This is a genomic window from Nocardiopsis moroccensis (assembly GCF_055763695.1).
This window is the reverse complement of record NZ_CP199747.1, coordinates 461,372-517,428: the sequence shown is the minus strand read 5'-3', so window position 1 is coordinate 517,428 and position 56,057 is coordinate 461,372. Positions and strand designations below refer to the sequence as shown.

The following is a 56,057-nucleotide window of genomic DNA, read 5'->3' as shown; positions in this document are numbered from 1 at the left end:
CCGCGACCTGCTCGGCGATCTCCACGTCCGTGGCTCCGGCCACCTCCTCCAGGTCCTCGGTGGACACGGCCAGACCGGTGGCCCCGGCCACGTACTCGGTGGCGGCGATGGCCGCCCGCGGGTACGTGGACTGGGCGAGGTAGCTGGGCACGTGGATGGCGTAGCCCACGAAGTCGTGGCCCTTCTCCCCCAGGCGGTATTCCAGCAGGGAGACCGCGCTCCCGGGCACCTCGACCCGACCGATCCACGGGGTGTGCCCCGCCACCAGTTCGGGCCGGGTGGAGTGCGGGGTGACCGTGACCGGCCGGGTGTGCGGAACCGCCATGGGGATGCCGTGGGTACTGATGGACAGCGAGACGGCGAACCGCTCGACCAGTTCCTGGACGGCCGCGACGAAGGCCTCCCACTCACGGTCGGGCTCCGGGCCGTGCAGGACCAGGAAGGGGTTCGCCTCCTCGTCGTGCATCCGGTACAGGGCCAGTTTGGGCGGGCTGTACTCGGTCCAGGCGTTCTCGACAAAGGTCATCGGCGGCCGGCGGGAGCGGTAGTCCACCAGGAGGTCGGTGTCGAAGACCGCGACCTCCTCGGCGGTGAAACGTTCGAACAGCGCCTCGGCCATCTGTTGGCCGGCGTTTCCGGCGTCGACGAAACCGTCCAGACAGACGAGCATCGCCAGACCGGTGACGTCGTCGAAGCCGGGATGGAGTTCGTACAGGTCTGCGGGGTCACGCACCGGGTTCTCGTCTCCAAAACTGGTCGGGGCCGCAGGGGGTGCGACGCATCCGTTCCGGGTCGCCGGGAGGACGCCTCATGACACTCGACGGGGTCGCTGTGCCCTGCTTTTCCACAATACCGACCCGGAACGGGTGGGGCCGGACCCCGACCCCCCGGAGGTGAGCACGGCCACACCCTGGCCCGTGCCGCTCCCGGCCCGTGCCCACCGGGGAGCCGGACCGCGCGGCGTTGCGCGGCCCGGCGGTGAATCACCGGCGGAGGTTCACCGCTGGCCGGCTACCCGCAGGGTTCTGAGGCGGTTGAGGACCGCGGCGATCTCGTGGCGGCGCGGCAGGACGTAGTCGCCGCCGAAGTCGTCCCCGAGCAGGGTGACCCCCTGTTCGGCCAGGGCTTCCTCCAGGGAGTCCAGCGCCTCGGCCAGGGTGCGTGTCCCGTCCAGGTGCCGTCCCCGGACCAGGGCGCGCAGGGCCAGCCCCGCCCCGGTGATCTGGTTCGGGTCGACGAACTGCTCCACCGAGCGCACGTCGACGTCGCTCTCCCCGAAGACCAGGACGTCCATGTCGCGGCGCTTGAGCTTGCCGCGCCCCCGGTCGGTGCGGTCGTCCACCGACCCGGGGTCGAGGACGCGGGCGCGGGGCAGTGCGAACCGGGCGTCGGTGCGCTCGTGCGCCAGCGCGCGGGCACGCTCGGTGACGTCGTGCGGGTGGTAGGAGTCCAGCATGATCACCTGGTCGGCGACGTCGAAGTAGTCACCGCTGCCGCCCATGACCAGGACCGTGGAGACCCGGTGTTCGCGGTGCAGGGGGCGCACCAGGTCGATGAACGGCACCAGGGGTTCCCGGTCGCCGTGCACCAGGGCCTGCATGCGCTCGTCGCGGATCATCAGGTTGGTGGCGGTGGAGTCCTCGTCCACCAGCAGGGTGTGCGATCCGGCCTCCACCGCCTCGCAGATGTTGGCCGCCTGCGAGGTGGACCCGGAGGCGTTCTCGGTGCGGAAGTCGCTGGTGTCTGCGCCGGTGGGCAGGTTGCGCACGAACGGGCTGACGTCCACCCGTTCCACCCGGCGCCCCTCCTCGGCACGGATCTTGACCGCGTCGGCGCGGGTCACCACCAGCTCGCGGCCGTCCCCGGGCACGTGGTCGTACACGCCGCGCTCCAGGGCGTGCAGCAGGGTGGACTTGCCGTGGAACCCCCCGCCGACGATCAGGGTGATGCCCTCGGGCACGCCCATGCCGGTCACGGTTCCCCGGTGCGGTAGGTCCACGCTGACACGCAGGCTCTCGGGCGAGGAGAAGGGCACCACAGCCTCACCGGCCATGGGCTCGTCGCTCACCCCGCTGCGCCGGGGCAGGACCGCCCCGTCGGCGACGAAGGCGACCAGACCACGGCTGTCGAGGGAATCGCGCAGGGCGACGGTGTCGGCCACACTGTCCGCGAAGGCCTCGGCCTCCTTCTGGTCGATCTCGTCCCAGTCGAGGTCGTCGACCAGCTCCGGAACGGTGCGGCAGAGCTCACGCTCGGCGCTGCGGCCGTCGATCCGGCGCCCGTGCCCGGGCAGGTCCAGGCCGATCCGCAGGTCCAGCGCGCCCTCCTCGGTGACCTGACAGGAGGACCGGGCGATGACCTCCTGGCCGCCGGTGTCGATCTTGAGCAGGGAGCCCCGCAGCAGTCGGCGGGCGCGCCGCCCCAGGTGGTCGGCGGTGGCCCGGCGGCGGACCGGGTCGGTGTAGGCGCCGGCCGGGATGCCCGCGTCGGGGCGCAGGATCCGGATCCGCGAGGGCGGAGCGAAGGGGTCGGCCTGGACCCGCTGCACGGTGAGAGTGAAGTCACCGAAGTCCCAGTCGCCCTTGAGGGACTTGTAGCGCCCGTAGGAGGCGCCGTTCATCTTCAGGAGCTCCTCGGAGAGCCGGGCCTCGTCGCGCACCCCGCGGATGGGTTCGGGTTCGGGCTTGCGGCCACCGCCGCCGCCACGGCCACCACCGCCGCCGTGCCGGCGCCCCTGGCCGCCGTTCCCCCGCTGTTGCGCCATCGGTTCCCCCGTATCGCTGAGACGTCACTTCCCGGCCAGGTTAGGACTTCTGCGAGGTTCTCGCTCCGACCCTGTGCACAACCCGCCCCGTGCCGGGCCCGGACGGACGCCGACTCGGGGAGGTCCGTTGCCCTTCTCCCGTCCCGGGGCTAGGTTGCGCAAAAGTCCTCCCAGACAAGGAGTTCCGCCGTGAGCACCGTCCTGTTCGCCCCGGAGACCTTCAACCTCGCCGAGACGACTCGGGCGATCGAGGTGGCGCGCTGCCTGCGGGACCGGCACGAGTGCGTGTTCGCGGGGTACTCCGAGCGGTACGCGGACCTGGTGGAGGCGGCCGGGTTCGAGTACCGTCCGCTGAGTCCGGTGCTCACCGAGGAACAGGCCGACCAGGCGATCCGCTTCGACCGGGGGCGCGGTGTCGGCCACCCGTTCACCGCCGGGGTGTTCCGGGCCCGGGTGGCGAGCGAACGGGAGCTCAACCACCTGCTGCGCCCGGCGGCGACCGTCATCGGCAGCACGCTCAGCCAGTTCGTCTCGGCGCGTGCCGACGGGATCCCCCTGGTCTACGTCAAGCCGTTCGCGTACTCGTGGCCGCACCTGCGCCAGACCCGTGCGGTGCCGGTGCTCGGCGGGCGCGGCCGTCTCGCCCGCACTGTCGACGCCGCAACCGCGTACCTGCTGCGCGAGGCGGCCCGGTACACCACCATCAAACCGGGAGGGTGGGCCCGGGTGGCCCGGGAGAACGGGGTGCGGTTGCCCCGCCGCACCGTCGAGTCCCTGGACGGGGACCTCAACCTCGTCGCGTCCCTGCGGCTGCGCCCCTACCTGTTGCCCCCGAACTACCACTGGGTCGGCCCCGTGTACGCGCGCCTGGGCGAGGAGGTGCCCGCCGAGGTGGAAGAGCTGGCCGGGAGGGCCAGGAGACAGAGGCGGCCGGTGGTGTACTTCGCCATGGGCAGTTCCGCCGACCGGGAAATCGTGCTCGGGGTCCTGCGGGAGCTGTCCCGCCTCCCGGTGACCGTCCTGGCACCGGTCGCCCGCTACCTGCGGCCCGAGGACCGCACCGGGCTCGGGCCGCACGTGCATGTGTTCGACCTGCTCCCCGCGCACCTGCTCGGCGACCTGATCGACGCCTCCGTCATCCACGGCGGGGAGGGCACCGTGCAGACCGCCGCCGCCTCGGGCAAACCGTTCGTGGGGATCGGCCTGCAGATGGAACAGCGCTGGAACGTCGACGAGTGCGTGCGGTTCGGCAACGCGGTGGGGCTCACCCCCCGGCAGGCCCGGGGCGAGCCGCTGCGCAGGGCCTTCGAGTCGGTGCTGCACGACCCGAACCTGCGCGCCCGCGCCCGCGAGCTGCGCCGGCACCTGGCCGGGACGGACGGGGCCCGGGCCGCCGCCGACCACATCCACACCCTGATCGGAGAGCGTTCGTGAACTCCCCCCGGCTGGAACCGGTCCTGAACCTCCTCGACGGCACGTTCCTGCCGCTGTCCGGCGACCTCACCCCCGACGAACTGGATGCCTTCCTCCGCGTGTGGAGCCGGTACGGCAGGGTGGAGACGCCTCGTGAGCTCCTCGGGAAGGAGATGGCCCTGGTGCCCGGCGGCCTGCGCGCGCGAGGACGGTGAGTAGCGACGTGATGAGGGTTCTGGGCGCTGGCCGGCGCCATGGGCCAAAAGAGCAACTCAACCAGCGTGGGGCTCATACGTCCTGAGCGCGTGCTCGACCCGCATCCGCTGGGTGCGGTGCATGGAAAGCCCTGCGATCTCCTCCGGTCGGTACCAACGGACCTCGTATGACTCACCGCTGGCCCGTAGCTCCCCACTCACCACACGGGCCCTGAAACAGATGTTGAACTGGCGGCGCACCTCGCCGTCGCTGTAGGCGATGACGTGCCGGGCATCGGTGTAGGTACCCACCAGCCCGATCACCTCCACCTCGTAACCGGTCTCCTCCAGGGTCTCCCGGACCGCGGCTTCGGGCAGGCTCTCGGCCATCTCCATCGCCCCGCCTGGCATCGCCCACAGGCCGTTGTCCACCCTTCTTTGCAGCAGGATGCGGCCGTCAACGTCGATAACCGCCGCGCTGGCCGCCACCACGAGGCTGTTCGGTTCCGGGGCCTCCGGATCGTCGTAGTACTCGGTTCGCGCCATGTCCTACTTCACTCCTTAAGAGGCCGGGCCGTCCGCCACACAGCGTCCACACTGGCAGCGTAGGCATCGAAGAGTCCATCAGAACCCTTGCGGCGCAAGCGAAACAGGGTGTTTCCATAGGCGTTGACCCCGTACAGATGAGTGTTGACGAACATGTGGTCGTCGGCCCGATAGACCGAGTTGTACAACGTCGTGGAGTGCAGACCCACGTCGATACCCGCGACTCCGAGCAGCGGCCGGTAGTGCATGGCGGCCAGGAGACAGCGCGATTCGATTCCGTGGCCGAAACTCTCCTCCTCTCCCCGCACACGGACCGCGTCACAATTCGGGTCCGCGATGAGTACACGGACACGCACTCCCCGTCCAGCCCTGTCCTTCAACAGATGGTGCCAGTCGGAGATCTGCTCATGAAGGAACAGGGCGGCGTAGACGAGGATGTCGATATCAGCGGCCTCCTCCAGACCGCCGAGCACGCATACGCACTCCTCACTGAGTGCACTCCCCACGCGATTAAACAGGACGTCGAACGCCTGGTGGAGTTGCGACTGCGCCGCCAACAAGTACTCGACCGGACCCCAGAACCCCTGCACCTCTGGGCGATCATGGAAGAACACGTGATCCGCCGCCCGGTCGGTGGCACGGAGGTACACCACAGGCAGCTCCAACACCTGCTCTCCATGCAGGAGCGCCCGACCGTCACCATCCAGGTCATCCCGACCTCCTTCGGAGCGCACGCGGGCCTGGACGGACCCTTCTCGCTCCTGGAGATCGGAGACAGCTACCCCACCCTCGTCTACATCGAGAGTCGAGGCGGCAACCTCTACAAGGAAGGCATAAGAGATACCGGACTCTACAAGTCTCTATACGATCAGATTCAAGGCGCAGCACTGCCCCCAGTAGAGTCAGCGAAGCTCATCAGGAAGATCATGGAGGAGACCGCATGACGCGCCGCGGCCAGAACCAAGAAGAGGAGAGCGCGGCATGGTTCAAGTCCAGCTACTCAAGCGGCTCTGCCAACTGTGCCGAAGTCTCACACACGCAGAAGCCCTCCCGTAAGTCCACCTACAGCGGCGGCGACAATTGCGTCGGGGTCTCCGAAGGGCCACGCACCGGGGTCCGAGACACCAGGAACCGCGAACTCGGCGCACTCTTCTTCGACGCCACCGAGTGGCGAGCCTTCCTGGGCACGACCCAGGGCGACAAAGCCTAGTCAACGCGGCCAGCATCAAACGAAAAGCCCTCGGCGTATGCACACCGAGGGCTCCCTGCTGCGTGCAGGGCTCATCCATCACGACCCATGAAGCAAAGGGCCATCCCTTGCTGAACTGCGCAAAGGCAACTTGATCCAGCCTAGCTCAGGTCCTTCACGAGGACTCCACGAGAGGAGACTCAAACTTGCTACATGGTTCGTGCTGAAAAGCAGCGGGTCCCCACACCCCGAGCTCCCGGACCTCTGTGGTCGGAGCGGGTTCGGGGTCCCGCCCCGACCACCAGAGGCCGCCAGTCGGGCAGGAGGGGGTACCGCGCCGACCGACTGGGAGGACGTGGTCCGTCCGGAAGTAAGGGGACCTCCGGTCAGACCGCGCCCCGACACCTCCGCGGAGGGGGTGGGGGTGTCGTGGAACTATTCTTACCGGATCCGGGAGCACCGTACGGGTGAAACCGGGAATCCGGCGGGAAGCGGCTCCGCTCCGACGGAACGAATCAGGCGATAGCCGCCCGGAACGCCCGGTCGTGCTGGTCAACCGGAGTGTCCTCCAGGTCCGCGACGAACACCGCCACCGGCTGTCCGCCCCTCTCCCCGATCTCCGCGGCCAGCCTCTTCCACTCCACGAGGTTGGGGTGCTGGAGCTCGGTGCAGGCCTCGGCCGGGGCCAGGGCGTCGACGGCCGCACCGAGACGGTCGGGGGTGAGCTCGTAGGTGGCGGTACCCGAGGTGTGTGCGCACTCGACGGCCAGGACGACGGCGGGCAGCGGACTCGTACCGACGTTGGTCAGCCCGAAGACGGTCTCCCCGTCCCGGTGCACACCCACCGCGTAGGCCGCGGGACGCCGCCAGCCCTCGTGCCCGGCCTCCAGCCGCTCACGCGCGGCGTTGATCTCTTCCCGGGTTCTCCACTGCTCCACGGGGCCTCCTCACAGGTTCAGGTTTCCGGTCGCGACGGTAACAGCGTCGCCACCGATGAGGACCCGGTCCCCGGCCAGGCGCAGGTGCAGGTCACCACCGCGCCGGGAGGCCTGGTGGGCGAGGAACTCGGTGCGGCCGAGGCGCTCGGCCCAGAACGGGGCCAGGACGGTGTGCGCGCTACCCGTCACCGGGTCCTCCGCGATGCCCACGTTGGGAGCGAAGAATCGGGAGACGATGTCGGGTCCGCCCTCTCCTCGTGCGGTGACGATGACCCCGCGGGCACGGATCCCGGAGAGCCGGGTCTGGTCGGGGGCGAGGGAGCGGACCGCGGCCTCGTCGGCGAGTTCGACGAGGAGGTCGTCGGTACCGCCGCGGCCGACCCACAGCGGCTCGGCGCCGAGCGCCTCCGCCAGCCCCTGCGGCACCTTCATCTCGGTGGCGGGGCGGGCGGGGAAGTCCATCCAGAGCTTGCCGTCCCTGTGCTCGACGGTCAGGATCCCGCTGCGCGTGGTGAACCGGTACGGACCCGCGACACCGAGTTCGGTGAGGGCGTGCGCGGTGGCCAGGGTGGCGTGCCCGCACAGGGCGACCTCGGTGGCCGGGGTGAACCAGCGCAGCTCGAAGTCGGCGTCGGGGCCGTCCACCCGGCGGGCGAAGGCGGTCTCGGAGAGGTTGAACTCCGCGGCGACCCCCTGGGCCCAGGAGTCGGCGTAGGGCTCGTCCAGGACGAGGACGGCGGCGGGGTTGCCGTAGAGGGGGCGGTCGGTGAAGGCGTCGACGACGCGGTACTCGTGCATGGGTCCATTCTGTCGAATGGACCGGACCATCCAAGGGCCAATTCCGAGCAAAATGGCCCCTGTCCGGGAGGTCACCGAAAACGGCCCTACTGGAGGTGGGGCTCGTCCAGGATGAACATGGTCTGGGTGCTCTTCACCTCGGGCAGGCGCTGGAGCCGCTCCAGGACGAAGGTGCGCAGGGCCGCGGCGTCGGCCACCCGGACCAGCAGGAGGAGGTCCACGTCGCCGGAGACGAGGGCGGCGTGGTCGACCTCGGGGATGTCGCGCAGGTAGCCGCGGAACCTCTCCCAGGAGTGCTGTTCGATCCGTACCGAGACGTAGGCGGAGAGCGCGGTGCCGTACTTCTCGGGGTCGATGACGGCGGTGTAGCCCCTGATCACCCCCTCGTCGCGCAGGCGTTCGAGGCGGGAGTAGGCGTTGGCCCGGGAGATGTGCGCGCGTTCGGCGACGGCGCGGATGGACATACGGCCGTCGTCGCGCAGGAGGGCGATGATCCGACGGTCGGTGTCGTCCAGCTGCACGGCCATGTGTCTTACCTCATACCGTCCGTATCATGGACAAGTTAGATGATTTGTGACTTGAGGGGTCCTACCGAGCAGTTCGTCCAGCATCGGCGTGGAGCCATCGACAATATGGGGTGATTCGCCGCATATTCAAGACATGAAGCACACCGATGAGCGATCTCGTCCGGTTCCTCCCCTGCCCTCCCAGGAACCGGTCCGCCTGGTGGACCGACACGGCCGACGTCACGAACACTCCTCGTTCACCGCTCCCGACCACGCCGTGCTCGCCGAACTCCACCGGGCCATGGTCATCGGACGCCGCTTCAACCAGCAGGCCAGCACCCTTGCCCGGCAGGGCCGCCTCGCGGTCTACCCGTCCTCGAAGGGTCAGGAGGCCGCCCAGGTCGGCGGGGTGCTGGCACTGTCCGAACAGGACTGGCTCTTCCCCAGCTACCGGGACAGCGTCGCCATGGTCACCCACGGGGTCGACCCGGTGAAGACGCTCACCCTCTTCCGCGGCGACTGGCACTCGGGCTACAACCCGCACCACTACCGCTGCGCGCCCCAGTGCACCCCGCTGGCCACCAACGCCTCCCACGCGGTCGGCCTGACCTACGCCGCCCGGCGCAAGGGCCGCGACGTGGCCGCCCTGGTCCTCATGGGTGACGGTGCCACGAGCGAGGGCGACGCACACGAGGCCTACAACTTCGCCGCCGTGTGGAACACCCCCGTGGTCTTCCTCATCCAGAACAACCACTGGGCGATCAGCGTCCCGGTCCACCGGCAGAGCGTGGCCCCCACCCTGGCGCACAAGGCCGTCGGCTACGGCATCCGCGGTTACAACGTGGACGGCAACGACGCCGCCGCTGTATACGCCGTCGTCGCGCACGCCCTGGCCGAGGCACGTGCCGGGCACGGTCCCGCGATCGTGGAGGCACTCACCTACCGGGTGGACCCGCACACCAACTCGGACGCTCCGCAGCGCTACCGCGATCCCGCCGAGGTCGCCCACTGGTCCGAGCGCGACCCCCTGACCCGCCTGGAGACCCTGCTGCGCAACGAGCAGATCGTCGACGACGGCCTCCTGGAGATCTACGAGCGCGACGCGGAACGGGTCGCCGGAACGGTCCGCGAACGGATGGCCGGGCAGGACCGGCTCGACCCGGCCTCCCTCTTCACCGACGTGTACGCCACCGTCCCCCCTTCACTGGAACGACAACGGCGGGACCTGGCGGAGGAGCTGCGGGAGGTCTGAGATGGCGCACACGTCCCCCAGCGCATCGGACGCCGCAACCGCACCGGCTGCCCCGGGCACGTCGGCCGCATCAGGCGCACCGAGCCCGCCGGACCCCGAGGTCACCATGGGAGCGGCGCTCAACCAGGCCCTGCGCGACGCCCTGGCCGAGGACCCCGACGTGGTGGTCCACGGGGAGGACGTCGGCCCGTTGGGCGGGGTCTTCCGGATCACGGACGGCCTGACCGCGGACTTCGGCGAGGAGCGGTGTTTCGACTCGCCGCCGGCCGAGTCCGGGATCGTGGGCACAGCGATCGGCATGGCCATGTACGGGATGCGGCCCGTGGTGGAGATGCAGTTCGACGCCTTCGCCTACCCCGCCTTCGAGCAGGTCGTCTCGCACCTGGCCAAGATGCGCAACCGGACCCGCGGCGCCCTCACCCTGCCGGTGGTGATCAGGATTCCCTACGGCGGCGGCATCGGCGGCGTGGAGCACCACAGCGACTCCTCCGAGGCCTACTACACGCACACGCCCGGACTGCGTGTGGTCACCCCCGGCACCCCCGCCGACGCCTACTCCATGCTGCGCGAGGCGATCGCCTGCGACGACCCGGTGGTTTTCCTGGAACCCAAACGGCGCTACCGGGCCAGGCAGTCCGTGAGGCTCCCGGTGCGCACCGAGCCGATGGCGCGGTCCGTGGTGCGCCGTTCGGGGACCGACCTCACACTCATCGCCTACGGACCCATGGTGGAGACCGCCCTGGAGGCCGCCGAGCAGGCTGCCGCGGAGGGGCGTGAGGCCGAGGTCGTGGACCTGCGCCAACTGGCCCCGTTCGACGACGCCACGGTGACCGCCTCGGTCCGGCACACCGGCCGCGCGGTGGTGGTGCACGAGGCCTCGGTCTTCGGCGGTTACGGGGCCGAGGTGGCCGCGCGCGTCACCGAGCAGTGCTTCCACTATCTGGAGGCCCCGGTGCTGCGGGTGGGCGGGCTGGACGTGCCCTACCCGCCGCCGAAGCTGGAGGAACACCACCTGCCCGGGGCCGATCGGATCCTGGCCGCGGTGGACCGCCTGCAGTGGGAGTCGCAGTGGACGGAGGACCGCGGATGAGCGAGGCGGGCTCCGTCACCTTCTCCCTCCCCGACCTGGGCGAGGGGCTGACCGAGGCGGAGATCGTCTCCTGGCTGGTCGCGGTCGGTGACGAGATCGCCGTGGACCAGCCCGTGGCCGAGGTGGAGACCGCCAAGGCCTCGGTGGAGGTCCCCTCCCCCTACGGTGGCACCGTCACCGGGCTGCACGGCGCGGTGGGCGAGGTGGTCGCGGTCGGCGCGCCCCTCATCACCGTCGCACCGGCCGCTGACCCCTCCGAGCCGGGCGACCGGGCCCCGGCGAGCACACGGACCACCGTGCCGGACACACGGGAGGGCCCCGGATCCGCGGGCGGCAACGGCGCCGCCGGAAGTGACGCGGGTTCGGGCGCCGTCCTGGTGGGTTACGGCACGGGACGGGGCACGCGGTCCACACGCCGCCGTGCCCGCGGGGAGGGCGGGCCGTCCCGGTCAACGGCGACCGGCGGTCCGCCCGCAACCCCCGCCGGAGCCCTGCCCGGAGACGGGAGGACCACCGGGAAGGAACCGACCCGGGTGGTGTCTCCGCTGGTCCGGCGGCTGGCCAGGGAACACGGGATCGATGTGGCGGAGCTGCGCGGCAGTGGGGAGAACGGCCTGGTCCTGCGCCGGGACGTGCGGGCCCGCATCGAGGCGTCCGCCCCTTCGCCCGCCGTCGGACCCCCGCCTGCCGAACCCGACACCCACCGCCTCCCGCTGCGCGGCGCGCACCGGAGCATGGCCGAGCACCTGTCCCGATCCCGACGGGAGATCCCCGAGGCGACCGTGTGGGTGGACGCCGACGCCACCGGGATGCTGGAGCTGCGCGAACAGCTCAACGGGGCCGCCCCGGACCGGCCGGTGAGCGTCCTGGCCCTGGTGGCGCGGTTCGCGCTGCTGGGCCTGACCCGTTTCCCCGATCTGAACGCGCACTTCGACACCGCCCGCCAGGAGCTGGTGCGCCACGAGGCCGTGCACCTGGGGTTCGCGGCGCAGACCCCGCGCGGTCTCGTGGTCCCGGTGGTCCACGGGGCCCACTCCCTGACCACCCGAGAGCTCTCCGCCCGGTTGGGCGAGCGCGCCGAGGCCGCCCGAAGCGGCGTACTCGCCCCAGCCGACCTGGGCGGCGGGACGTTCACGGTCAACAACTACGGAGTGTTCGGCGTGGACGGGTCAGCCGCGATCATCAACCATCCGGAGGTGGCGATCCTCGGCGTGGGCCGGATTCTGCGCCGCCCGTGGGTGGTCGGCGACGACGTGCGCCCCCGTCCGGTGGTGGAGCTGACCCTGGCCTTCGACCACCGGGTGTGCGACGGCGGCGTCGCGGGCGGTTTCCTGCGGCTGGTCGCCGACTGCGTGGAACGCCCCCACCTGCTCCTCGGGGACCTCTGAACGTTCCGGATACCGGAGGCACGGACCTGCGGGCGCACCGGACACACCAGGGGCCGCGGTCGGTGACCGCGGCCCCTGGTGGCCCTGCCCGCTCCTCCCGGGCACCGTGACCTTCGGGAGTCTTCTGTTCCCCCCGCCAGGAGGAACACCTGGCTCGACGGACTCCCGGGGTCACGGATGACCCGAGTGGGGCCGGGGGTGGTTCTGCGTTACCTGCGGCGCAGCCTGTCGATCAGCGAGCTGATGCCGTGACGGCCGGTGCCGGCGGCCATCAGGCCCTTGCCGCTGTCGTCGTCGGCACCGGCGTGGGCGCCGGCGGGGCGACGGGTCCAGGCGAAGAACAGGGCGACGAGGATCGCGGGGATGATCGCCAGGGTCAGCAGACCGGCGGCGGAGGGGGTGCCCTCGGCTCCCATCAGGCCGAAGCCGGACAGGTCGTTGGCGGCGGTCTCGGCGGTGACGCCGGTGTCGGAGTCCTCCTGCTCGTCGGTGGCGGGAGCCTCGTCCTGCTGCTCCTGCTCCTCGGCGTCCTCGGAGTTCTCGTCACCGGAGTCCTCGGTGGACTCCTCCTCGGCCGTCTCCTCCTCGGTCTCCTCAGCCTCCTCTTCCTCCTCGGGCTCCTCCTGGGGGAGGTGCTCCTCGGGGATCGGGGAGACGGCGTTCTCGCACTTGTTCCCGGGCTGCTGGAACGGGTGGGGGGCACCCTCGGTCCCGTGACCGTCGCCCCACTCGGTGATGTAGTACTCGACCTCGGCGTGGCCGTTGCCGCCGCTGACGACGAGGGTCTGCTCGTCGAAGCTCTCACCCATCATGTCGGCGAAGGTCTTGCCGTCGATGTCGAGGAGGACGTCGCAGTCGTGGGAGGGGACGCCCGGGCCGCGGTCACCGATGAAGAAGTCGTACTGCTCGCCCTCGTGGACGATGTAGCCCTCGGTGCCCAGGGGCCAGCTGGGGCTGGAGAAGAGGCCCTTCTGCATGGGCTCGCCGCCTGCGGGAGCTCCGGTGTCACCGTTGATGCCGGAACCGTCGTCCCAGAAGTAGGTCGCGGTGACTTCGCCGTGCTGAATGGGAGTTTCGTTGCTCATGAAGTATTAGCCAGGTTGACGACAGAGGCCGAGAAGACCGGGGCATGACGCGTCAGGGCACACGGGCGCACAGGTCTGCACTCCGGGGCCGGGGTCATGCCGTGGGGCGTCCCGCGTCGCTGGCGGCGAGTGGCGGGTGGGAGCGGGGGGCCGGATCGGCTCCGCCGGACAGCTGCGCGTGGATTCGCGCTGCTCGCTCCCCGAGAGAAACAACGGGGTCTCGATTCCCTTGCGGCACGCAGGCCGGTCAAGGGCTCGGCACCGGTTCGCCGAAGGTCAATAACGAACCGGTCACGAAGGACACTAACCCAGGCTTTGGCAAAGTGCCGAAGGATTCCGAGTAAAATGACATTCCGTATTTGGACAATTACGATTTGCTGCCGCTCGCAAATAACCCAGGAAACACGAAAACCCCTGGTGGCAGGGGTTTGCGGGCCTGCCCGAGGACGGCGGACAGGCCCGCGAGTGGTTCTCGTCATAAACCGGGACGAGTGGCGCTGGGCGGGTCAGAACCGGTTGAGAGGCCACATACGCGCCAGTAGGTCACGGAAACGGGCCCCGGTCGGTACGAGCCGGGGGGAGAACGTCACGGCAAAGGGCACGTCATCGTGGCAATGGACAGGGTCACGTACGGGGGCCTCATGCCAGGTGAACGCCAAGGACTCCCCGGAAGGTTGCCCTGCCGGGGAGTCGGGATCAGGTCACCTGGGACCTGCGGTTGAAGCGCTCGGCGCGCCACTCCCCCGAAGCCACGACCTCCACCAGGGCGGTCGCGGCGTCGTAGACGTCCACGTAGCGCAGGTAGAGCGGGGTGAATCCGAAGCGCATGACGTCCGGAGCGCGGAAGTCACCGATCACGCCCCGCTCGATCAGCGCCTGCACGATCGGGTACCCGGCGCCCTCCTCCGGCTGGAGCAGGGCGACCTGGCTGCCTCGCCGGTCGTGCTCGGCCGGGGTGATCGACGCCAGGCCCACCGAGGCGGCCCTGGCCAGGAACAGGTCGGTCATGGCCAGGCTCTTCGCCCGGACCTGGGCCAGGTCGGCCTTGGCCCACACGTCCAGCCCCGCCTCCAGGGCGGCGTCGGCCACCAGGGGCTGCGAACCGCTGAGGAAGCGCGAGACCCCCGGGGCGGGTTCGTAGTCGGGGGTGAAGTCGAAGGGGCGGGCGTGCCCGTGCCAGCCGCTGAGCGGCTGGTCAGCGGCGGCGTGGTGGCGGCGGGCCGCGTACAGGAAGGCGGGTGCGCCGGGGCCGCCGTTGAGGTACTTGTACGTGCACCCCACCGCGAAGTCCGCTCCGCTGCCGGACAGGTCGATGGGCACCGCGCCGACGCTGTGGCACAGGTCCCAGACCACCAGGGCACCGTGCTCGTGGGCCAGCCGGGTGATGCCCGCCATGTCGCGCAGGACACCGCTGCGGTAGTCCACGTGGCTGAGCAGCAGGACGGCGACGTCGCCCCGGGCCAGGGCCTCGGCCAGTTCCGGGCCGTCGGGGTCGATCCGGCGCTGCTCGGCGCCGGCCAGGCCGACCGCCCCCTCGGCGACGTACAGGTCGGTCGGGAAGTTGCCCGCCTCGCCCAGCACCACCCTGCGGTCGGACAGGCGCAGCGCCGCCACCAGGGTCTTGAACAGGTTGGCGGAGGTGCCGTCACCGACGACCACCTCTTCGGGGTCGGCCCCGACCAGGGGTGCCACCTTGGCGCCCAGGGTGCGCGGTTTGTCCCACCAGCCGGCGTCGTTCCAACTGCGGATGAGGTCCTGGCCCCACTCGCGCTCGATCATGTCGGCGACCCGGGCGGGGGTGTCGCGGGGCAGCGCGCCCAACGAGTTCCCGTCCAGGTAGATCACCCCTTCGGGGAGGACGAACTCCTCGCGGAGGGCGGCGAGGGGGTCGGCCGCGTCCAGGGCGGCGCACTCCTCACGGGTGGTGGGCGTCATCGGGTCCTGCTTCCTTGCGAAGGTGGTGCTGTGAACTGGGGGGGCGGGGGTGCCGGGGCGGGCCGTGCGGTCGCTCAGATGGTGCTGCGCAGGGACCACAACTCCGGGAAGACGTCCCGTTCGGCGTTGCGGGCCAGCCAGTTGAGCCCGTTGGAGCCGCCGCTGCCCGGCTTGCCCCCCATGGTGCGCTTGACCGCGACCAGGTGGAGCTGACGCCATCGTGTCACCCGCTCGGCGACATCGACCAGCGCCTCGGCCAGCAGGAACAGCTCGTTTCCGGGGCGGTCGTCGGAGTAGACCCCGATCCAGGCCTGTTCGACCTCGGCGGAGGGTTCGTAGTCGGCGGTCCAGTCGCGCTCGGCGCTGCCGTCCGGGACGGGCAGGCCCCGGCGGTACAACAGACGCAGCGCCGCGTCGTACAGGCTGGGGCGCTCCAGCAGAGTGGTGAGTTCGGTGACGACGCCGCTCATGGCCTTGTGCGGGCGGATCATGGCGGCGGACTTGTTGCCCAGCAGGAACTCGAGCTTGCGGTAGCTGTACGACTGGAAGCCCGAGGCCTCCCCGAAGGCGTCGCGGAACCGGTTGAACTGGGTCGGGGTCATGTCCCCGAGCAGGGCCCAGGAGCTGTTGAGCACGTCCTGGGCGTTGCAGGCGCTGCGCAGCCAGGCCACGGCGCCGGGCACGTCGTCGTCCTCCATCGCGTCCCGGGCGGCCTCCCAGCGCTCCTGGACGAGGGCGAACAGCAGCTCCATCACCTGGGTGGTGATGATGAAGGCGGATTCCGCGGGCTCCTTGGTGCGCGGGTTCTGCAGGCTGAGGAGGGTGTCGATCCCGACGTAGTCGACGTAGGGCGTGTTCTGGTCGAAGGCCAGGGTCGGCTTTCCCCCGTTGCTCTCGGCCCTGTCGGCACGGGCCGCCTCGGCGTCGGTGTCCTCGGCCGGAGCGTACGGGCACTGCTGGGCGGACGTGGTGGAGAGCATTGGGACTACCCCTCGTGTACTGCGCGACTTCGGTGGTCACACGCGCCGTGCCGCGACCGGGAGGCCCCGCGCACGGCAGCGCGAGCGTGAACTCACATACTCGGACAAATTACCGCTGGAAGGAATGGCCGCTGACGACGCAAGTCGGGCATTGGCTTAGTATTCATAACGGGAAACCACCATCGGCTTTGGGAACACAAAATATGGCCTCACGACTGGCAACCCCGTTGGACAGCGTTGACCAGCGGATCCTCAACGAGCTCCAGCAGGACGGACGGCTCTCCTTCAACGAGCTCTCCCGCAGGGTGAACCTCTCCGCGCCCGCCGTGGCCGACCGCGTCCGCCGGCTGACCGACCGCGGGGTGATCACCGGCTACCACGCACACGTGGACCCGGCCGCGGCCGGGCTCCCGGTGACCGCGCTGGTGCGGATGGAGTGCTTCGGCGCGCACTGCCTGCTGCGTGAACGGTCCTCGCTGGAACTGCCGGAGATCCTCCAGGTGCACCGCGTCACCGGGGACGCCTGCTGCGTCCTGCTGATCGCGGTGCGCTCCATGGAACACTTCGAGGAGGTCATCGACCAGCTCGCCGAGCACGGCCGCCCCTCCAGCACCATGGTCCTGTCCAGCCCGGTGCCCTGGCGCGCCGTGACCGCCCCGGGAGCACAATGAGCATCCTGATCGACAGCCCCGTCTGGCCGGGCCCGCGCGGCCGGCGCTTCGCACACCTGGTGAGCGACAGCTCCTACGCCGAACTCCACTCCTTCGCGCGCGACCTCGGCGTCGACCCGCGCGCCTTCGAGCGGGACCACTACGACATCCCCGAACACCTGCACGCCCGCGCGCTGGAACTGGGCGCCGAGCACGTCAGCGGCCGTGAGATCGTCACCCGTCTGCGCGCGGCGGGGCTTCGCCGCCCCAAGCACCCGCGGCCCGTCTGAGCCCCGGGGCACGAAGGCCGGGCCAGGCGGCCCCGTCCGGGGCGCCCCGGGCCGTCCCCGGTCAGGTCGGGGGCGGCCCCCCGGCACCACCACGGCTGAGGCGGTCGATCTCGGCGAGCATGTTGGACCTGGCCCTGGGCTCCCAGTGCGTCCGGCCGAAGGGGGTGTGGAAGATGTGCGGGGCCTCCAGCAGGGACCGCAGAACCCCCAGCCGCCCCGCCCGGAACGCCCCGTCGGGTACGTGCCGGTACTCGGCCCGGACCGCCGCGGTGTAGACGAGGTACTCCTCGGGCCCGGCGGCCAGGGTGGACAGGTCGGCGTCGGAGAGCACCGCGCCGTCGGCGTCCCGGGGACCGGGCCGGTGGTCCTTGGTGACCCCCACCAGACGCACCACCTCGGCGATCCGCTCCGGGTCCTGCCCCATCAGGGAGAGCAGCCGTTCGGCCAGCGCCGCGCTCTCGTCCTCGTCCTGTCCGGGGCGCCCCTCGTAGACTGCGTCGTGGAACCAGACCGCGTAACGCACCGCGTCCACGTCGCGGGCCTCCTCCCGCAGGACCTCGACGGCGCGCAGAGCGCTCCACAAGTGGCTGAGCGTGTGGTAGCGGCGGTGCTCCTCGCTCCAGCGGTCGAGCAACTCCTCCCCGACCGCCCTGGCCTCGGCGCCCGTCCCCGCCAGGCGCCTCCAGGACTCCGCGAGCAGGGTCACCTCCTCCCGCGGGAGGTCGGAACGGCCCGGGCCCTTCATGTGGCGGACTCACCCGCCAGCCCCGCCTCGTGGGCGAGGATGGCGGCCTGCACGCGGTTCTTCATGCCCAACCGGTTGAGGATGGCGCTCACGTAGCTCTTGACGGTGCCCTCGACCAGGAAGAGCCGTTCGGCGATGTCGGCGTTGGACAGCCCCGCCCCGACCAGGGCGAGCACGTCCCGTTCCCGTTCGGTGAGCCCGGCCAGGCGCTCCGCGGCCGCCGCCTCCCTGGCTGCCCGGCCGCCGCCGAACTGCGCGATCACCTGACGCGCCACCTGCGGGGACAGGTAGGCCCCGCCCGCGGCGACCGCGTGCACCCCGGAGACGAGCTCGCGCGGGTCACCGGCCTTGAGCAGGAACCCGCTGGCCCCGTCGCCGAGCGCCTGGGAGATGTAGCTGTCCTCGCCGAAGGTCGTCAGGATCACGACCCTGGTCTCCGGAGCCACCCGGCGGATCTCCGCGGTGGCCGCCAGGCCGTCCATCCGGGGCATCCGGATGTCCAGCAGCGCGACGTCCGGCCGGTGGGACAGCACCAGCTCCACCGCCTCGCGCCCGTCGGCCGCCTCCGCGACCACCTCGATCTCCGGATCGCTCTGCACGATCGCCCGCACACCCGCACGGATCATCGCCTCGTCGTCTGCGAGCAGCACCCTGATCACGGACGCGTCCTCCTCAAGCATCGGTTGTCCGGGAAGCATCCCACAGCGGCGGTCTCACCGGCTTTCCAACCGCTTCTTGGCGGTCAGCACCCCTCCCTCGAAGCAGAGCTGGTAGAAGACCACTCCCTCGTCGAACATTCCCGAGCTGCTGCGGTAGTGGTCGCAGTCCGGGTCCGCGGACACGAAGTCCTCCAACTGGTCATCGCTCATCCCGGACGGATACGGGGGCAGCACCTGGGCGAGGGCCTCCTCGCTGTCACCGACGGAGATCGAGGCGAAGTCCTCCGGCGGCAGGGTGGTGTCCTCCAGAACCCGGGCGATGAGGGCGTAGACCACCCCGACCACCAGCATGACGACGACGACCGGTGTGACGACCAGTGCCGTGGTCCACGGACGGACCCTGCGACGGGCCGCCCGTTGGAGTTCGTCGATCGCCTCGGCACCGCCCTCCTCCCCGTCCGCGGTCACCGAACCACCGTTCAGGGGCAGGGCCGCGCACACCTGCCAGCCCTCCTCGTGCGGGCCGACGGTGAAGGAACCCCCCACCAGTCGGACACGTTCGCGCAGGCCGGTGAGCCCGTGCCCGCCGCCGACCGCGGGCACCGGCCCCCGCCCCCGGGCCGCGATGTTGGTGACCCGCACCCTCAGCAGGGCCTCGTCCGCGCTCAGCCACACGGTCACCGGAGCGCCCGGCGCGTACTTGGTGGCGTTGGTCAGGGACTCCTGCACGACCCGGTAGGCGGCGCGGTCCACCATCGGCGGTAGTTCACCGACCGGCCCCTCGCTCACGAGCGTGACCCGGACCCCGGAGTCACGGGCGCGTTCGACCAGGGCGGCGACGCTTTCCCCCGCGGGGGCGGTGGGAGCGGGTTCGGGCTCGCTGTCGGCGCGCAGCACCCCGATGATCTCGCGCAGGTGCGCGGTGGCCGAGACGGCGGTGACGCGCAGGTCGGCGACCTCCCGCCGGTGCCCCTCCCCCAGGTCCGGGGACACCTCCAGGGCCCCGGCCCGCAGGGCGATCAGGCTGAGTTCGTGGCCGAGCGAGTCGTGCATGTCCTGGGCGATCCGCGAGCGCTCCCGCAGTCGGGCCTGTTCCGCGGTGAGCCGCTGTTCGTGCTGGAGCTGCCGGGCGTGCTCCCATCCGGCGGCGCCCAGTTCGAGGTGCTGGCGCCGGTAGACCCCCACCAGCCAGGGCAGGGCCGTGCAGAACACCAGAGCAGTCGCGGCGGTGACCCACAGCCCCGGGGTCTGCTCGCGCACGCTCAGCACGTACACCGCGACCACCAGGGCCAGGAGCACGAACAGCAGCACGGCGAGCCAGCCCCGGGACGAACGGCGACCGGCGAGATAGGACACGCAGGTCAGCAGGACCAGGAAGGACTGGCCCCAGAGGGTGACGAACACGGCCAGGCAGGGGGCGAGCAGGGGGTAGGTGCGGGTGAGCACGATGGCCAGTCCCGCCAGGGCCGCGAAGACGAACGCCCTCGCCATGACGTCGTAGCCCACGGCCGCGAAGGCGAAGAACTCGGCGGTCAGCAGCAGGCACACCCCGAGCCACAGCAGCACGTCCCGCACGAGGGCGCCCCTGGTGGGCCAACCGGGAGCGGGAGTCAGGGCCCGGCGCACGCCCCGGGACAGTTCGGCGTAGTCCATGGGGGGAACCTACACAGCCCGCGCGGGGTCCGCCTCACCCACGAAAGTGGACTCCCGTACCCCTGCCGCGACAGTCCGCCTATCATGGGATGGTTTGCGGCCGAGGGCGACGGCAAGGCAACACGACACAGAACGAGGCTGGATGTCACCTCTGGAAACCCTGCGGCGGATGAACCGGATCGCCGGTTGGCCCCTGCTCCTCGCCACCTTCCTGGCCCGGCTGCCCGTCTCGATGACCCTGATCGGGCTGCTCACCCTCGTCACCAGCACCACCGGGAGCGTCGCCGCGGCCGGGCTGGTCTCGGGTGCCTTCGCACTCGGCGAGACCGTGGGCGGACCGGTCATCGCACGCTTCGCCGACCGGCACGGGCAACGCGTCCCGGTCCTGGCCGCCGCCGTCCTCGACGCCGCGCTGATCGCCCTCCTCGTCGCCGCCGTCACGACCAGCGCGCCCCTGCCCGCCCTGGTGGCGCTCGCCGCCGTCGGCGGGCTGTGCATGCCCCAGGTGGGGCCGATGGCACGCACCCGCTGGGTGGTACTGATCCGCAAGGGTGCCGCCCGGGGAGCGGAGCGCGAACGCTCGGTGTCGGCCGCGATGTCCGTGGAGGGCGTTCTGGACGAGGCCTCGTTCGTCCTGGGCCCCGCTCTGGTCGGCCTCCTCACCCTCACCCTCTCGCCCTCGGCGAGCGTGCTCGGCGCGGCCGTCCTGATCGGTGTGTTCGGGGCCGTGTTCGCCCTGCACCCCACCGCCCCCGCCGGGTCGGCCCCCGTGCGCGGGGCCGCGGGCCGCATCGCCCGCCCGGCCCTGCTCCTGCTCGCCGTGCCGATGTTCTGCCAGGGCCTGTTCTTCGGCGGAATGTCCACCGGGGTGACCGCCTTCGCGGACAACGCCGGGCACGGCGACCTGTCCGGCCTGATGTACGCGGTGATGGGCTCCAGCAGCGCCGTCGCCGGTCTGATGATGGCCTCGCTGCCGGTGGGCTTCTCACTGACCGCCCGGACGCGGGTGGCCGCGGGCGGCCTGGCCCTGCTCACCCTCCCGCTGTACCTGGACCACGGGCCGGCGTCCCTCGCGGTCACCATCTTCGTCCTGGGGGTGGCGATCGGACCGCACCTGGTGAGCCTGTTCGGGCTGATCGAGCGGGCCGCCCCGCCCAGCCGCCTGTCGCAGTCGATGGCGATCATCCTGAGCAGTCTGATCCTGGGGCAGTCCCTGGGTTCCATGGTCTCGGGCGCCCTGGCCGACTCCTACGGGCACCAGGGCGCGTTCGCGCTGGCCACGGCGGGCGGTGTGATCTCGTTCGCGGTGACCACCCTGGTGCTGCGCGGCCGTTGGTACGAGCGCGGGACCTCAGGCCCCGGGGCCCCCGTGACCAAGGACACCGGGGTCACCGTGACCTGAGGTGTTAAGTACGCGTTAAGGAGTCGCACGGAGAGCGCCGGGCTCGTCTAGCCTCGGGAAACGTGCTTGAGATGTTCAAGGCGCTGGCTCCACGCGCCCGCCTCCGCTTCGCCCCCTCCTCTTCCGCTCCGCCGCTGACCGGTCTGGGGCGTGTGACACTCTCCGTGCGCGACCACGAGGAGAGCGCGCACTTCTACCGCTCCGTCCTCGGCTTCCGCGCGGAGCGACGAGAATGCCGGGACGGGGTCCTGCGCACCGGGTTCAGCCACCCCTGCGGTGCGCTCATCGACCTCGTCCAGTACCCGGACAACTTCAAGGGGCGCTTCGACCACCGCCGCTGCGGCCTGGACCGCCTCACCCTGACCGTGGCCAACCTGGGCCACCTGGAGGCCTGGGAGGACCGCTTCACCCGGCTGGAGGTGGAGCACACCCCCGTCTTCCACAGCGAGGAGGGGTCCACCCTGGTCTTCCACGACCCCGACGGAACCGAGCTGGCCCTGTTCGCCCCCGCCGAACTCGACGCCGGGGAGGACTGAGGCCGCCTGCGGACGGCTCTCCCCGGGGGCTACCGGTCACACCCCCGGCCGACGGCGCCCCTCCCGGGCGCACCGGGTCAGTCGCTCCCCACCGTCCTCAGGCGCACGTCGCGCTCACCGAGCTCCTCCACCGCGGAGCGCGGCAGCCGGTCGTCGGTGATGATCAGGTCGAACTCCTCCAGGCGGGCCACCCTGAAGGTGCCGAACTTGCCGTACTTGGTGCTGTCCACCACCAGGACGCTCTTGGAGGCGATGCGCAGCAGTTCCTGCTTGGCGATCACCTTGGCCTCGGAGGGGGTCGTCGAACCGCGTTCGGCGTCCCAGGAACTGCTCGCGATGAACGCGAGGTCGACGTTGACCTGACGCAGGAAGTCCGCGGTGAACTGACCGACCGAGGAGTGGTCGGAGTGCGACACCACGCCCCCGGTGTGGATCAGCTCGATCCCCGGGTACTCCATCAGGTGTCCCACGACGTTGAAGTCGCTGGTGATGACGGTCAGCCCCACCTTGTCGGTGAGCAACGGCACCATCTGGAGGGTGGTGGTGCCCGCGTCGAGGTAGATGGTGAAGTTCTCCCGCACCAGCTCGGCGGCGGCACGCGCTATCGCCCGCTTGGCGGGTACCTCCAACTGGGCCTTGGCCAGGTAGGACGGCTCACTCTTGAGCCGGGCGGCCAGCCGCACGCCACCGGTGACCGACAGGACCTTGCCGTCGTTCTCCAGGGCCTGGATGTCGCGGCGTACCGTCATGTGGGAGACGGACAGCATCGACGTGAGCTCGTTGATACTCAACACGTGCCGCTCCTGGAGGAGCTTCAGGATGTGCTCTCGCCGTTGGTCCGGGATCATCGTTCGCCTCACACTCGGGGGCCGGCCTGACGGGCGCCGTGCGGTCACGACACCCGGTAACAAAGTTTCCCAGGTCGCTGCGTCCGGAACAGCGCCCACACGACGTGAGACCGCTCGCAATCCCGGTGCTGCGGCCCCGCGCACCGCACCACGCGGGCGGACATCAGGCCGTCTTGGTAGGCGTTTTTCCTGTTTACGCCACATGCCGCGATGCTTTTTGCCACTCTTGACTGTATGACGCTGTCCATCGCACTACGCGGAGACACCGCACGATTCCCGGGCAACACGCTCCCGGCCCTGCGTTCAGCCTTGCGCGCCGGAGCCGACCTGGTCAAGATCGACGTCCACCTGACCTCGGACGGATACCCGGTCCTGGTGGACGAGCGCGTCGTGACCGCCCCGGGCTCCCCACCCCGCCAGATCGGGGAGCTGACCCTGGCCGAGGTCGCCGCGACCCGCGACGACGTGGAACGGCGGGTGCCCACGCTGATGGAGGTGTTGGCCGAGTTCTGCGGCCGGGACGCCTCCCCGCTGTTGGTCGACGCTGCCGCTCCGGAGGCCGCGCTGGCCGCCGACACGGTCCTGCGCGAACACGGCTTCGGCGACCAGGCGCTGTTCACCGGTCCCTTGGAGACGCTCCAGGCCCTGCGGGGCCGCCGCCCCGACGCACGGCTGATGCTGGCGTGGGACCAGCCCGGTCCGCCGCCGGAGGAGGTGGTACGCCCGTTGCGCCCGGCGTTCCTGGGAACGCACTACACCCTGTTGGACCGGGAGACCGTGGGTGAGATACACCGGTTCGGCTATCGGATCGCCGCCTGGACGGTGAACGAGTTCCCGGAGATGGCCCGCCTGATCGGCATGGGCGTGGACGCCCTCGCCACCGAACGCGTCGACGACCTGGTGTCGTTGACCAGCGGACGGGCACAGGGTGCGGCCGCCGCACCGGGCCCGGCCTGAACCCGCGCCCCTGCGGGCGGGGCGCCTGAAAGGCCACCGATCCGCGTCCGTACGACGCAGAACAACCACGAGAAACCGAAGGATGACGGCCGACCTCTCCCCTCACGCGCTCCGCACGACGGCCCCCGTACTGGACTGCGCGGCCCGGCTGTTCGCCGAACACGGTTCCCGGGGCATGGCCATGTCCGACCTGACCCGTCGGCTCGCCGCCGAGACCGGCACCGACGCGGCGTGCCTCAGGCGCGCCTTCCCCACCAGGTTCGACCTGTCCTACGCCGTCGTGTTGCGCGCCACCCGCGAACGCGTCAACGGCCAACTGGCCGCCGACGTCCCCGCCCGGGCACCCACCGAACGCATGTCCGACCTCGTCCACCGGCACGTGAGCTCCGGTTGGAGGCACCGGACCGCCATCGCCCTCAGCCAGGAACTCCTACCGGCCCTGCGGGCCATCCACCCCGCCAGGCATCGCGAGGTCAGCTCACTGCACCGGGCCTTCCGCGAACACGTCCACGAGATCATCGCGGCCGGGGCCGCCGCCGACCAGTTCCGGATCCGTGACACCGGCAGGGCCACGGACACCGTTCTGGAAACCTTCGACTCACTCCTGCACTGGTACGACCCCGGGTCCGGGCTCAGCCTCGACGACCTCGGCGGGGTCTACGTCGACCTGGTGATCCACCACCACCTGCGCGGCCCACGCTGACCGCACCCCGGCCGGGTCAGCCGCCGACCAGCTCGTACAGGTCCACCGACTCCGCGATCGCCCGCAACCCGGCCTCGTTGGGGTGCAGGTGATCGCCGGAGTCGTACTCCGGGCGCAGCCTCTCCGGAGCCTGCGGGTCGCGCAGCACCCGGTCGAAGTCCCACACCCCGTCGAAGGGTGAGTCCGGGTCCAGGGCCTGTTCCCGCAGGTGGGCGTTGACCCGCTGCCGCCCCTGTTCCACCTCGGCGGTGCAGCGGGACTCCCCCGCGCACGGCACCAGGGTCGCCACGAACACCCGCACGTCGTACTCGTGCGCGGTGTCGGCCAGGCGCCCCAGCCCCGCCACCACCACGTCCGGGGGCACGCCCCAGCGCAGATCGTTGATCCCCGCGAAGACCACCACCGACTCCACCCCGTTCTGGGAGAACACGTCGCGCTGTGCCCGGTGCAGCATGCTCACACCGCTGGAGTAGGCGGACACGCCCTCCCCCGGGTAGCCGTCCGAGGTGACCCGGTTGCCCGCGATCCCGAGGTTGAGCACTCCCAGGTTCGGCAGGTCCGCGCCGGCGTGCAGGCGCGAACTGAGCACGTCGGGCCAGCGCGTGTAGGTGTCCCGGCCGGAGCCGATGCCGTCGGTGATGGAGTCGCCGTAGGCCACCACCGTGCCCGGCCCGTCCACCACCTCGATCCCGGTGAGGAAGGGCCACTGCTCCACCACACCCGTGAACGGCTGTCCCGTCCTGTCCAGGGTCTGATCTCCGCTGCCCGGAACACTCGTGTAGTTGGTGTCCACCGACGCGTAGTGGATCGGGGCGGCCGTCACCCGCTCGGGCAGGTGGATACTGACCAGGACCTCGGTCTGCGGCGGCAGGAGGATGTCGACCGGGTCGCTGACCAGCCTTCCCCCGGCCGGGATCACCGCTTCGGGGTCCCCGTCGAAGGTGAGCGCCACCGCATCGCCCCGGGTCGCCGCCCCCTCCGAGCGCAGCGCCACCGAAGCCGCGCCGAGGGCGACGGGACGGGAGGCGAAGGTGTTGTCGAACCGGATCCGTGCCTTGCGGCCGCCCGTGGTGGTGCGCGCCGTCAGACGCAGCGTCTGGTCCTGCCAGGGGCCCACCTCCGAGTATCCGGAGGTGGCCCGGGCCCAGGTTCCGGTCCACGGCTGCTCCGCCGGACGCGCCCCCACGGAGAACACGTGCAGTCTCGCCTCGCTGTCGCGGACCGTGGGTAGGACGACGTGGTCGATCTCGCGGTGGGGATCGACCGGGACGGAGCGGGCGTACAGGCGCACGGCACCGATGGCGCCCTGTCCGAAGCCCGTGGCCGAGTTGGCGTAGGGCAGGGACAGGGCCGCGTCACCGGCCGGCCCGGCCGCCCAGTCCGGCACCGCGAGCGGGAAGTCCTGGGTGCTGCCGTCGGCGTAGACCACCCACCCGGAACCACGGACGTCCGCGCCGGTGCCGTCGGTCCTGGTACCGGTCGCCAGGAAGGTCAGGGAGCGCAGGCGGGCGGGTTCGGAGGTGAGCGCCACGGACTGGCCGTCGGAGACCAGGTGGTCGGGACGGCCCGGACCGTAGGCGGGCAGGTCGAGCGGTGTGTCCAGGAGGAAGACCTCTCCTGAGGGGTGCCAACCCGCCGCGGCGAGGGTACGGGCGGACAGGCTGTTGCCCGCCCCGTCGAGGTCCGCGGTGCCCGCGGAACCGTCCTGGGAGATGCCGACTCGGTCCAGCAGCTCGGCCAGCGGTCGGGCCACGGATTCGTCCTGGCGGCCGGAGGGCCGGGCGGTCACGTCCGAGGTGACCGTGGTGTTGAAGGCGGCCAGGACGAGCAGGACCACCGCGGCGACGGAGACGCCCCTGAGGATGTGGTCCCAGACCGAGCTCCGCCGGTGTGTGTCGTCGGTCCCCGTTCGACCCCCGTCCACCACACGCCTTCCTCCCCGGCTGCACCTGTCCGCTGAACTGTCCGACGGCCCCGGCCGTGCGGTGGTTTCCGAGACGCGTGACACGGCGGTCTCCGACCGGCGGCCAGTTTAGGGGAGGGCCTCGTCCGGCTGCGTGGAGGAAGGGTTCCGACGTTGTCCGTTTACGGACGCGAACACGGTCTTCACTGGACGGGCACATCCCGAAAACCAGAAAAAGAAGCCATTCGGACAAACGTCACGAAAAGCGAGAGAGGCGACACACCCCACCCTGGCGCAAGAATTGGAAGGGTGGCGCACCGACGGCCGAGGAGAGCCGTCGGCGCGGCGTGGAGGGGGTTCCACGCTGGTGAGAGGGGTAGGCCGGGCAGGACTCGAACCCGCGACCCAGGGATTATGAGTCCCCTGCTCTAACCAACTGAGCTACCGGCCCTCCGTCGTCAGCAAACGTCATCCTAACAGGATGCGTCCGCCGTTTCCGCGCCGTAAATCCGTTGCCCCGCAGGGGTTGACCGTGGCCGGGACAACGCGCGAACCGCTTGGGAGCACCTGGGTCACGACGGCCTCCGGGGAGCGGTCTAGGGTGGGACGGTGCGGCGCGCGCCTGGCCGTACCCCCTGGGCCCGGCACCGGAGCCGCTTCGAACCCGTTGGTAACATCGCGGGTCGCACACCGTCGTCAGGAGAGTTCACGCATGTCCAAAGCACCCGTCAACATCACCGTCACCGGCGCCGCCGGCCAGATCGGCTACGCCCTCCTGTTCCGGATCGCCTCCGGACAGCTGCTCGGCGCCGACACCCCGGTGAAGCTGCGCCTGCTGGAGATCCCGCAGGCCGTCAAGGCCGCCGAGGGCACGGCGATGGAGCTTGACGACTGCGCCTTCCCGCTGCTCCAGGGCATCGACATCTTCGACGACGCCAACAAGGCGTTCGAGGGTGCCAACGTCGGCCTGCTGGTCGGCGCCCGTCCCCGCGGCAAGGGCATGGAGCGCGGCGACCTGCTCCAGGCCAACGGCGGCATCTTCAAGCCCCAGGGTGAGGCGATCAACGCCGGCGCCGCCGACGACATCCGCGTCCTGGTGGTCGGCAACCCCGCCAACACCAATGCCCTGATCGCACAGAGCCACGCCCCGGACGTCCCCGCCGAGCGCTTCACCGCGATGACGCGTCTGGACCACAACCGGGCGCTGACCCAGCTCGCCAAGAAGCTGAACGTGTCGATCAACGACATCAAGAAGCTCACGATCTGGGGCAACCACTCCGCCACCCAGTACCCCGACCTGTTCAACGCCGAGGTCAACGGCGCCAACGCCGCCAAGGCCGTCGGGGACCAGGCCTGGCTGGAGAACGACTTCATCCCGACCGTCGCCAAGCGCGGCGCCGCCATCATCGAGGCCCGCGGCGCCTCCTCGGCCGCCTCGGCCGCCAACGCCGCCATCGACCACGTCCACGACTGGGTCAACGGCACCCCCGAGGGCGACTGGACCTCCGCGGCCATCCCCTCCGACGGTTCCTACGGCGTCCCCGAGGGCCTCATCTCCTCCTTCCCCGTCACCTCCAAGAACGGCCGGTGGGAGATCGTGCAGGGCCTGGAGATCGACGAGTTCTCCCGCGGCCGCATCGACGCTTCGGTGCAGGAGCTCGTCGAGGAGCGCGACACCGTGAAGCAGCTCGGCCTGGTCTGAGGACACTCCCGGCCGCTCCGGTCCGGGCTCTGACGACCGTTCGGGCGACGATGGGCACGCCCCCGCCACGGGGGCGTGCCCGCCGTGTTGTGCGGACCCGCCCCGGACCGGTGAGGGGGCGAACACCGCCTCGTGTCCCGAAGGGGGTCGGGGAGCGGGCAGTATAGAGACCGTGAGTCTCATTGATGTGCTTCCGGCCGAACCAGAACCCGACTCCCTCTTCGAGGCGTTCGCTTTGTGGGCCGAGGAGCGGGGCCTCACCCTCTACCCGCACCAGGAGGAGGCCCTCATCGAGGTCGTCTCCGGGTCGAACGTCATCCTCAACACGCCCACCGGCTCCGGCAAGAGCATGGTCGCCACCGGCGCCCTGTTCGCCGCCCTGGCCCGGGACGAGTGCGCGTTCTACACCGCGCCCATCAAGGCGCTGGTGTCGGAGAAGTTCTTCGACCTGTGCAAGATCTTCGGCACCGAGAACGTCGGCATGATGACCGGCGACGCCAGCGTCAACTCCGACGCCCCCATCGTGTGCTGCACGGCGGAAGTGCTCGCCCAGATCGCCCTGGCGGAGGGCGCCGACGCCGACATCAACACCGTCGTCATGGACGAGTTCCACTTCTACGCCGAGCCCGACCGCGGATGGGCCTGGCAGGTCCCCCTGCTGGAGATGCCCCAGGCGCAGTTCCTGCTGATGTCCGCCACCCTCGGGGACGTGAGCCGGTTCGAGGAGGACCTGGAGAAGCGCACCGGACGGTCGACCGCCGTGGTCGCCTCCGCCGAGCGCCCCGTCCCCCTCTACTACGACTACCGGACCACGCCGCTGCACGAGACCCTCGAGGAGCTTCTCGGCAACGGCGACGCCCCCGTGTACATCGTGCACTTCACCCAGGCGCAGGCCGTGGAACGCGCGCAGTCGCTGACCAGTATCAACATGTGCACCAAGGAGGAGAAGGCGAAGATCGCCGAGGAGATCGGCAACTTCCGCTTCACCACCAAGTTCGGGCGCAACCTGTCCAGGTACGTGCGGCACGGTATCGGCGTCCACCACGCCGGGATGCTGCCCAAGTACCGCCGCCTGGTCGAGCGGTTGGCCCAGGCGGGACTGCTCAAGGTCATCTGCGGCACCGACACCCTGGGGGTGGGCGTGAACGTGCCCATCCGCACCGTGCTGTTCACCGCGCTGAGCAAGTACGACGGTGTGCGGGTGCGCCGGCTCCGCGCGCGCGAGTTCCACCAGATCGCCGGGCGCGCCGGGCGAGCGGGCTTCGACACCGTCGGCAACGTGGTCGCCCAGGCCCCCGAATACGTGATCGAGAACGAGAAGGCGCTGGCCAAGGCCGGCGACGACACCAAGAAACGGCGCAAGGTGGTGCGCAAGAAGGCCCCCGAGGGGTTCGTCTCCTGGGACGAGGCCACCTTCCGCAAACTCATCGAGGCCGACCCCGAGCCGCTCAACTCGCGTTTCAGGGTGAGCAACGCGATGCTGCTGAGCGTGATCGCGCGGCCGGGCAACTGTTTCACCGCGATGAAGCACCTGCTCACCGAGAACCACGACGACCGCAGGACGCAGCGCCGCCACATCCACGAGGCGATCGCCATCTACCGGTCGCTGCTGGACGGCGGGATCGTGGAGACCCTGCCCGAGCCGGACGACCAGGGACGCACCGCGCGCCTCACCGTGGACCTGCAGGCCGACTTCGCGCTCAACCAGCCGCTGTCCACGTTCGCGCTGGCCGCCCTGGACCTGTTGGACGCGGAGTCCGCGACCTACCCGCTGGACGTGCTCACCGTGGTGGAGTCCACTCTGGACAACCCCCGCCAGATCCTCGGCGCCCAGCTCAACAAGGCCCGCGGCGAGGCCGTCCAGGAGATGAAGATGGACGGCATCGAGTACGACGAGCGCATGGAGCGGTTGGAGGAGGTCGACTACCCCAAGCCGTTGGAGGAGCTCCTCGACCACGCCTACGAGGTCTACCGGCGCGGCCACCCCTGGGTGGGCGACCACCCGCTCCAGCCCAAGACCGTCGCCCGCGACATGTACGAGCGCGCGATGAACTTCGTCGAGTACGTGGGCCACTACGAGCTGGCCCGTTCCGAGGGGCTGGTACTGCGCTACCTGGCCAGCGCCTACAAGGCGCTCAACCAGACGGTGCCGGACGACGCCAAGACCGAGGAGCTGCGGGACCTCATCGAGTGGCTGGGCGAACTGGTGCGCCAGGTCGACTCCAGCCTCCTGGACGAGTGGGAGCAGCTCACCAACCCCGAGGAGGAGGTCGAGGGCGAGACGGCGGAGACCGAGGAGAAGGTCCGCCCGGTCACCGCAAACGCCCGGGCCTTCCGTGTGCTGGTCCGCAACGAGATGTTCCGGCGGGTGGAGCTGGCCTCCCGGCGCCGCTACGGCGACCTGGGCAAGCTGTCCGAGGACGACGAGTGGACCGGTGAGGAGTGGGCCGAGGCCGTGGAGGCGTACTACGCCGAGCACGACGAGATCGGCACCGGACCGGACGCGCGCGGCCCGAAGATGCTCCTCATCGAGGAGGAGGACGACATCTGGCGGGTCCGCCAGATCCTCGCCGACCCGGCCGGGGACCACGACTGGGGCATCAGCGCCGAAGTCGACCTGGCCGCCTCCAACGCCGAGGGCCGCGCGGTGGTCCACGTGACGGACGTGAACCGGCTTTAGCCCGGGCTCCGTCCGCGCCCCCTGCCGGGGCGCGGACGGGTCCTGTCCGTGGCCGGGCGCTCAGCCGAGCAGGTGGGCGTTGACCTCGCGCACGGGTTCGGCGAGGTCGGGGCGCTCGACCACGGTCCGTCCGTCGGCGGCCAGGCGTTCGGCCCCGTCGCAGTCGACGAACAGGGCCGGTTCGCGCCAGGCCAGGACCACGCGCGGGATGGGTGTGGTGAGGATCAGGGCGCTGCAGGAGCGGGGGCGCGAGGAACGGGAACTGCACGGTTCCAGGGATGAGTACATCGTCGCCCCGGCCAGCCTCGGCTCGTCGAGGTCGATCCCGCGCAGCGCCACCTCCTCGGCGTGGTCGTGCGGGTCGTCGCGGCGTGAGTGGCCCTCGCCCAGCACGCGGCCGTCCTCGGCCACCACGACGGCGCCCACGGAGAAGGCCGTGTCCGAGGGCGGGCAGGAACGGGACAGCTCCACCGCGCGCTCCAGCCAGTACCGGTCGGCCTCCCCCGCCGCAGGGGCGGGACCGAGGGCCCGCTCCGCCGCCCCGGTCACCGCCGACCCTCCGTGGCCAGGCAGTACCTCAGGACGGCGATCCCATCCAGGGAGCGGGCCTCCACCAGGCGCATCGGCGCCTGGGGAGTGTAGGGGTAGGAGCCCGGCATGACGAAGCGCGGAGCGTCCTCCTCACCCACCAGGAACGGGGCGACCGCCAGCCGGAGCTCGTCGGCCAGTCCCGAGCCGAGGAACATCGTGTGGATGTGTCCGCCGCCCTCGACCAGCAGCCGGGTGACGCCCCGGTCGGCCAGGTCCGTCAGGATCGCCTCGGCGGTGGGCGGGTCTCCCGCGTCGACGACCTCGAGGGGCGGGTCGGCGTCGGGGCGCCCGGCCAGGGACCGGGTCGCGGTGGCCACTCCGGAGCCACCGGTGTAGACGACCGCGCCGGCGTCACCGGTGGAGAAGAAGCGCGCCCCGGGGTCCACGTCGCCGCCGCGGGTGACCACGGCCTTGAGCAGGTTCTCGGTGCGCCCCTGCTCGGCGCGGCGCTCGCGCAGGACCGGGGAGCGCACGAGGAGCCGGGGGTTGTCGGCGCGCAGGGTCCCCGCGCCGACCAGAATCGCGTCGCATCCGGCGCGCAGCTCGTCGATTTCGGTGAAGTCCGCCTCGTTGGACAGGCGGAGGCGTTCGGGGCTGGTGTCGTCGATACGACCGTCGATCGACATCGCGCAGCTCAGGATGGTGTAGGGACGGTCCATGCCTCCAGGTTAACGGGGTTCGTGCACGCGGGGTCCGAGGATGCACGCGTGGTGTGTCCCTCGCTGCGGGTGTCCTTTTCCCATGCTTCTCGGTGAAGGGGGAACGAATGTTCCAACCGCACCGCGCAGGATTTCCGCTGGCAGACGGTTCGTCAGCGAAATGGCACACCCTTTTTCCTATAAGGGCTCCGGAAGATTCGATGCCCGAGCGTTCGGACCGGCGCCCCGGTTCCCCTCCGGAACCCGGGGCGTCCGGGCCCCGACGGGAACGGAGGGGAGCGCCGGAACCGCCTTCCTTCGGGGGATCTCTGGGCTGCCAGCCCGCCGAAGACACGACACCGCCGAGTCGTTCCTCGCATAATGGACATTGGGTGTATAAGTGGTTGTCTACCCAAGGCAGTCGTAACACGCAGCGCGTACACCTTCCGGGTCGACCTCGGGCGACGATTTTTACCACCGGTGTCCCTGACCCGGTTAACAACCACGCCAAGGCGGAATACAATCCTTTGACGCGCCCCCGCGCGGGGGCCGTCCCACAATCCTGGGAGTCGACCGCACTTCCCCACCTCAGACAAGAGGACGGCGATGTCTCGTTTCACCTCCCCCGATTTCCTGAGGCAGGCGGGGGGCAAACACGTCAGGGCCAAACCCCCGCCGCCCGTCAACCTGGCCAGGGCCAGCATCACGCGACTCCACTCCTTCCACCTCAAGGGGAAGGACCACTTCGCCGTCGACCGTGAGCTGGCCACCCAGGCCGAGCGCACCGCCCCTGGTTTCGTCGACATCGTCCTGGGGGAACGCGCCTTCCTCCAACGTGCGGTACGGCACCTCGCCGCGGACCTGGGAATCCACCAGTTCCTCCAGGTCGGTGCGGGTATGCCCGCTCCAGGCGACCCGCACGAGATCGCCCACGAGAGCAACCCCGAGGCCCGCGTCGTCTACGCCAGCGACGACCCCGTGGTGCTCACCCACCACCTCGCCCTGATCCGCGACGGCCGCACCACCACCGCGGTGCACGGCGGTCTGGACGACGCGTCCGGTCTGCTGCACAACCCGGAGAGCCACCGCTTCCTCGACCTGGACCGACCGGTCGGGCTGCTGCTCACCGGAGTTGTCTCGCACACCACCGACGCGACCGCGGCAGCCCGGAGCATCGCGGCCCTACGCGACTCACTGGCACCCGGTAGCCACATGGTCCTCAGCCACTACTGCCGACCCGACCCCGCGCGGTACCCCAAGGACGCACTCCGGGCCGAACAACTCCAGCACCTGTTCACCGAGCGGCTCGGCCACGGGTACTGGCGGACCGAGAAGGAGATCTCCGCGTTCTTCGAAGGTTGGGAGTCCGTGCCCCCCGGCCTGCTCCAGGCCCAGAAGTGGCGGACTCTGCCGGTCGCTCCCCCCGTCTTCGGGAGCTACCAGATGCCGCACCGCAACCGTCAGCTCATCATCGGCGGTATGGGCCGGATCTGAACACACGACGCCCTCGTGCCCGCGTTGGAGCCCTCCAGGGGACTGGCAGCGGGTGAGGGCCTCCCCTGCCCGCCCAGGGACCCGCCGGGAACGACGAAGGCCCGCCGGATCTCTCCGACGGGCCCGCATCCACTGCTCCCGCGACTGGACTCGAACCAGTAACCTGCCGGTTAACAGCCGGCTGCTCTGCCGATTGAGCTACGCGGGATCGCGTCACTCCGGGGCCCTGCGGCCTCGGCGACATGAACAAGCCTAGCGCCTTTCCGGGGGTGCTCGCGACGTCTTTCCGCTCCGCGGCACACCCTGCTGCGCACATCACGCGGCCGGCCGCCGGGAGTGCGGGAGGGCCGGCACCGGGACCGCCGGGAACGACGAAGGCCCGCCGGATCTCTCCGACGGGCCCGCATCCACTGCTCCCGCGACTGGACTCGAACCAGTAACCTGCCGGTTAACAGCCGGCTGCTCTGCCGATTGAGCTACGCGGGATCGCGCGACTCCGAAGCCCTGCGGCTCCGGCGACATGAACAGACTAGCGCGCCTGGAGAGTGCTTGTGACCGGTGTCGGCCCGTGTGGCCCGAACCACGAAGGGGTAACGTCGGGGCACGGACCACGCCGACCGCAACCAAGGCCGTAAAGAGGGAGCCATGCGCTACCGGATCACGTTCGTCGCCGGACTCGCCATCGGATACGTCCTGGGCGCCAAGGCGGGCAGGGCCCGCTACGAGCAACTGTCCCGTACCGCCCGCAGGGTGGCGGACAGCCCCCTGGTCCAGGAGGTGGCCGGGGTAGTCGGCGCCCAGACCAGCAAGGCCGGCCGGGCCGTCTACGACAGGGCCGTGGAGAAGATGCCGATCACCTCCGTGCGCGACTTCCTCGCACGCCCCAGCGAGGAGGAGGCCGACCTCGTCGAGGCGGAAACCAGCCTGGCCAACGGGACCCGGCCCAGCCGGGACTCCGACGAGGGCCCCGGCGCCTGACGATGGCACTGTTCAGTCGGGACGTTCCCGAACAGGTGCGTTCCCGGCTGGAGCGGGGCGAACGCGTGCTCGCGCACGCATCCGTCGCCGCTCCCGCCGGGGACGGCGCCGTCCTCGTCGCGACCACCCGCGCCCTGTACCTGCCCGGTGGCCGGGCGGTGCCCTGGCAGGACATCGACCAGGCCCGTTGGAGCCCCGACACACTCACCTTCGTCGAAGAGGGCACCGGCGGGCACACCGTGCGGCTGCGGACCGAACTGACCGGCGACCCGGTGGACTACCGCCGGATGGCGGAAACGGTCTCCGAACGGGTCACCTCCACCATCCTGGTGAACCGCTTCGTCCCCTTCCCCCACACCGACTCCACCACCGGTTTCCGGCTCGTGGCCAGGCGCGCACCGCTGGGCACCGACATCGACTGGCGGGTACACCTGGGCGAGGGCCTGGACCCCCGGGACCCCCGACTGTCCGACGCCGTCTCCCGGGCACTGACCCTCCTGCGCGAGCAGATGGGCGTGTGAGCGGGTGTCGTCCGCGGGGGGCGTCCCCGCGGACGGCGCTCACCCCCGGGCACGCCCGCGGTCGCGCTCGGCCACCCCCCTGGCCAGGACCTCGGCCAGGTGCAGGGCCCTGCGCCCCGTCCCCTGCTCGATCTGGGTGCGGCAGCTGTAGCCGTCGGCGAGCACCAGGGTGCCGGGGTCCGCGGCGCGCACCCGGGGAAGCAGTTCACGTTCCCCGATCGCCTGGGACACCTCGTAGTGGCCCTCGGTGAAGCCGAAGTCCCCCGCCAGCCCGCAGCAGCCCGAGTCCAGCACCTCACCGTCGATCCCGGCACGGGAGATCAGGTCCCGATCCGCGTCGAAGCCCGTCACCGCGTGCTGGTGGCAGTGCACCTGCGCCAGTGCCGACGCGGGCACGCGCGGCGGCTGCCAGTCCGGGGCGTACTCCTCCAGGAAACCCGCGAAGGTGTGCACCGCCGCCGCCACACGCCGGCTCTCCTCCCCCGGCAGGAGCTCCACCAGGTCGTGTTTGAGCGCCGCCGTACAGCTCGGCTCCAGACCCACCACGGGCAGCCCCTGGGACACCAGGGGCGCCAGGGAGGCCACCGCACGGCGCATCACCGCACGGGCCACGTCCAACTGGCCCGTGGAGACCCACGTGAGCCCGCAGCAGACCTGCCCCTTGGGCAGCACCACGGAGAACCCGGCGTCCTCCAGCACCTGCACGGCGGAGGCGAGGACGTTCGGGTTGAGCAGGTTGCCGAACGTGTCCGGCCACAGCACCACCTTGGGGCCACCGACGCGCCCCTCACCTCGGGCCTGGCGGCGCTGGAAGGCCCGGGTGAACGTGGTGCGGGCAAAGGCCGGGAGATCGCGCTGGGCGGCCACCCCGGCCATCCGCTTGGCCAGGGAGGACACGCCGGGCAGGCGGACCACCCGGTTGGCCTCCACCGGCGCCACCGAGGCCAGGCGGGCCAGGACCGGCAGCCAGCCCATCGAGTAGTGCGCGGCCGGGCGCACCCGGCCCCTGTAGTGCTGGTGCAGGAACTCGGCCTTGTAGGAGGCCATGTCCACGTTGACCGGACAGTCGCTCAGGCAGCCCTTACAGGACAGGCACAGGTCCAGCGACTCCCGGACCTCCTCCGAACGCCACCCGTCGGTGATCACCTCCCCGTTGGCCATCTCGAACAGCAGGTGGGCACGGCCGCGTGTGGAGTGCTTCTCCTCCTGGGTCACCTGGTAACTGGGGCACATCACGCCGGGGCCGCTCTGGCGGCGGCACTTGCCCACACCGGAGCAGCGGCGCAGGGCCTTGGCGAAATCACCGTCGTCCTCGCCGTAGGCCAGGGTGGCCTCGGAGAGCAGGGGGAGTTCGGGCCGCACGTCGGCGGCCACCCGGATGTCGGCGTCCAGCGGCAGCGGGTCGACGATGATGCCCGGGTTCATCAGGTTCTCGGGGTCCCAGACCCGCTTGAACTCACCGAAGGCACGGATGAGGCCTTCGGGGTACATACGGCTGAGGAGTTCGGACCGGGCCTGTCCGTCACCGTGTTCACCGGAGAGCGAACCGCCGTGCCGGACCACGATCTCGGCGGCCTCCTCCATGAAGGCGCGGTACTCGCGGCGACCGCTCCGGTGGGTGAGCTCGAAATCGATGCGCACGTGCAGGCAGCCGTCGCCGAAGTGGCCGTACACCGCCCCGTAGCGGCCGTGGCGGGCCATCAGGTCCTCGAAGTCGCGCAGGTAGGCGCCGAGGTTCTCCGGCGGCACCGAGGCGTCCTCCCACCCCGACCACGCCTCGGCCCCGGTCGGGGTGCGGGAGGTGAGCCCGGCACCCTCCTCGCGGATACGCCAGAGCGCCTTCTGGTGGGCCGGGTCGGTGACCACGGCGGCGTCGCGGGGGCGGCTGGTCCCGTCCAGGGAGTCGAGCATCGTCTGGGCCGCGGCTGCGGCCTGCTCGGCGTCGCCGCCCGCGATCTCCACCAACAGCCAGGCGTGGCCGAGCGGCAGGGGCACCCGGGATTTCGAACCGTTCCGGTCCAGGGCGGCGACGATGCGGTCGTTGAGCCCCTCGACCGTGAGCGGGGAGTGCCCGAGGATGCCGGGGACGGCGTCGGCGGCGGCCGGGGCGTCCTCGTAGCCCAGGACGGCCAGGGCACGGGCCGGCGGCGACTCGACCAGGCGCACGGTGGCGCCCAGGACCATGGCGCAGGTGCCCTCGGTCCCCACCAGGGAGGCAGCGACGTCGCGTCCCTTCTCCGGGAGCAGGCGGTCCAGGGCATAGCCGGAAACGCGGCGCCGGAAATCGGGCATGGCGGTGCGCATCTCGGAACGGTGGGCCTCCACGAGGCGGCCCAGTGCGGCGTGGATCCGCCCCTCGCGGCCGGGGCGGGCGGCCAGTTCCGCGAACTCCTCCGCGGTGTGCCCGGACCCGACGGTGATCCGGGTCCCGTCGGAGAGCAGCAGGTCCAGTTCGACGATGTTGTCGGCGGTGGTGCCCCAGGCGACCGAGTGGGAGCCGCAGGCGTTGTTGCCGATCATGCCGCCGATGGTGCACCGGCTGTGGGTGGAGGGGTCCGGGGCGAAGGTGAGCCCGTGTTCGGCGGTGACCGCGCGCAGCTCGTCGAGGATGACTCCGGGCTGGACTCTGGCAGTACGGGCCTCGGGGTCGACGGCCTCGATGGTGCGCAGATGGCGTGAGGTGTCGATGACCACGCCGGTACCGATGGAGTTTCCGGCGATGGAGGTGCCGCCGCCGCGGGGGATGATCGGCACCCCGTGCGCGGCGCAGGCGCGGACGGCGGCGACGCAGTCGTCGATGGTTTCGGGGACGACCACCGCGAGCGGGACCCGACGGTAGTTGGAGGCGTCGGAGGTGTAGAGGGCGAGCGTGCCCGCGTCCAGGGCGACGGTCCCCTGGACGCCGTCCTCCAGGTCCCTGCGGAGCGCGGTCAGGTCCGGGTGTGCGGTGGTGCTGTGCGGGTCGGCCATGCCCACAGCGTGTCGCGGGCGGCGGCGGCGTGGCAACCACGGCACGCGGCTCGGCCCGCCGGGCTGCGGCTCCGGTGCCCGGGCGGGGCCGAAGATCACTCCAGGGAGTCGTGCACGGCCCGGACCAGGACGCCGTCGGGGTCCATGTCGAGGCTCCAGACCATCATCCCGGCCAGGCCGTGGTCCCGGACGTACCGGCCCTTGATCCCGATCACGTCGGGGTTGTCGTAGGTCCACCACTGGTCGCCGTCGTAGATCCAGTAGGCGCCCGCCTCCTCGTCCAGGTAGCGGCATCCCTCCGTCTCCTCGAGGTCGTTGAAGGCCCGAGTGGGGCCGTCGTAGTCGTCCTCGGCGGGGGCGGCGGCCTCCTGGTGGCGGCCCGCCTCCTCGGCGGGGACGCCCCGCCAGCCGCGGCCAAAGGCCGGAACGCCCATGACGATCTGTCCGGGCTCGGCCCCCAGGTCCAGGTAGCGCCGGACCGCCTGGTCCACGCTGTTGGCGTCCTCGTCGTAGGCGGGGACGCGGAGGTTGGAGTGGTGGGCGGTGCGCTCGCTCCAGGGTCCGGCGAAGTCGTACCCCTGCACGGTGGCGAAGTCGACGTGGTCGAAGACCTCCGCCTCGTAGGCCTCGCTGTGCGCGGCTCCCCCGGGCAGGGAGACGGACAGGACGTAGTCCCGTTCGGTCTCCCGGGAGAGCTCGTCGAGCTGGCGGCGGAACTCGGCGACCAGCAGGGTGAAGTTGCGGGGGTCGTCGGGGTGCTCCACGTTGTCGGAGTTGCCCCGACCGCCCGGCCACTCCCAGTCCAGGTCGATGCCGTCGAAGACGCCCGCGCCCGCCCCCGCTCCGCCCTGGGGCTCCCCGGCACGGACCGGAAGGTCGCCGCGCAGCCACAGGTCCAGGCAGGAGGCCACGAAGGCCTGACGGGACTCCTCGGTGCGGGCCGCGGTGGAGAAGTTCACCGACCAGTTCCAGCCGCCCAGGGACAGGCTGGCCCCCAGGTCGGGGTACTGCGCGCGGAGCTGGCGCAGCTGGTTGAGGCTGCCCGCCAGTTCCTGCTCGTACTCGTCGGCCTCCCCGCTGACGCTCTCGTCGGCGTCGTAGCGGCGCTGGTACAGCTCCCAGGGCTGGTCGTGGCTGTCCTGCGGGATGTGGCACAGGCCGTCCCGGTCGATGTCGCCGAAGGCCCACATGATCCTGGTGAGGTGCTCGGGGGCACCGCTTGCGCGCAGTTCGTTCACGGTGTAGCCGCGGTTGGCCACGTTCCAGTCGGCGAAGTAGCCGATCCGTTCCGGTTCGCGTTGGTTCACGAGCACGAGGGTGCCCACGAGCAGTGTCGCTGCGGCGGCGGCCGCGCCCAGTACCAGCAGTGGACGCCGCCCGACGGCTGTCCTGGGCCTCGGCTGGGGCGGGGTGGCGTTCACACCTCGACCGTAGGGGTACCGCGGGGGCCGGACGGGCCATTCGGCCAGATGAGGCCGTTCTCGCAGGTGTGGGAACCCGGAGGTCCTCCCGGACGTTGTAGACGACCCGCCTGGTCCGGGCCCCGGTCAGCTGCTGCGCAGAAAGTCCCTCAGAGTGCCCGCCCGCGAGGGGTGGCGGAGCTTGGCGAGGGTTTTCGCCTCGATCTGACGGATCCGTTCCCGCGTCACACCGAACTCCCTGCCCACCTCCTCCAGGGTGCGCGGGCGGCCGTCGGCCAGACCGAACCGCAACCGGATGATGCGCTGTTCGCGTTCGGAGAGGTCGCCCAGGAGCACCCGCAGTTGTTCCTGGAGAATCGTGAAGGCGGCCGCCTCCGCCGGTGCCACCGCGTCGGAGTCCTCGATGAAGTCGCCGAAGTCCGACTCCTCCTCCCCGATGGGTGCCTGGAGGGACACGGGTTCGCGGGCGATGCGCTGGATCTCCAGGACACGCTCCCCGCCGAACCCGGCGGCCGAGGAGATCTCGGCGACGCTGGGTTCCCGGCCCAACTGCTGGTGGAGCTGGTGCTGGACCCGGAGGAGCTTCTGGATGTTCTCGACCATGTGCACCGGGACGCGGATGGTGCGGGCCTGGTCGGCGATGGCCCTGGTGATCGCCTGGCGGATCCACCACGTGGCGTACGTGGAGAACTTGAAGCCCTTGGCGTAGTCGAACTTCTCCACCGCGCGGATCAGACCGAGGTTGCCCTCCTGGATCAGGTCCAGGAACAGCAGTCCCCGCCCCAGGTAGCGTTTGGCGATCGACACGACCAGGCGCAGGTTGGCCTCGATGAGGCGCCGTTTGGCGCGTCTGCCCTCGTCCACCAGTTCGGCGAGCTCGTCCGCGGCGCACACCCCCGGTTCGGGTTCGCGGCGCTGCGCGTACAATCCCGCCTCGACCGCCTTGGCCAGGTCCACCTCCTCCTGCGCGCTGAGTAAGGGAACCCTGCCGATCTCGCGCAGGTACAGGCGGACCAGGTCGGAACCCGAGCGGCGGCCCGGGTCCGCGGGGACCGCCTCCTCGGGGTCGGCCACGTCGACGCCGGCGCGGGCGAGGCCGGTGATCATCCGGTCCAGGGAATCGGGGGGCGCGTCCAGGCGCTCCAACGCCGACGCGACCTCCCTGCGACTGACCGTTCCCCGACCCGCTTCAGGTAGTAGTCGGACCACCTGACGGACAGGCGGCATTTCGTTGGTCACAACAGTGGGAGCCACCACTACATTGTGCCCATAAAACTACCCGGGGAGGGAGAACTACTATTGTCACCCCAGTGCTACACGCCACCGCCCCCGGACTCCTGAAGAGCCCGTTTCTGCTGGCCAAGACGCATGAGTTCGACGAAGACCCGGTTGTACTCCTCCGGCTGGGCGGCCTGGTCGATCCGGTGGAGCTCGGATTTGAGGTTTGCCTCCCGCCGGTTGATGGAATGAGTTCTGATTGTGCTCAGCATTTGCTGGGCGAAATGCTCATCGAGTTCTCCATAGAACTCGATCTCTTCTACACCCAGGCGCGTGACAAAATCACGTTGTGCGTCATTCGGGGCCGAGTCACGCAGGATGAGAGCCCAGGTTTCCGGATTCTGCACCCCCGAGATCCCGCCCTGTTCCTGGATGAGCCGGAACACGGCCCGGTGCTGGGGGACGGTGAAGTCCTCCTCGCTGAGTGTGTCGAAGCCGTGGGCCAGGTTCGGGTGTTTGACCGCGACCTTGAGGGCCTGGCGCTCCCGCTGCACGGAGGGGTCCCGGAGGTCGTAGGGGGCCGAGCGGGCGTCCGGGGTGGGCACCGGCGGGGCCTTCGCGGAGCCGCCGCGCGCGCGTCCGCGACCCATGTGCTGGCGGACGCGGCGCAGCACGAAGGACTCGTCCATCAGTCCCAGCCAGCGGTCCAGGTTCTTGCCGTAGGTCAGGCGCACGCCCTCGTCCCGGATGCTGGCGATCACCGGTGCCGCGGCGTCCAGGGCGGCGATGCGGCCCTCGGCGCTGGACAGGTCGTAGCCCTCGACGATGTTGCGGATCATGAACTCGTACAGCGGACTGGCACCGTCGACCAGGTCGGCAACGGCCTGTGGCCCGTGCTGCAGCCGCAGGTCGCAGGGGTCGAGCCCGTCCGGTTGGACGGCGACGAAGGTCTCGGAGGTGAAGCCGTGCTCCTCGGCGAAGGCGCGCACAGCGGCCTTCTGCCCGGCCTTGTCGCCGTCGAAGGTGAACACGACCCTGCTGCCGTGGTTGGAGCGGCCCAGCAGCATCCGGCGCAGGATCTTCAGGTGGTCCTCGCCGAAGGAGGTGCCGCAGGTGGCGACCGCCGTGGTGACACCCGCCTCGTGGCAGGCCATCACGTCGGTGTAGCCCTCGACGATGACCGCCTTGCCCTGCCGTGAGATCTCCCTTTTGGCCAGGTCCAGCCCGTAGAGCAGGCGCCCCTTGTGGAAGATCGGGCTCTCGGGGGAGTTGAGGTACTTGGGCCCGTCCTCGGCCGGGTCGAGCTTGCGCGCGCCGAACCCGACGACCTCCCCGGTGACCTCGCGTACCGGCCAGAGCAGCCGGTTGCGGAACCGGTCGTAGGCGCCGCGCCGCCCCTGGCTGGCCAGTCCGCCCTCGATGATCTCGGCGTCGGTGAACCCCTTGGCGCGCAGGTGGTCGGTGAGGTTCTGCCAGCCCGCGGGGGCGAAGCCCAGCCCGAAGTGCTCGGCGTGGACGCGATTGAAGCCGCGTTCGTCCAGGAACCGGCGTGCGGTGACCGCCCCGGGGGCCAGGAGCTGTTCGGAGTAGAACTCGGCGGCGGTGCGGTGGGCGTCAAGCAGCCGCTGGCGCTTGCCCTCGTCCCGCCGGGAGGTGCTGCGTCCGCCCTCCTCGTACCGGAGCACGATCCCGGTCTGCCGCGCCAGCGACTCGACCGCCTCGGCGAAGCTGAGGCTGTCGATCTGCTGCACGAAGGAGATGACGTCCCCGCCCTCTCCGCAGCCGAAGCAGTTCCCGGTGAGGATGTTGTCCTCGAGAACGAAGGCGTGGCCCTCGTCAACGACGGCGCAGAAGACCTCCTCGAAGCGGTCGGTCTCCTCCACCGAGCGTACCGTCCAGCACCGCCGGGCGAATTTCTTCTCCGCGCCGATGAAGCGCAGGCGGTGGTCGTCATGCAGGAAGAACTCGTCCGTCAGGTCCTCGTTGACGAAGTGCACCCTGAAGAGCGAGGAGGGCTCACGCCCGGGAAAGCCCTCACGCACCTGTTCCGTGATCCCGTAGGTGCCGATCCCGAGCCGGGTCGCGACCATGCGGACGTGTTCCAGCACGGAACGATCGGCACAGTTGAGCAGGACCGTCCCGTCCTTGGAGACGTGGCCGTCGGCGGCGAGATATCCGGCGAGCCAGCCGTAGAGGTAGGAGTGGGACTCGTCCAGGGACGGCAGGTCCTTGAAGAATCCGGGCAGGTGGTGGACGAGGATCTGACGACCGTGCCGGCTGGTCTCACTGTTGGGGAACCACTTGAGCAGGCCGGGGTCCTTCTCGGTGTCCAGCTCCGCCATGCTGCCTCGTCCGAGCCGTGTGCCGTCGCCGAAGGTGATGCCGTGCGCGATCCCGAACGGCGAGGGCGTGGTCCTGGTGACCTTCTTGGGCGGGAAGACGTAGGCGAGGCGGTGCTCGGGACGCAGCTCCTCGGTGGTGACCTCGCGCACCTTCGAACGGTCCTTGCCCGCCTGCACGAACCATCGGTGTTCGGGGGTCGCGTGGATCTCCTTGCGCTGACCGTTACGGCTCAGCGTCAGACGCATCAGCCGCTGCTCACCAAAGGAGTAGAAGGGCGCCTCCACCCAGGTGGCGCTTCTCGTGAGGATCGTGTGTCTGCCCCCGGCCAGATCACGGATGGGCCTGACCCCGTCGCGGGTCAGAACGCGCGTCTCCCCGGCCAGGCAGTAGTAGAGGTTTTTGGCCGGGGTGACGTTGAAGGAGGGGGACTTCTCGTCGTGGAAGGGACACAACCCCTTGAGCGAGCCGCCTCCGGCGTTGCGCAACTGGAGGTACTCGCCGATCACGTCAGCGATGGGGGTGCGCTCGCGTACGAGGGCGATGTCTTCGTCTTTGATCCGGCCTGCCACGGTTTCCAGCCTAGTTCTCTTCGTGGGCCCTCCGGCCACCGCCCACAGGCCGGGTTTCCCCGGTACGCCATCCGCCGGACACCCGGGCGTCGGCTGCGCGCCGGGACCGGATGCCACCGTGGAGGCCCGTTCCTTCCCCCCAGGAGGTTCCTTCCGGTGCGAGACCGCCCCCCGGCCCACGACCCCGCCCGAAGACGGGTCCTGCTGATCGGCGTGCCGGTGATCATCGCCCTGGTCGCGGTACTCGGCGCGGTCGTGGTGGACCGGTTCGGCGGGGCCGGGGATCCGGTGCCGGTCTCGGGGGTCGTGGGGTCGGAGAAGGTCGCTCTCTTCGAGGACGAGCGGGTGCGTGAGCGGTTCGCCGAGCTGGGGTACGACGTGCGGGTGCGGCCGCGCGGTTCACGGTTGCTGGCCGAGGGCGCCGACGGATCGGACTTCGTCTCCCCCGGTTCGGCGCCCGCCTCCGAGCACGTGCGGGAGCTCCACGGGGTCACCACCGAGTACCAGCCCTTCAGCACACCGATGGTGCTGCTCAGCCACGAACCCGTGGCGGCCGCGTTGGCGGAGGCCGGGGTCGCCTCCCGGGCGGAGGACGGCACGTGGTCCTTCGACATGGCCGCCTACCTGGAGCTGGCCGGGGAGCGGACCCGCTGGCGGGACCTGCCCGGCGGCTCGGTGAGCTCCGCCAACCGCAACGAGGTGCTGGTACGCACCACAGATCCGCGCACCTCGAACTCGGCCGCGATGTACGTGGCCGTCCTGTCCTACCTGCTCAACGGGGAGGAGGTCGTGCCGCCCGGGCCCGTGGACCGGGGGCTGACCGACACCCTGTCCCGGCTGTTCCTGGCCCAGGGCCAACCACCCGAGTCCTCACAGCAGCCCTTCGAGCAGTACCGGGACCTGGGTGCCGGGCACACCCCGCTGCTGTGGGCCTACGAGTCGCAGTACGTGCACGCTGCGGTGGCGGGCCCGCCACCGCCCGAGGGGGCCGTGCTGATGTATCCGGAGCCGACCGTGTACTCCACGCACACGGTGGTGCCGTTCAGCACGGCCGGGGACGCGGTGGGTCGCCTGCTCACCGAGGACCCCGAACTCCGTGAACTGGCGGCCGGGCACGGCTACCGCACCGACGACACCGAGCACCTGCGCGACCTGGTCGACGAACACGGCCTGCCCGTGCGCCTGCGGGTCGACGACGTGGTGCACTCCCCCACCTACGAGGCCCTGGAGGCTCTGCTGAACGGCATCGAGGTTTCCTACGAGAGCACGGGCCTGGGCCCGGCCGTGGCGGAGGACAGTCGTCTCGGACAGCGGGACGGGGGTGGCCCCAGGTGAGGTCCCGGATGTGGGGCGCGGCCCTGGCGGCCCTGCTGCTGGCCTCGGCGTGTACCGCGCAGGACGGTCCGGGTGAGGGGGCACGCACGCTACGGGTGCTGGCCGGGAGTGAGCTCGCCGACATGGAGGAGGTGCTGGCCGCCTCCGCGGAGCGGACCGGGGTACGGCTGGAGCTGGAGTACACGGGCACCCTGGACGGGACCGAACGGATCGCGGCGGCCGGGGCGGACGGGGTGACCGCGGAGGACGGGGAGGCCTTCGACGCGGTGTGGTTCCCCTCCAACCGGTACCTGCACCTGGTGGACCAGGAGCGTTCCCTGGTGCACGCCGAGACCTCGGTGATGGTGTCCCCGGTGGTGTTCGGCGTGGTGGAGTCGCGTGCCGAGGAGATGGGCTGGACCGACGGCGGCCGGAGCACCGAGGTGACCGGACTGACCTGGGAGGACGTGACCCGGGCGGTGTCCGAGGAGGGGCTGACGTACGGGATGTCCAACCCGTCCGCGTCCAACTCGGGCTTCTCCGCACTGGTCGGGGCGGCCTCGGCGATGGCAGACACGGGTGCGGCGCTGGAGGCCGGTGACGTGGAGCGGGTCGGCCCGGAACTGGCGGAGTTCTTCTCCGGTCAGGAGCTGACTTCGGGCTCCTCCGGCTGGTTGATGGAGGAGTTCGTCCGCCGCCGGGGACGTGAGGGCACGGTGCCGGTGGACGGCGTGGTCAACTACGAGTCGGTGCTGTTGTCGCACGACTCCTCCGGTGGGGACGAGCCCCTGGTGCTGGTGTATCCGGAGGACGGCGTGGTGACCGCCGACTACCCGCTGACCCTGCTCTCGGGCGCCTCGGAGGAGACCGCGGCGGCTTACGAGGAGGTCGTCGCGGACCTGTTGGGGACGCAGGCCCAGAGCGAGATCACGGAACTCACCTCCCGGCGGCCTGTCTCCTCCGAAGTGTCCGCCCCGGGGTTCCCCGACCTGGTGGAACTGCCGTTCCCGGCGCACCGCGAGGTGGTCGACGACCTGGTCGCCGCGTACTTCGCGGAGCTGCGCCGCCCCTCCCGGACGGTGTACGTGCTGGACGTGTCGGGGTCGATGGCGGGGCCGCGGATCGAGGACCTGCGGACGGCGCTGGTGGCGCTGACCGGTGGGGAGGAGGGCGCCCTTTCCGAGCGTTCGCAGGCCTTCCAGGACCGCGAGGAGGTGACGTTGCTGCCGTTCTCCGACCAACCGGCCGAACCCAGCACCTTCGCCCTGGAACCGGGCTCCTCGGAGACGGCCCGGGCCGCCCTGGCCGCCGAGGTGACGGCGTTGGAGGCCGACGGGGACACGGCCGCCTACGACGCGGTGGGGCGGGCGTTCTCGCTGTTGGCGGAGGGCTGGGACGAGGAGCACCTGATGTCGGTGGTGCTGATGACCGACGGCGAGGTGAACCGGGGTTCCAGCCTGGAGGAGCTGGTGGGCGAACTCGCCGACCTGCCTCCGGAGGTGGCGGCGGTGCCGGTGTTCCCGGTGCTGTTCGGGGAGGGCGACACCGCGGAGATGGAGACCCTGGCCCTGGTGACGGGCGGCCGGGTCTTCGATGCGCGGCAGATGGACCTGGAGCGGGCGTTCCGGGAGATCCGCGGATACCAGTGACCTCCCGCGCCGGTGCCCGGCAGCACCGCCGGGCAGCGCGGCGTACCGGCAGAGGCGCTGGTCAGCGGACGAGCTGGGCGTGCAGCGCGGTGGCCGAGGTGTCGGTGAGGGAGGCGACCTGGTCGACGACCGCGCGCAGGGCCGCGGCGTCGTCCGGGGCGGTGTCGAAGGCGGAGCGGAACTGGGGGTCGAGGGCGCCGGGAGCGCCCCGCCACAGGGCGTCGACCAGTTCGGTCACGGTGCGGCGCTCCTCGGCCTGGTAGACCTGGGCCTCCTCGCGGGACATGACGAAGTGCGCGGCCACCGCCTTGAGCAGGGCGCACTCCAGCAGGGCACGGCGTGGCAGGACCAGGTCGGCCCCGTAACGGGTCAGGCGGCCGGGTCCGTGGGCGCGGCGGGTGGCGCGTTCGGCGGCCCGGCAGAACCGACCGATGAGTTCGCTGGTGAGGTTCTTGAGTGCGGCGAGGGAGGCGAGGTCACCGGTGAACTCGCTGGGCCAGACGGGTTCGGCGAGCAGGTCGGTGAACACCTCGTCGAGCTCGGCCTGCTCTGCCTCGCAGTAGTGCTCGGCGGCGGTACGGCAGACCTCGGCGCGCTGGCCGGGGTCGCGTAGGGCCGCCATGCTGACCAGCCCGGCGTGCAGGGCGTCCTCGACGTCGTGCACGGAGTAGGCGACGTCGTCGGCCCAGTCCATGACCTGGGCCTCGAAGCAGGTGCGGCCGGCGGGTGCGCCCTCGCGCAACCAGGTGAAGGCCTCGGTGTCGTCCGGGTAGCAGTTGAACTTGTGGGTGTCGCCGCCCTCGCCTCGGTGCCAGGGGTACTTGACGGTGGCGTCCAGGGTGGCGCGGGTGAGGTTGAGGCCGGCGCTGCGGCCGTCGGGGTCGATGACCTTGCCCTCCAGCCGGATGAGGAGGCGCAGGCTCTGGGCGTTGCCCTCGAACCCGCCGCAGGCCGCGGCGGCCTCGTCCAGGGCGCGTTCGCCGTTGTGCCCGAAGGGCGGGTGGCCGAGGTCGTGGGAGAGGCAGGCGGCCTCGACCAGGTCGGGGTCGCAGCCCAGGGCCTGGCCGAGCTCGCGGCCGATCTGGGCGCACTCCAGGGAGTGGGTCAGCCGGGTGCGCGGGAAGTCGCTCACCCCGGGCTGTACGACCTGGGTCTTGGCGGCGAGCCTGCGCAGTGCGGAACTGTGCAGTACACGTGCGCGGTCCCGTTCGAAGGGTCCGCGCCGCCTGTTCTTGCGCGGCTCCCGGAAGAGGCGTTCGGTGTCGCCCGCGGTGTACCCGTGCGTGGTGTTCTCAAGGTGCACAGTGTTCTCACCAGGGGTGGTCGTCATGGGCCCGAGCCTACTTTCCGACAGTGACAGAACGCCCCATTGGGCCTGGTCAGGCCGCGTTGACGCGGATGTCGCTGCTGTCGTTGAAGATCCAGTAGTACCAGAGCGAGGCGGTTTCCCTGGTGATGTACCACAGCTGGGTGCGGCGCTCGATGACGGCGGGTCCGGAGCGCGCGGGCGAGGTTCCCGCCTCGATCCCGTGGTCGGCCGCCATGATCTTGGAGCGCAGGCTGTGCCAGGGGTCGGAGACCAGGGTCGCGGTCTCCCAGCCGTTGGCGTCGAAGACCTCCGAGACGGCCTGGAAGCTCTGGAGGGTGTCGCTGCCCTCCTCGACCGCGATGACCTGTTCGGCGGGGATGCCCACCTCGACGAGCCAGTTCCGGCCCGATGCGGCCTCGGTGTAGGCGTCGTCGGGGAGTTTGCCGCCGACGGTGACGATGAACGGCGCGACGCCGTCCAGGTAGAGCACCTGTGCCTGGCGCAGCCGGGCCTCGAAGACCGGTGAGGGCACGCCGTTGTACTGGCTGGCGCCGAGCACCACGATGGCGTCGGTGGCGCCGCGCTCGTCCTGGCGGGCGGTGTACCAGACCCAGCCCCAGGTGGCGGGCGGGACGGCCAGGGCCGCCACCAGGGCCAGGGCGAGGATCCAGCGCAGCCGGAACCGGCGGCGCCTGCGGCGTTTGGGCTTGTGAGGGCGGCTCTGGGGGCGGCGTCCGCTCCGTCGCGGTTCCCTGGGCGGCCGGTCCCCGGTGTCCGGTTCCGACAGGCGCGGGTCCTCGGTACCCGGCTCCGGCGGACGCGGCTCCTCGGTGGCCGATCCGTCCGCCCCGTCCCCACGGAGGGGCCGTTCCCCGCGTGCGCGCGGCAGCGGTCGGTCCCGGACGAACCTGCGGGTGAAGGCGGCCGGGGCTGGTTCCTGGTCGGAGCGGGTGAACTCGCGGGTGGTGTCGGCGGCGCCGTCGGCGTCGAAACGGGCCTGATCAGCGCTGTCCACGGCGCCCCTGGTGAACTCCCGGGTGGTGTCGGTGGCCGAGACGGCACCGGCGAAACCGTCTCGGGAGAAGACCCGGGTGGCTTCGTCGTCAGCCGAGGGGGTTGTGATGGGGTCCTCCTGCGGCTCGTCGCCGCGACCGTCGCTCGCCGTTCGCACCGGCTCACCTCCGCATTGTTGGCCCTGGACGCGGTACCCCCACTGGGACGCCTCGTGTCCACCGCCGGTTCGCGGTTCCCCGGTCGGGGAGGGTCGTGGACGTGGGATAGGTGGCTGGTCGTGCCCGACGCCCCGCCTGTGGGGTGACGGATCGGGACATCGTGTGGTGGCTCGTACCGGCAGGCAAGAATATATCACGAAAAGGTCACGAGTGACTTTCCGGCCGACCTCCGTCGTGGTGCCCGATTCTAGTGGCCCCGGACCCCCGGAACTCCAGTGGCGGCGCCCCCGGGGACGCCGCCACACCGGCCGGGGCCGAGCACCTCCCGGACCCGGCCCGCGTCAGATCAGGCGGAGCGGCCCGCGGCGCGGCCGGCCTCCAGACGGGCCACCGGAACCCGGAAGGGCGAACAGGACACGTAGTCCAGCCCCACCTTGTGGAAGAAGTGCACCGAGGCGGGGTCGCCGCCGTGCTCGCCGCACACGCCGAGCTTGATGTCGGGGCGGGCGGCGCGGCCCTCCTCCACGGCGATGCGGATGAGGCGGCCGACCCCGTCCACGTCCAGGGACTCGAACGGTGAGACCCCGAACACCCCCTTCTCCAGGTAGGCGGAGAAGAAGGAGGCCTCGACGTCGTCTCGGGAGAAGCCCCACACGGTCTGGGTGAGGTCGTTGGTACCGAAGGAGAAGAACGCGGCGTTCTCCGCGATCTGCCCGGCGGTGAGCGCGGCACGAGGGAGCTCGATCATGGTGCCGACCGGGAAGTCCAGCTCCAGTCCGTTCTCCTCCCCCACCTCGCGCAGCACGCGCAGTGCGTCGTCACGGATGATCTCCAGCTCCTGGACGGTGCCGACCAGCGGGATCATGATCTCCGGACGGGGGCTGCCGCCCGCACGGATGCGGTCGACGGCGGCCTGGGCGATGGCGCGCACCTGCATGGTGAACAGGCCGGGGACGACCAGGCCCAGGCGCACGCCCCGCAGGCCCAGCATCGGGTTCTGCTCGTGCAGCTTGTGCACGGCCTGGAGGACCCGGAGGTCGTTCTCGTGGCTTTCCCCACGGGCCTCGGCCACCGCCACACGCACCGACAGCTCGGTGATGTCGGGCAGGAACTCGTGCAGCGGGGGGTCGAGCAGGCGGACCGTGACGGGCAGGCCGTCCATGGCTCCGAGGATGCCGTTGAAGTCCTCCCGCTGCAGGGGCAGCAACGCGTCCAGGGACTCCTGCTGCTCAGCTGGGGTGTCGGCCAGGATGAGGCGCTCGACGAGCTGGCGGCGGTCGCCGAGGAACATGTGCTCGGTCCGGCACAGGCCGATGCCCTGGGCACCCATGCGGCGGGCGCGGGCGGCGTCCTCGGGGGTGTCGGCGTTGGCCCGCACGTACATGCGGCGGGCGGCGTCGACGTAGTGCATCATCCGGTCCACGGCGCGCACGAGGTCGTCGGCCTGGTCGGAGGCGGGGTCGATCTCGCCCTCGAAGTAGCGGACCACCGGGGAGTCCACGACCGGCACCTCGCCGAGGTAGACCTGACCGCTGGTGCCGTCGATGGAGATGACGTCGCCCTCCTCGACCACCTCGCCGCCGGGCGCCGTCATGCGCCGGTTCTTGGTGTCGATGTCGAGCTCCTCGGCACCGCAGACACAGGTCTTGCCCATACCGCGGGCCACGACGGCGGCGTGTGAGGTCTTTCCGCCCCGGCTGGTGAGGATACCCCCGGCGGCGATCATGCCCTCGAGGTCGTCGGGGTTGGTCTCACGGCGGCAGAGGATGACCTTCTCCCCGCTGCGCGACCACTTGACGGCGGTGTAGGAGTCGAAGACGGCCTTGCCGACGGCGGCTCCGGGCGAGGCGTTCATGCCCCGGCCCAGGCGGTGGACCCCGTCGCCCGCCGCCGCGACGTCGTCGAAGCGCGGGAACATCAGTTGGGCGAGCTGGTCGCCGGTGACGCGCTGGACCGCCTCGTCGAGGGTGATCATGCCCTGGTCGACGAGCTGGTCGGCGATGCGGAAGGCGGCCGCGGCGGTGCGCTTGCCCACCCGGGTCTGGAGCATCCACAGCTTGCCGCGCTCGACGGTGAACTCGATGTCGCACAGGTCCCGGTAGTGGTTCTCCAGGGTGTCCATGATGCCCATGAGCTCTTCGTAGCTGCGGGCGTCGATCTTCTCCATGTCGGCGAGGGGGACGGTGTTGCGGATGCCCGCGACCACGTCCTCGCCCTGGGCGTTCTGGAGGTAGTCGCCGTAGACGCCGGGCTGGCCGGAGGCGGGGTCGCGGGTGAAGGCGACACCGGTGCCGGAGTCCATGCCCAGGTTGCCGAAGACCATGGAGCAGATGTTGACGGCGGTGCCGAGGTCGGCGGGGATGCGCTCCTGGCGCCGGTAGAGGACGGCGCGGGGCGCGTTCCAGGAGTCGAAGACCGCCTTGACGGCGAGGACCATCTGCTCGCGCGGGTCGGTCGGGAAGGGACTGCCGGTCTGTTCGGCGACGATCTCCTTGAAGCGGTCCACGAGCCGGCGGAAGTCGGCGGCGTCCAGGTCGAGGTCGTTGGTGATGCCCTTGGCGGACTTGAGCTCGTCGATGGCGTCCTCGAAGAGTTCACCGTCGATGCCCTGGACGGTCTTGCCGAACATCTGGATGAGGCGGCGGTAGGAGTCCCAGGCGAAGCGCTCGTCCCCGCCCTGGTTGGCCAGGCCGACGACGGATTCGTCGTTGAGGCCGATGTTGAGGACGGTCTCCATCATGCCGGGCATGGAGAATCTGGCGCCCGACCGTACGCTCACCAGGAGCGGATCATCGGGTTGGCCGAGCCCGCGCCCCATGGACTTCTCCAGTTCCCTGAGGTTGGACTCGATCTCGGCGTCCAGGCCCGCGGGCACGGTACCGCTCTCCAGGTAGTGGCGGCACGCCTCGGTGGTGATGGTGAAGCCGGGGGGAACCGGGAGACCGATGTTGGTCATCTCGGCGAGGTTGGCCCCCTTGCCACCGAGCAGATCCTTCAGGTCCTTGTTGCCCTCGGTGAACTTGTAGACGTACTTGGTCACGGGGGTACTCCCTCGTTCTCTCTCGGCGACTCGGTGTCGGGTCGGCCCCTTGTCTGGCGCGACTCTATCCACACTCCGCAAAAGCGACCCTCCATGAACCACCGTTTTATTGCATAATACCTGTTCAAAGGCATTAAAAAGGTCTATACCAATGGTTCAGCACAAGCACACCCGCCTCACCACACGAAACAACACCCAGGCGCACCTGCGTCCCAGGACACCGCTGGTCAGGAGAGTGGAACCATCACCGGCCGACACCCGGACGGGAAGGGGACCCCGGGAACCGGCGACACGACCAATCCCCGCAGCACACGGGGCCGCGAGAGCGACTGTGCGGCGTGACACAGCATTACTTGCAAGTAACCTACGCAGCCGTAAGTTAGGCTTCGGGGTGTGTCCCGCGCCGAGTGGGACCACAGGACGTGAGGGGTGCGAACGGTGTCCAAGGAGCCGGAGTCGAGGGAGCCGGAGACGGAGACGGAGAACGTGGAGGCCGGGAACGCCGAAGCGGCGACCGGTGCCGACGGGCGTGACCCCACCGCCGGGGAGGGCCCGGCCGCCTCCGTACCCGAGCGGGCCGCCGCGGCCGCCGGGGACCTGCTGGAGGCCGTGAAGCCGAGGCTTCGCGGTTGGCTCCACCTCGGAACCGCACCGCTCGCCCTGGCCGCGGGCATCGTCCTGGTCGCGCTCTCCCCCACCCTGCCCGCGCTGGCCGCCAGCGCGGTCTACGCGCTCAGCTCGGTGCTGCTGTTCAGCACCTCCGCCGTCTACCACGTGGGCCGCTGGTCACCGCGGGCGCAGAGGGTGCTGCGCCGCATGGACCACTCGAACATCTACCTGATCATCGCGGGCACCTACACGCCGTTCATCGTGCTGGTCCTGGACGGCCCCCTGCGCACGGCCATGCTGGCCCTGGTCTGGGGCGGGGCGATCGCCGGGGTGGCGTTCAAGCTCCTGTGGCTGAACGCTCCGCGCTGGCTGTCCACCGCCCTGTACCTGGCCATCGGCTGGGTGGCGGTCCTGTTCATCCCCGACCTGGTCAACGGCACCAACCCGGCCACGTGGATCCTGATCCTGGCGGGCGGTGTGCTCTACAGCGTCGGCGCGGTGGTCTACGGGCTCAAGCGGCCCGACCCGGCTCCGCGCTGGTTCGGGTTCCACGAGATCTTCCACTCACTGACCATCGCCGCGTTCGTCTGTCACTACGTCGCGGTGTCGTTCGTGGTCTACGCGGCGACCTGAGGCCGGGGCCCGCCCCTGCCCGAACCCACGGTCTGCCCCGGTGGCCGGTCCCGCTGCGGGACCGGCCACCGCGCGTGTCGGGCACGAGTGTCGAACACCCGCCGGTCAGACGAAACCGAACAGCGGCGGGAAGACCAGCACGACCACCGCGGCCCACACCGCGTACACCGGCAGGTAGGCGGTCTGCCACCGCTCGACCGCCGTGAACGGGCGCCTGCCTCGCACGAAGCCCAGGAGCAGCCACGCGGACCAGGCCAGGTGCACCAGCAGTACGAGGTTCAGGCCGAGCGCCGCCGTCTTGTTGGCGGTGAACCCGAACTCGGCGATCCGGGTCAGCATCGCCGTCAGTGCGACGGCGTTCACCGCGAGCGCGGCGCCCACCAGCGCGAGCTGGAGCCAGTCGAAGACCCCGTGCGGGGCCAGCGGGTCGCGGGCGGAGATCGAGTACAGCAGCAGGAACAGCACCAGCACCAGGACCGCGTCCATGATGATGAGCAGCTCGCGGTCGACCGTGGTCAGCGGCCCGTTCACCAGCAGCACCACGAGGTCGGCGACCAGCATCAGCAGCGCCAACGGAGTGAAGACCTTGGTCAGGACGGGGGCGATGTTCTCCACCACGCTCTTCTTGGCCTCCACCAGCCACGCGGCCACCAGCAGCGCGCCGGGCACGCCGAACGGCAGGAGCCAGTCCTCCATGAACGGCTCCAGGTCGACGCCGGCCAGGGATAGCACCGAGGCGGTGAGGCCGAGCAGGACCATCGAACCCAGTGCGATCAGCGCGAGGTACATCACCAGCTCACCCGCGAACCGCACGTAGTCCATCCGCCGCTCGTGCGAGCGCCACCGACCACCCGTGTGCAGTACACCGGCGAGCAGCCACAGCAGGACCGGGGCGTGCGTGAACGCGAGCACCTCGGTCATCCCGGGCGCCGGGTACGGACCGGGGGTCTGGGTGAAGGGATAGAGGTTCACCGCCAGGGCCGGGACCGTCGCGAGTGCGGCCGTCACCGCGCACACGTGCCACGGGGCGCGGCTCTTCCAGGCGAACCACCCCGCCAGGAACGGAAGGACCACGAAGGGGAGGTTGCGGAACAGCACCATCTCGTCGTCGACGGCACTGACGAGGATCTTGACCGCCACGCCCGCGCCGATCGCGAACGCCAGCATCACCCCGAGCTCGCGCCAGCGCCGCGCGCCGGGTCCGCCGTCGGCCTCGGGGACCAGGACCAGCTGCTTCCACAGCCGGTGGGAGTGCTCGCGCGCGAACTCACGCGAGACCGCGTCCAGGTTGCCCATGCGTTTGACCGCGACGAGGAAGGCCTCCTCGCTGTCGAGACCGCTCGACTCCAAGTCGGCGATCTGTTCGCGCAGGTGGTCCTCCATCTCCTCGATATCCGGCGCGGAGATGACCCGACGGCGGCGCACGAAACCGCGCCACTGGTCGATCTGCTCCTCCAGGACGTTTCCGTGTGCGGGCTCGGGCGTCATGCGAAGCCCCCTGCCGGGGCGGCACCCGGGCGCGGGGGGTGCGCGGCCGCCTCCCACACCTGCCTGAGCGCCTCGGCGACGACCTTCCACTGCTTGTGCCGCTCGGCCAGCGCCTCGAGTCCCGCCTCCGTGATGGCGTAGTGCTTGCGGCGCCGACCCGCGTCCGACCTGCCCCAGGAGGCCCGGACGAGTCCGTTGCGCTCCAACCGGTGCAACAGGGGATAGAGCATGCCGTCCGTCCACTGCATCCGGCCGTCGGAGAGCTCGTTGACGCGCCTGACGATGGCGTAGCCGTAGGACTCACCCTCGGCCAGGATGCCCAGAACGAGCGGTGTGGCCGACGCGGCGACCAGGTCCTTGTCTATGTGCATGCGCTTCCTCATACCTAGAGCTGCTATGGATAATGACCCTAGCAGTTCTAGGCATAGAAGAGCTATGCATGATTGATGACCGGCGCCCAGGAGTCACGATTGGCTCACGCGGCGAGACAATCGGCACCAAACCCCCCTTTATCCCTCACCCCCTACCGCTAGGTTGGGAAGCGGTTCCTGCGGCCGTGTGCGGCCGTCGGCGCCAGGAGGCGACCGGAAACCACATCCCCCCGGGTCCGGTCGTCTCCCCCTTCCTCCCCTGCCCTGGCCACCGTGCGTTTTCTGCTCGTCGAGCTGCCCGACGATCCCGGCGACACCGAGGCCGTGCGGCGGCGCGAGGTCGGGCCGCCGCGCTGACAGCACGCCTGACACACGAACGGCCGCCCGCCTCCTGGATGGAGGCGGGCGGCCGTCAGTGTCGGTTCCCCCGAAGGGGCGGTGGTCTCTCTAGCAGCCGGGGAGGCGCTCCAGCAGGTACATCTCGACGCGGTCCAGCGACACGCGCTCCTGCGACATGGTGTCGCGCTCGCGCACGGTCACCGCGTTGTCCTCCAGGGTGTCGAAGTCCACCGTCACGCAGAACGGGGTACCGATCTCGTCCTGGCGGCGGTAGCGGCGGCCGATCGCGCCGGCGTCGTCGAACTCCACGTTCCAGCGCTTGCGCAGCAGGGCGGCGAGGTCACGGGCCTTGGGCGAGAGGTCGGCGTTGCGCGACAGCGGCAGAACGGCGGCCTTGACCGGGGACAGGCGCGGGTCCAGGCGCATCACGGCGCGCTTCTCCAGCTTCCCCTTGGCGTTGGGGGCCTCGTCGACGTTGTACGCGTCGAGCATGAACGTGAGCACCGCCCGGTCGACACCGGCCGCGGGCTCGATGACGTAGGGGATGTAGCGCTCGTTGCTCTCCTGGTCGAAGTAGGACAGGT

At 70.6% G+C, this 56,057-nt stretch carries 48 protein-coding genes and 3 tRNA genes (2 of these 51 running past the window's edge); 21 read left to right on the top strand and 30 right to left on the bottom strand.

Translation table 11 applies throughout. The features are described 5' to 3' along the window. Positions 1 to 733 carry the 5' portion of a proteasome assembly chaperone family protein gene (locus ACUKCB_RS02115; RefSeq protein WP_473038756.1) on the bottom strand. The gene continues 191 nt to the left of window position 1, outside the view, so the window shows 733 of its 924 coding nt (coding positions 1-733); it begins with the start codon at positions 731 to 733; its stop codon lies off the left edge, out of view. A gap of 264 nt (positions 734 to 997) precedes the next feature. Further along, a complete protein-coding gene (locus tag ACUKCB_RS02110; RefSeq protein WP_473038755.1) occupies positions 998 to 2,764 on the bottom strand; it encodes an ABC-ATPase domain-containing protein in 1,767 nt (588 codons plus the stop codon). Between the two features lie 189 nt (positions 2,765 to 2,953). Here ACUKCB_RS02110 and ACUKCB_RS02105 point away from each other — a divergent pair, with 189 nt between their 5' ends. Together ACUKCB_RS02105 and ACUKCB_RS02100 are read left to right on the top strand one after the other, a co-directional pair. After that, on the top strand, positions 2,954 to 4,198 hold the full coding sequence (locus ACUKCB_RS02105) for a glycosyltransferase (protein ID WP_473038754.1): 1,245 nt from the start codon (positions 2,954 to 2,956) through the stop codon (positions 4,196 to 4,198). Continuing rightward, a complete protein-coding gene (locus ACUKCB_RS02100; RefSeq protein ID WP_473038753.1) occupies positions 4,195 to 4,392 on the top strand; it encodes a hypothetical protein in 198 nt (65 codons plus the stop codon). Before ACUKCB_RS02105 ends, ACUKCB_RS02100 begins: the two co-directional genes overlap by 4 nt. 57 nt (positions 4,393 to 4,449) lie before the next feature. On the opposite strand, the gene ACUKCB_RS02095 is transcribed toward ACUKCB_RS02100, so the two are convergent. Further along, on the bottom strand, positions 4,450 to 4,917 hold the full coding sequence (locus ACUKCB_RS02095) for an NUDIX domain-containing protein (RefSeq protein ID WP_473038752.1): 468 nt from the start codon (positions 4,915 to 4,917) through the stop codon (positions 4,450 to 4,452). A gap of 8 nt (positions 4,918 to 4,925) precedes the next feature. After that, positions 4,926 to 5,423 carry a transcriptional regulator gene (locus ACUKCB_RS02090; RefSeq protein ID WP_473038751.1) on the bottom strand — a complete coding sequence of 166 codons (498 nt, stop codon included), beginning with the start codon at positions 5,421 to 5,423 and terminating at the stop codon, positions 4,926 to 4,928. Between ACUKCB_RS02090 and ACUKCB_RS02085 the strand changes: the two genes are divergently transcribed. Both ACUKCB_RS02085 and ACUKCB_RS02080 read left to right on the top strand, forming a co-directional pair. Beyond that, positions 5,325 to 5,861, top strand: coding sequence for a DUF5753 domain-containing protein (locus tag ACUKCB_RS02085; protein ID WP_473038750.1), 537 nt, complete (start codon positions 5,325 to 5,327; stop codon positions 5,859 to 5,861). The genes ACUKCB_RS02090 and ACUKCB_RS02085 overlap by 99 nt on opposite strands. After that, positions 5,858 to 6,127: a DUF397 domain-containing protein gene (locus ACUKCB_RS02080; protein WP_473038749.1), complete on the top strand. Its 270-nt coding sequence runs from the start codon at positions 5,858 to 5,860 to the stop codon at positions 6,125 to 6,127. The genes ACUKCB_RS02085 and ACUKCB_RS02080 overlap by 4 nt, the downstream gene beginning before the upstream one ends. A 494-nt stretch (positions 6,128 to 6,621) precedes the next feature. Here ACUKCB_RS02080 and ACUKCB_RS02075 read toward each other — a convergent pair whose 3' ends face one another. The 3 genes from ACUKCB_RS02075 to ACUKCB_RS02065 all read right to left on the bottom strand — a co-directional run bounded on the left by ACUKCB_RS02075 (position 6,622) and on the right by ACUKCB_RS02065 (position 8,369). Beyond that, positions 6,622 to 7,044 carry a hypothetical protein gene (locus ACUKCB_RS02075; RefSeq protein ID WP_473038748.1) on the bottom strand — a complete coding sequence of 141 codons (423 nt, stop codon included), beginning with the start codon at positions 7,042 to 7,044 and terminating at the stop codon, positions 6,622 to 6,624. A gap of 9 nt (positions 7,045 to 7,053) precedes the next feature. Next, entirely contained in the window at positions 7,054 to 7,842 is a 789-nt protein-coding gene (locus tag ACUKCB_RS02070) for a PhzF family phenazine biosynthesis protein (RefSeq protein WP_473038747.1), read from the bottom strand. An 86-nt stretch (positions 7,843 to 7,928) separates the two neighbouring features. After that, positions 7,929 to 8,369: an Lrp/AsnC family transcriptional regulator gene (locus ACUKCB_RS02065; RefSeq protein WP_452541599.1), complete on the bottom strand. Its 441-nt coding sequence runs from the start codon at positions 8,367 to 8,369 to the stop codon at positions 7,929 to 7,931. Positions 8,370 to 8,502: 133 nt separating this feature from the next. Between ACUKCB_RS02065 and ACUKCB_RS02060 the strand changes: the two genes are divergently transcribed. The 3 genes from ACUKCB_RS02060 (at position 8,503) to ACUKCB_RS02050 (ending at position 12,078) form a co-directional block, all read left to right on the top strand. Beyond that, complete coding sequence (locus ACUKCB_RS02060) at positions 8,503 to 9,600, top strand: thiamine pyrophosphate-dependent enzyme (RefSeq protein ID WP_473038746.1); 1,098 nt, start codon at positions 8,503 to 8,505, stop codon at positions 9,598 to 9,600. 106 nt (positions 9,601 to 9,706) lie between these two features. Further along, positions 9,707 to 10,690 carry an alpha-ketoacid dehydrogenase subunit beta gene (locus tag ACUKCB_RS02055; protein ID WP_473040891.1) on the top strand — a complete coding sequence of 328 codons (984 nt, stop codon included), beginning with the start codon at positions 9,707 to 9,709 and terminating at the stop codon, positions 10,688 to 10,690. Then, positions 10,687 to 12,078: a dihydrolipoamide acetyltransferase family protein gene (locus ACUKCB_RS02050; protein WP_473038745.1), complete on the top strand. Its 1,392-nt coding sequence runs from the start codon at positions 10,687 to 10,689 to the stop codon at positions 12,076 to 12,078. Before ACUKCB_RS02055 ends, ACUKCB_RS02050 begins: the two co-directional genes overlap by 4 nt. Positions 12,079 to 12,287: 209 nt before the next feature. Here the strand turns inward: ACUKCB_RS02050 and ACUKCB_RS02045 are convergent, their stop codons facing one another. The 3 genes from ACUKCB_RS02045 to ACUKCB_RS02035 all read right to left on the bottom strand — a co-directional run bounded on the left by ACUKCB_RS02045 (position 12,288) and on the right by ACUKCB_RS02035 (position 16,078). Beyond that, entirely contained in the window at positions 12,288 to 13,163 is an 876-nt protein-coding gene (locus tag ACUKCB_RS02045; RefSeq protein ID WP_473038744.1) for a hypothetical protein, read from the bottom strand. Positions 13,164 to 13,859: 696 nt separating this feature from the next. Next, positions 13,860 to 15,098 carry a kynureninase gene (gene kynU, locus ACUKCB_RS02040; RefSeq protein ID WP_473038743.1) on the bottom strand — a complete coding sequence of 413 codons (1,239 nt, stop codon included), beginning with the start codon at positions 15,096 to 15,098 and terminating at the stop codon, positions 13,860 to 13,862. 74 nt (positions 15,099 to 15,172) lie between these two features. Next, the gene (locus ACUKCB_RS02035; protein ID WP_473038742.1) at positions 15,173 to 16,078 is read right to left on the bottom strand and encodes a tryptophan 2,3-dioxygenase; all 906 of its coding nucleotides are present in this window, start codon (positions 16,076 to 16,078) and stop codon (positions 15,173 to 15,175) included. 203 nt (positions 16,079 to 16,281) lie between these two features. Between ACUKCB_RS02035 and ACUKCB_RS02030 the strand changes: the two genes are divergently transcribed. Then, positions 16,282 to 16,749 (top strand): Lrp/AsnC family transcriptional regulator, encoded by a 468-nt coding sequence (locus ACUKCB_RS02030; protein WP_473038741.1) that lies wholly within the window; start codon positions 16,282 to 16,284, stop codon positions 16,747 to 16,749. After that, positions 16,746 to 17,018 carry a DUF4031 domain-containing protein gene (locus ACUKCB_RS02025; RefSeq protein ID WP_452541587.1) on the top strand — a complete coding sequence of 91 codons (273 nt, stop codon included), beginning with the start codon at positions 16,746 to 16,748 and terminating at the stop codon, positions 17,016 to 17,018. The genes ACUKCB_RS02030 and ACUKCB_RS02025 overlap by 4 nt, the downstream gene beginning before the upstream one ends. Positions 17,019 to 17,079: 61 nt before the next feature. Here ACUKCB_RS02025 and ACUKCB_RS02020 read toward each other — a convergent pair whose 3' ends face one another. From ACUKCB_RS02020 to ACUKCB_RS02010, 3 genes are read right to left on the bottom strand one after another with little or no spacing between them, the layout of a single operon-like run. Beyond that, positions 17,080 to 17,763, bottom strand: coding sequence for an HD domain-containing protein (locus tag ACUKCB_RS02020; protein WP_473038740.1), 684 nt, complete (start codon positions 17,761 to 17,763; stop codon positions 17,080 to 17,082). Continuing rightward, complete coding sequence (locus ACUKCB_RS02015; protein WP_473040890.1) at positions 17,760 to 18,422, bottom strand: response regulator; 663 nt, start codon at positions 18,420 to 18,422, stop codon at positions 17,760 to 17,762. The genes ACUKCB_RS02020 and ACUKCB_RS02015 overlap by 4 nt, the downstream gene beginning before the upstream one ends. A gap of 54 nt (positions 18,423 to 18,476) precedes the next feature. After that, positions 18,477 to 20,075: a sensor histidine kinase gene (locus tag ACUKCB_RS02010; protein ID WP_473038739.1), complete on the bottom strand. Its 1,599-nt coding sequence runs from the start codon at positions 20,073 to 20,075 to the stop codon at positions 18,477 to 18,479. A gap of 142 nt (positions 20,076 to 20,217) precedes the next feature. Between ACUKCB_RS02010 and ACUKCB_RS02005 the strand changes: the two genes are divergently transcribed. Both ACUKCB_RS02005 and ACUKCB_RS02000 read left to right on the top strand, forming a co-directional pair. Next, positions 20,218 to 21,477 (top strand): MFS transporter, encoded by a 1,260-nt coding sequence (locus ACUKCB_RS02005; RefSeq protein WP_473038738.1) that lies wholly within the window; start codon positions 20,218 to 20,220, stop codon positions 21,475 to 21,477. A gap of 71 nt (positions 21,478 to 21,548) precedes the next feature. Continuing rightward, entirely contained in the window at positions 21,549 to 22,013 is a 465-nt protein-coding gene (locus ACUKCB_RS02000; protein ID WP_473040889.1) for a VOC family protein, read from the top strand. Positions 22,014 to 22,090: 77 nt separating this feature from the next. Here ACUKCB_RS02000 and ACUKCB_RS01995 read toward each other — a convergent pair whose 3' ends face one another. Then, positions 22,091 to 22,861, bottom strand: coding sequence for a DeoR/GlpR family DNA-binding transcription regulator (locus ACUKCB_RS01995; RefSeq protein ID WP_191272528.1), 771 nt, complete (start codon positions 22,859 to 22,861; stop codon positions 22,091 to 22,093). 234 nt (positions 22,862 to 23,095) lie between these two features. On the opposite strand from ACUKCB_RS01995, the gene ACUKCB_RS01990 reads away from it, so the two are divergent. Beyond that, the gene (locus ACUKCB_RS01990) at positions 23,096 to 23,818 is read left to right on the top strand and encodes a glycerophosphodiester phosphodiesterase (RefSeq protein ID WP_473038737.1); all 723 of its coding nucleotides are present in this window, start codon (positions 23,096 to 23,098) and stop codon (positions 23,816 to 23,818) included. An 82-nt stretch (positions 23,819 to 23,900) separates the two neighbouring features. Continuing rightward, on the top strand, positions 23,901 to 24,521 hold the full coding sequence (locus tag ACUKCB_RS01985; protein ID WP_473038736.1) for a TetR/AcrR family transcriptional regulator: 621 nt from the start codon (positions 23,901 to 23,903) through the stop codon (positions 24,519 to 24,521). 16 nt (positions 24,522 to 24,537) lie between these two features. Here ACUKCB_RS01985 and ACUKCB_RS01980 read toward each other — a convergent pair whose 3' ends face one another. Next, positions 24,538 to 26,448, bottom strand: coding sequence for a GDSL-type esterase/lipase family protein (locus ACUKCB_RS01980; protein ID WP_473038735.1), 1,911 nt, complete (start codon positions 26,446 to 26,448; stop codon positions 24,538 to 24,540). Between the two features lie 353 nt (positions 26,449 to 26,801). Further along, positions 26,802 to 26,875: transfer RNA gene (locus ACUKCB_RS01975), tRNA-Ile, on the bottom strand. A gap of 261 nt (positions 26,876 to 27,136) precedes the next feature. On the opposite strand from ACUKCB_RS01975, the gene ACUKCB_RS01970 reads away from it, so the two are divergent. Then, complete coding sequence (locus ACUKCB_RS01970) at positions 27,137 to 28,126, top strand: malate dehydrogenase (RefSeq protein ID WP_473038734.1); 990 nt, start codon at positions 27,137 to 27,139, stop codon at positions 28,124 to 28,126. Positions 28,127 to 28,313: 187 nt separating this feature from the next. Next, entirely contained in the window at positions 28,314 to 30,806 is a 2,493-nt protein-coding gene (locus ACUKCB_RS01965) for a DEAD/DEAH box helicase (RefSeq protein ID WP_473040888.1), read from the top strand. Positions 30,807 to 30,866: 60 nt separating this feature from the next. Here the strand turns inward: ACUKCB_RS01965 and ACUKCB_RS01960 are convergent, their stop codons facing one another. Then, positions 30,867 to 31,355 (bottom strand): cytidine/deoxycytidylate deaminase family protein, encoded by a 489-nt coding sequence (locus ACUKCB_RS01960; protein WP_473038733.1) that lies wholly within the window; start codon positions 31,353 to 31,355, stop codon positions 30,867 to 30,869. Next, complete coding sequence (locus tag ACUKCB_RS01955) at positions 31,352 to 32,056, bottom strand: RibD family protein (protein ID WP_473038732.1); 705 nt, start codon at positions 32,054 to 32,056, stop codon at positions 31,352 to 31,354. The genes ACUKCB_RS01960 and ACUKCB_RS01955 overlap by 4 nt, the downstream gene beginning before the upstream one ends. A 585-nt stretch (positions 32,057 to 32,641) precedes the next feature. Between ACUKCB_RS01955 and ACUKCB_RS01950 the strand changes: the two genes are divergently transcribed. Further along, positions 32,642 to 33,529 (top strand): SAM-dependent methyltransferase, encoded by an 888-nt coding sequence (locus ACUKCB_RS01950; protein WP_473038731.1) that lies wholly within the window; start codon positions 32,642 to 32,644, stop codon positions 33,527 to 33,529. A gap of 135 nt (positions 33,530 to 33,664) precedes the next feature. On the opposite strand, the gene ACUKCB_RS01945 is transcribed toward ACUKCB_RS01950, so the two are convergent. Next, positions 33,665 to 33,737, bottom strand: a tRNA-Asn gene (locus tag ACUKCB_RS01945). Between the two features lie 205 nt (positions 33,738 to 33,942). Then, positions 33,943 to 34,015, bottom strand: a tRNA-Asn gene (locus tag ACUKCB_RS01940). Positions 34,016 to 34,174: 159 nt separating this feature from the next. Between ACUKCB_RS01940 and ACUKCB_RS01935 the strand changes: the two genes are divergently transcribed. Then, on the top strand, positions 34,175 to 34,507 hold the full coding sequence (locus ACUKCB_RS01935) for a hypothetical protein (protein WP_473038730.1): 333 nt from the start codon (positions 34,175 to 34,177) through the stop codon (positions 34,505 to 34,507). A gap of 2 nt (positions 34,508 to 34,509) precedes the next feature. Beyond that, positions 34,510 to 35,028, top strand: coding sequence for a hypothetical protein (locus tag ACUKCB_RS01930; protein ID WP_473038729.1), 519 nt, complete (start codon positions 34,510 to 34,512; stop codon positions 35,026 to 35,028). Positions 35,029 to 35,067: 39 nt separating this feature from the next. Here the strand turns inward: ACUKCB_RS01930 and ACUKCB_RS01925 are convergent, their stop codons facing one another. From ACUKCB_RS01925 to dnaG, 4 genes are all read right to left on the bottom strand, one after another. Next, complete coding sequence (locus ACUKCB_RS01925; protein WP_473038728.1) at positions 35,068 to 37,998, bottom strand: FAD-binding and (Fe-S)-binding domain-containing protein; 2,931 nt, start codon at positions 37,996 to 37,998, stop codon at positions 35,068 to 35,070. A gap of 95 nt (positions 37,999 to 38,093) precedes the next feature. After that, positions 38,094 to 39,419, bottom strand: coding sequence for a glycoside hydrolase family 18 protein (locus ACUKCB_RS01920; RefSeq protein WP_473038727.1), 1,326 nt, complete (start codon positions 39,417 to 39,419; stop codon positions 38,094 to 38,096). Between the two features lie 126 nt (positions 39,420 to 39,545). After that, complete coding sequence (gene rpoD / locus ACUKCB_RS01915) at positions 39,546 to 40,646, bottom strand: RNA polymerase sigma factor RpoD (RefSeq protein WP_473040887.1); 1,101 nt, start codon at positions 40,644 to 40,646, stop codon at positions 39,546 to 39,548. A gap of 86 nt (positions 40,647 to 40,732) precedes the next feature. Continuing rightward, positions 40,733 to 43,549: a DNA primase gene (gene dnaG, locus ACUKCB_RS01910; protein WP_473038726.1), complete on the bottom strand. Its 2,817-nt coding sequence runs from the start codon at positions 43,547 to 43,549 to the stop codon at positions 40,733 to 40,735. A gap of 156 nt (positions 43,550 to 43,705) precedes the next feature. Here dnaG and ACUKCB_RS01905 point away from each other — a divergent pair, with 156 nt between their 5' ends. Both ACUKCB_RS01905 and ACUKCB_RS01900 read left to right on the top strand, forming a co-directional pair. Then, positions 43,706 to 44,884 (top strand): hypothetical protein, encoded by a 1,179-nt coding sequence (locus ACUKCB_RS01905; RefSeq protein WP_473038725.1) that lies wholly within the window; start codon positions 43,706 to 43,708, stop codon positions 44,882 to 44,884. An 8-nt stretch (positions 44,885 to 44,892) separates the two neighbouring features. Beyond that, entirely contained in the window at positions 44,893 to 46,512 is a 1,620-nt protein-coding gene (locus ACUKCB_RS01900) for a vWA domain-containing protein (protein WP_473040886.1), read from the top strand. A 61-nt stretch (positions 46,513 to 46,573) separates the two neighbouring features. Here the strand turns inward: ACUKCB_RS01900 and ACUKCB_RS01895 are convergent, their stop codons facing one another. The 3 genes from ACUKCB_RS01895 to ppdK all read right to left on the bottom strand — a co-directional run bounded on the left by ACUKCB_RS01895 (position 46,574) and on the right by ppdK (position 52,033). After that, entirely contained in the window at positions 46,574 to 47,842 is a 1,269-nt protein-coding gene (locus ACUKCB_RS01895; protein ID WP_473038724.1) for a deoxyguanosinetriphosphate triphosphohydrolase, read from the bottom strand. A gap of 49 nt (positions 47,843 to 47,891) precedes the next feature. Further along, positions 47,892 to 48,992: a YdcF family protein gene (locus ACUKCB_RS01890; protein WP_473038723.1), complete on the bottom strand. Its 1,101-nt coding sequence runs from the start codon at positions 48,990 to 48,992 to the stop codon at positions 47,892 to 47,894. A 347-nt stretch (positions 48,993 to 49,339) separates the two neighbouring features. Continuing rightward, positions 49,340 to 52,033: a pyruvate, phosphate dikinase gene (gene ppdK, locus ACUKCB_RS01885; protein ID WP_473038722.1), complete on the bottom strand. Its 2,694-nt coding sequence runs from the start codon at positions 52,031 to 52,033 to the stop codon at positions 49,340 to 49,342. A 486-nt stretch (positions 52,034 to 52,519) separates the two neighbouring features. Between ppdK and trhA the strand changes: the two genes are divergently transcribed. Continuing rightward, complete coding sequence (trhA, locus tag ACUKCB_RS01880) at positions 52,520 to 53,275, top strand: PAQR family membrane homeostasis protein TrhA (protein ID WP_473040885.1); 756 nt, start codon at positions 52,520 to 52,522, stop codon at positions 53,273 to 53,275. A 105-nt stretch (positions 53,276 to 53,380) separates the two neighbouring features. Here trhA and ACUKCB_RS01875 read toward each other — a convergent pair whose 3' ends face one another. The 3 genes from ACUKCB_RS01875 to ACUKCB_RS01865 form a co-directional block, all read right to left on the bottom strand. After that, positions 53,381 to 54,763, bottom strand: coding sequence for a permease prefix domain 1-containing protein (locus ACUKCB_RS01875; RefSeq protein ID WP_473038721.1), 1,383 nt, complete (start codon positions 54,761 to 54,763; stop codon positions 53,381 to 53,383). Then, the gene (locus ACUKCB_RS01870; RefSeq protein ID WP_473038720.1) at positions 54,760 to 55,134 is read right to left on the bottom strand and encodes a PadR family transcriptional regulator; all 375 of its coding nucleotides are present in this window, start codon (positions 55,132 to 55,134) and stop codon (positions 54,760 to 54,762) included. Before ACUKCB_RS01870 ends, ACUKCB_RS01875 begins: the two co-directional genes overlap by 4 nt. Before the next feature lie 447 nt (positions 55,135 to 55,581). Next, positions 55,582 to 56,057 carry the end of a glycine--tRNA ligase gene (locus ACUKCB_RS01865; protein WP_473038719.1) on the bottom strand. It continues 913 nt past the right edge of the window, so 476 of the gene's 1,389 nt are visible here — the last part of the coding sequence; its start codon lies beyond the right edge, outside the window; its stop codon occupies positions 55,582 to 55,584.

Bases quoted from the DNA above. Each gene is read 5' to 3' on its own strand.
- ACUKCB_RS02110 (WP_473038755.1), bottom strand. From the start codon at position 2,764: ATGGCGCAACAGCGGGGGAACGGCGGCCAGGGGCGCCGGCACGGCGGC.
- ACUKCB_RS02095 (WP_473038752.1), bottom strand. From the start codon at position 4,917: ATGGCGCGAACCGAGTACTACGACGATCCGGAGGCCCCGGAACCGAAC.
- ACUKCB_RS02085 (WP_473038750.1), top strand. From the start codon at position 5,325: ATGAAGGAACAGGGCGGCGTAGACGAGGATGTCGATATCAGCGGCCTC.
- ACUKCB_RS02080 (WP_473038749.1), top strand. From the start codon at position 5,858: ATGACGCGCCGCGGCCAGAACCAAGAAGAGGAGAGCGCGGCATGGTTC.
- ACUKCB_RS02070 (WP_473038747.1), bottom strand. From the start codon at position 7,842: ATGCACGAGTACCGCGTCGTCGACGCCTTCACCGACCGCCCCCTCTAC.
- ACUKCB_RS02065 (WP_452541599.1), bottom strand. From the start codon at position 8,369: ATGGCCGTGCAGCTGGACGACACCGACCGTCGGATCATCGCCCTCCTG.
- ACUKCB_RS02060 (WP_473038746.1), top strand. From the start codon at position 8,503: ATGAAGCACACCGATGAGCGATCTCGTCCGGTTCCTCCCCTGCCCTCC.
- ACUKCB_RS02055 (WP_473040891.1), top strand. From the start codon at position 9,707: ATGGGAGCGGCGCTCAACCAGGCCCTGCGCGACGCCCTGGCCGAGGAC.
- ACUKCB_RS02050 (WP_473038745.1), top strand. From the start codon at position 10,687: ATGAGCGAGGCGGGCTCCGTCACCTTCTCCCTCCCCGACCTGGGCGAG.
- ACUKCB_RS02045 (WP_473038744.1), bottom strand. From the start codon at position 13,163: ATGAGCAACGAAACTCCCATTCAGCACGGCGAAGTCACCGCGACCTAC.
- kynU (WP_473038743.1), bottom strand. From the start codon at position 15,098: ATGACGCCCACCACCCGTGAGGAGTGCGCCGCCCTGGACGCGGCCGAC.
- ACUKCB_RS02035 (WP_473038742.1), bottom strand. From the start codon at position 16,078: ATGCTCTCCACCACGTCCGCCCAGCAGTGCCCGTACGCTCCGGCCGAG.
- ACUKCB_RS02030 (WP_473038741.1), top strand. From the start codon at position 16,282: ATGGCCTCACGACTGGCAACCCCGTTGGACAGCGTTGACCAGCGGATC.
- ACUKCB_RS02025 (WP_452541587.1), top strand. From the start codon at position 16,746: ATGAGCATCCTGATCGACAGCCCCGTCTGGCCGGGCCCGCGCGGCCGG.
- ACUKCB_RS02020 (WP_473038740.1), bottom strand. From the start codon at position 17,763: ATGAAGGGCCCGGGCCGTTCCGACCTCCCGCGGGAGGAGGTGACCCTG.
- ACUKCB_RS02010 (WP_473038739.1), bottom strand. From the start codon at position 20,075: ATGGACTACGCCGAACTGTCCCGGGGCGTGCGCCGGGCCCTGACTCCC.
- ACUKCB_RS02005 (WP_473038738.1), top strand. From the start codon at position 20,218: ATGTCACCTCTGGAAACCCTGCGGCGGATGAACCGGATCGCCGGTTGG.
- ACUKCB_RS02000 (WP_473040889.1), top strand. From the start codon at position 21,549: ATGTTCAAGGCGCTGGCTCCACGCGCCCGCCTCCGCTTCGCCCCCTCC.
- ACUKCB_RS01995 (WP_191272528.1), bottom strand. From the start codon at position 22,861: ATGATCCCGGACCAACGGCGAGAGCACATCCTGAAGCTCCTCCAGGAG.
- ACUKCB_RS01990 (WP_473038737.1), top strand. From the start codon at position 23,096: ATGACGCTGTCCATCGCACTACGCGGAGACACCGCACGATTCCCGGGC.
- ACUKCB_RS01985 (WP_473038736.1), top strand. From the start codon at position 23,901: ATGACGGCCGACCTCTCCCCTCACGCGCTCCGCACGACGGCCCCCGTA.
- ACUKCB_RS01970 (WP_473038734.1), top strand. From the start codon at position 27,137: ATGTCCAAAGCACCCGTCAACATCACCGTCACCGGCGCCGCCGGCCAG.
- ACUKCB_RS01955 (WP_473038732.1), bottom strand. From the start codon at position 32,056: ATGGACCGTCCCTACACCATCCTGAGCTGCGCGATGTCGATCGACGGT.
- ACUKCB_RS01950 (WP_473038731.1), top strand. From the start codon at position 32,642: ATGTCTCGTTTCACCTCCCCCGATTTCCTGAGGCAGGCGGGGGGCAAA.
- ACUKCB_RS01935 (WP_473038730.1), top strand. From the start codon at position 34,175: ATGCGCTACCGGATCACGTTCGTCGCCGGACTCGCCATCGGATACGTC.
- ACUKCB_RS01930 (WP_473038729.1), top strand. From the start codon at position 34,510: ATGGCACTGTTCAGTCGGGACGTTCCCGAACAGGTGCGTTCCCGGCTG.
- ACUKCB_RS01925 (WP_473038728.1), bottom strand. From the start codon at position 37,998: ATGGCCGACCCGCACAGCACCACCGCACACCCGGACCTGACCGCGCTC.
- rpoD (WP_473040887.1), bottom strand. From the start codon at position 40,646: ATGCCGCCTGTCCGTCAGGTGGTCCGACTACTACCTGAAGCGGGTCGG.
- ACUKCB_RS01900 (WP_473040886.1), top strand. From the start codon at position 44,893: ATGTGGGGCGCGGCCCTGGCGGCCCTGCTGCTGGCCTCGGCGTGTACC.
- ACUKCB_RS01895 (WP_473038724.1), bottom strand. From the start codon at position 47,842: ATGACGACCACCCCTGGTGAGAACACTGTGCACCTTGAGAACACCACG.
- ACUKCB_RS01875 (WP_473038721.1), bottom strand. From the start codon at position 54,763: ATGACGCCCGAGCCCGCACACGGAAACGTCCTGGAGGAGCAGATCGAC.
- ACUKCB_RS01870 (WP_473038720.1), bottom strand. From the start codon at position 55,134: ATGCACATAGACAAGGACCTGGTCGCCGCGTCGGCCACACCGCTCGTT.